Origin of the sequence: Chitinophaga sp. CF118 (genome assembly GCF_900112615.1) — a bacterium.
Taxonomy (GTDB): Bacteria; Bacteroidota; Bacteroidia; order Chitinophagales; family Chitinophagaceae; genus Chitinophaga.
Map to the genome: position 1 here is coordinate 173,014 of NZ_FOMK01000006.1, position 57,671 is coordinate 230,684.

Genomic DNA, 57,671 nt, shown 5'->3' on the forward strand with positions numbered 1-57,671 from the left:
GCAGAGCAGGAAGATTCTCATAAACGCTTTTGTGGAATTATTAATAAATTTAGTTACTTAACCATCTCACATGAAAAGCGAATGTTCAATTCCTCTATAAATTGAAAATCATTGATCCATCGTGTACCCATATTATCACAAACATTAGGTATTTTTATTCTGGTACTATTGTTGGCGTTTATTTTTTCTTCTTTGGTTACTACACATGCATTTTCATTTAAAGCATGCGCAATTACCCAAGGATCGGCTAATGAACGTTGCTTGGTATTATCAACAAGATATTGATGAGTTGGATTGTGCTCATATATTCTTTTTAAACACTGTGTTACTCGTCCATCAACTTTATATATTGGAAGATGGCTCTTTTTCAGCCATGCAGATAAATCATCTTCGGTACGTATAATTTCATCATGTACCATTTCTGGAATGAATATGCGATTTTGACGACCAAGTTCGTTTAAAACATTCCAATAGTCAGGACAAATTTTTGGGGAGTAGTATTTTCGCCATCCTTCTATTAAAATATTGGCGTCCAAACAAAATTTTTGAGGTGATGTGTTCATTTGTAAAGGAAGGATTCTAATTTTGAGAAATTATTAATCTGTGTATTTAATAGGCTGCTGGCTTGTGTTGGCTGTATAAATCCTCCGCGAAAAGCATCCATCACTACTTTTGTAAAGAGGTGACCATTTTTGTTAACTAATAACATGTAGTAATTAGGCCCACCCTTATCTTTTTTCTCTTTACGTCGTGCATTAATTTCAGCTTCTTTTATCAGGAAATTCCGGAAGGAAATTTCAGCTTCTTTTTTTAATTTCCTGTATTTATCCAAAGAAATTAGTTGCATATTAAAAGCTCTTACTAATAGTGCAAAGGAACTTATTCCGAGCTTTTTTGCACTATTGAAAACCTCGTTGCCCGCATTATAAGTTGATGGAGGTAACCCAAGCATTATAGATGATGGCATTAAAGCATTAGCTGCTACTTCATTACAGAAGATTTCCACAGGATGTGAATTATCCTTATGATCTAATTCAGGTTCTATTTCATTTGAAATACCGGAAGCTGCAATCCATATATGTGCAAGTTCGTGTACTAACGTGAAAAGTTGTGGAGCATCCCAGTTTTCAGAATTAACAAAAACAAAAGGAGCATATTTATCAGCGATTGCGAAGCCCTGTAATTCCTTACTATCTAGTTTTAATTTTGAATGAATGAAACTGGTTCTCGAAATAAAAATGCCTTTCGCTTCTGCTTTTTCAATCCATTCCTTTATAGGGTTTGCACTCTTATAATTTAAAGGATCAATCTGAAGCGTACTTAATATGTCTGCCGCTACTTGTTGTGGGGAGGTATCGAGATTGTACTTACCAACAAATGGCAGGGGGAGATTTCCTTCATCTTCATATACTTCCCTTGTCCATGTCTGCTTTTGTTGAATTTCACGTATAATAAACACAGATGCTGTTCCCAATTCTTTTGCAGAATCTTTACGAAAGTCCTGCAAGGGTTGGAAATCACGGGGAACTTCCGGTAAAAAGAATAATGCAAAGGGGCGTTTGTAGGACTTCGCCAATGTTTCGGCTTGTCTGATGGTTGGTAGTTCCACTCCTTCCTCCCATTCGCTAAGTTTTTCGGCAGTAACATTCACTTTAGCAGCAGCAGTTTCCAATGAGATCCTTGCAGATTCTCTTGCCCATCTGAGCACTTTGGGTGTTATATATGCCTTGTCAGCCATCTTGCTTACTACTTGTTAATCTTACAAATATACATTTTAGATGCATTTGAACATTTTATAACACTAAGTTTTTTAGTAATTTTTCTGTTGTTATTCAACTGGTTGAACCAATAGAAGCACTAAAATTCTTATCTCTCTAATTATTTATTATTTAAGGAAGTATGACTATTGTCCTAATAAGATACTCTCCAAACAGGAAACAGGCAGGATACAGATAGGGTACAGATAGGCTCATCCTTCGTTAAAAAACGTAGGATGAGCCTGTCTGTACCCTGTCTGATACATATTTACTTACTCTTATTCCTATTTCTTGCAGCCAGAAACAGTATCCTTTAACTGGTTCTCAATAGTATTCCCATCAATAAGTGCCCAGTGTTCAATTATTTTATCCTCTGTTATCCTGAATGAGCGGTAACCTATTGCAGACACATTTACTCCCGTAGGAGCAATATCTCTCCATACACCAGAATGGACTAATGCCAATCTGACTTTCAGGATCGATTTGTCTCCTTCAGTTACCTGGTCTTCGATGATGGTCTGATGCTGAAAAGATTGCCCCACAGCTGAGATCCAGGCTTGCAGTCCTGTAGCATTGGGAGGAAGGTGAGAAGGCAGTGAATGATCTGTAAAATCGGGATGCAGGAAATGAGGGAGCCGGTCGAAGCGTTGTTGATTCCAGATCTCATCTATAAATTGCGTAATGAAGTGTGCTGTATCCATGTCGTTGCTTTTTATGAAGCCAAAGATCATGGATCAGGATTGATCACACCTGTGTCAAAAGTCACAAAATTAGTGTCGTCTTATACGACTGAGGGTTTCCCTGGATATGCCCAGATAGGAAGCTAAGTGCGTCAGCGAGATCCGTTGGAGCATAGCAGGTTGATGATCATACAGATATTGATATCGTTCTGCGGGTGTTTGTAGTTTAAACATATTAGCATGTTCTTCCTGTTCCATTAATAGCTGCTCCAGTAAACTTCTTCCAAAATTACTGATCTCATGTGATTGCGCATATAAAGCCAGGAGAACATCTTTTTCGAATAGCCATACAGTTGTATCTTCAAGAGCCTGCATAAAAAAGGCAGAAGGAGTAGACGTCCGGAGACTTTTTAGTTCTGTTGTAAAGCTGTTGTCAAATGTGAAATTGACATTGATCTCTTTCATGTCATTGTTATGCATAAAGGTGCGAATGCCGCCTTTTTCAACAAAGTAAACATGTTTGCAGAACTGTCCTTCCGTCAGCAGCATTTCATTTTTTGAAATATGCATTAGCTGAATTTCCTGAACCAGCATGGACAGGCTCTCTTGTGAAATAGCAGCAATACTTCTGATTTTATTCTCAAGTGAAAGGGAGAAAGTCTTTTCCATTAGTATAGATAAGCAAATTAATTAACGCAGTACAATTATAAATAAATTTTTAAATTTCCCTTATTGATTCAATGTTCTGATCATTTTACCGATATCGGTAAAATGATCAGAACATTGAACCAGTAAGGGTTTGTTGTGAACGTTATTTTAGCTGTAATTTAGCACATATAAAGAATAGAGCAATTCAATTTGATATTCATCTATCAAAACCATTTATGTATCCTGCATTATAATATTCTATTCTACAACATTCGCAGGAAGGAAAAGTGGAGATATTGGCAGGGACATACATTGGATGAATTACCAGCACAGAAGAACTGGGGCATCCGTATGAGGCAATTTTAATAATCACCTGTACTTATACCAGGATCCTGTATTAAAAAGTAATACTGTTTCATCTTCTGCTATCCAGCCTTTCTCTACCAGCTTTTTACAAGCGATATAAGTAGCACTGCCTTCTGGAGATAAAAGCAATCCTTCTACTGTAGCCACTTCATGAATGCCGTCTTCCATTTCCTGTTCTGATACAGAAAGAGCTGTACCATTGCTCTGCTCCAATACTTCCATCATCAGATCTTTTGCAAAAGGTGAAGGAACGGCCAATCCATAAGCGATAGTAGGAGAGGGCGGAATGTTTGGCGTATTTTGGAACAGGTGTACCATTGGCGCACAGCTTTCCGATTGAACAATTACCATGCGGGGCAGTTTCCCATTAATCCAGCCAAGCTGCTGCATTTCATGAAATGCCTTCCACATGCCTATCAGGCCGGTGCCACCACCGGTAGGATAGATGATAACATCTGGTAATTTCCAGTTCAGTTGTTCAGCGATCTCGTATCCCATTGTTTTCTTGCCTTCCAGGCGATAGGGTTCTTTGAGGGTAGACATATCAAAACCACCTGTTTCGGCAACTAACTGGCGGGCCAGTTTGCCACAGTCGTCGATGAGGCCATCCACGAGAATCAGTTCTGCCCCATAGAGGCGGCATTCTTCCTGTAAAGTAGCGGGCGTATGCCTTGGCATTATTACTGTCGCCTTTATGCCTGCTTTGGCGCAATATGCGCTTAAAGCGCCCCCTGCGTTACCGGCAGTAGGAATGATACAATGGGTGATACCGAGTTCTTTGGCTTTAGAAACTGCAACACTGATACCCCTTGCTTTGAAAGAGCCGGTGGGATTTACGCTTTCGTCTTTTAAAAGGAGGTAAACGTTGTTCTGCTGGCTCAATGTAGATAGTTCCGAAATGGGAGTCCAGCCTTCGCCCAAGCTTACAATATTATGTTTATCAAGTACCGGCAGCAATTTGGCATACCGCCAGATGGAATCTTCTGCAACATGCAGGAGATAACTTTTGGACAGTTCCAGATCGTAATTGGTAAATAAGGGCTGATTACAGCAGGTGGCATATGACTGGCGCTCTTCTATATTGTATAACTGGTGGCAATGTGGGCATTGTAACGTTGTGACCAGTGAGGTTGCATTTAGGGTTTTCATGTTCTGGATGATGTAGGTGTAATTAAAGTTACGTTTTTAGGCTGCATGGATACTGCTGTTTGTATTAATATTAACAAACCATAACACTAAAAGGTTATAAGATATGCGCAGATATCTTAATATATTCATGTTTTATTTATGTGTATTATTTTGGACCCTATACGTATAATTACATTATCGCTTTAGGGATTTGTTCATTTTGTATCTCATAAAAGGAATTTATTTTTTATCCCTGGAATATGGACCTCGCATCTTTTGGAGTATTCCGTTAGAAAAAGCAGTTACGTCATGTGTAAAGCATTTGTATTCGGAAAGTTTATACCTTTTAATAGCGGGCATGAGGCAATGATCAGGTTTGCCTTGTCGGAATGTGATTTCCTGACAGTATTGATCTGCTGCAGTGATAAAGAATTACTGCCGGGATCTATGAGAAAACAATGGATAGTTAACGCTTTTGCTGATATCCCTAATATTGAAATTATCGTCTTTGATTATGAGGAAGATGAACTACCCGGTACTTTTATCACTTCGCATGAAGTATCTGCTGTGTGGTCAGAAAAGTTTAAAGAACTTTTCCCGGATCACTCTCTTGTAATCACCTCAGAAATTTATGGAGAACAGGTAGCTTCGTTTATGGGTATACGGCATATTCCTTTTGATCCGGAAAAGAAATTATATCCTGTTTCTGCTACAAAGATCAGAACGGATGCCTTTGATAACTGGGGTTAAACTAACAAATCAGTGGCATTAATAAAAAAACACCTGCTGATCAGGTAATCAGCAGGTGATACAATTATCTTTTTTGAGAATGATGATCGTGTACAGGGCAGCTATTCCCAGCAGGATATACCCACCAATCCTCAGACTTCTCTTTTTCCTTTGAAAAGCAGGGTCTTGCCGTTTAATTAATTTCTCGCCACCGAAAATTAAAATCAGACCTACGACCAGCGGTATAAAAATATCTTTATATCCCATGGCCGTAAAAGTACTTAATATTAATTTATCTTTTTATCTGTACTTTAACAACAGATGCAATGGCATCCGGTGCTTTTGCCGGTAACTGAATAGTTGAGCCTTCCGTTTTTAACTTACTTCCACCTGCCAGCAATTGCGCTGATACAATTGACTGCTTCATTTCCGGAATCACCAGTTTGCCATCCTGTGGCCAGTTGAACACAAAAAGATACAGGAAATCGCCCTTCTGAGTAGTACGGCCCCATGCAGGTTGTGGCAGGGTAGTGGCATGTGTAGCGTAGATTGCCTCTCCGTTCACCTTCATCCAGCTGCCAATAGTTTTCAGACTGTTGATGCTTTGCTCAGGGAAGGTACCGTCTGCTTTAGGACCAATATTTAACAGGTAGTTACCACCTTTAGAGGCAATATCGATGAGGTTGCGGATCAGCGTTTCGTTGCTCTTCCATTTATCATCCCAGCTTTTAAAACCCCATGTACCATTCATAGTCATGCATGTTTCCCAGTCTGATCCATCCAGTTCACCTGCTTTGGGAATCTTTTGTTCTGGTGTTTTGGTATCTCCAGGGAAGTTGGGACGTTTTAAGCGATCATTTGTAATGATGTTTGGCTGCAATTTTAATAATGCATTTAATTTCTGTGCAGCATCATCTGTCATATTGGTAGGTGTATCCCACCACAGTACCGCAACATCACCATAGTTGCTCAACAGTTCTTTCACCTGTGGTACAGCTACACGATCTATATATTGTGCAAAGGTTGCTGTTTCCTGTGCAGGGTCCCAATGGCCATCATGATCTTTGGTGTAAGCATCAATTTTTGCGCTATCAGGATTGAGCCATCCTTCTGATGTTACCTTCCTGTTCACCGCTCCACCTGGATTGTTCCAGTCTTGTGCCTGCGAATAATAGAAACCGAGTTTCATATTATATTTTTTGCAGGCGGCCACCAGTGGTTGCAGGAGATCTTTACCATAAGGTGTTGCGTTTACCACGTTCCATTTGCTGGCTTTGGTATTAAAGAGAGCAAACCCATCGTGATGTTTTGCGGTAATCACAATGTATTTCATCCCTGCATCTTTGGCCATGCGCACCCATTCATCTGCATTGTATTTTACGGGGTTGAACTGTTTTGCTACCTGCTGGTAGGCTGCTACAGGAATTTTTCCCCTGTTCATAATCCATTCGCCTGCCTTGTTTATTTCATGGCCATCATACACGCCAGCCAGCTGTGCGTATACGCCCCAATGAATAAACATGCCGAAACGGGCTTCCCGCCACCATTGCATACGCTGGTCACGGGTAATGTCTTGTGCAGAAAGTGTTTGCAGACTGCAAAGACATGCAAATAAAATAAGCGTTAATTTTTTCATATCGTGGATATTTTGGGTTACGAAAGGGCAATTTAATAATTTAATTGCAATCGATTGTTTTTTCGTTATTTTTGTTTGAAGAAATAATACCCAAAATTCCGCGTATTTATATCAACTAAAACCTAATCCACGTATGGTATCATCATTTAATAAGACTATTGATATTGTGACCTAATATGCAAACGTTTGCATTCTTTCACTGGAATGCTGTTGTAGCATACCGGCGCAAGCCGGTACAGGTCTCTTATTGTCCGAACTTTAATAAAACGTTATATAATTCCACGTATCTAAATCAACTAAAATCTGTTCCACTTATGCCACCATCATTTAATAAGATTGTTAAAATTATGACCTAATACGCAAACGTTTGCATTCCTGTCTCTTGGAATGCTGTTTAACATACCGGCGCAAGCCGGTACAGATCCCTTATTGTCCACACTTAAATGAAACGTTATGATTAACTATTACCCCCAATGCCGGCGCTATGCCCGGCACTTCCTATTTGTCGTGATACCGTTAGCCTTATTTTCTACGGCTGTAGCAAACGGATCACCCTATACTACTGCTATGTTTTTTCAGCAGGACAGTATACAACCTCAACTGATTACAGGTCGCGTTACTGATGGTACTGAACAACCATTGCCGGGCGTAAGCGTGTCATTAAAAGGCCACTCGTCCGGAACTGTTACTAATGCCAGCGGACATTATTCCCTGCGACTAAATACTTCGCGTGGTACCCTGGTATTTTCATTTATCGGAAATGAGAAAAAAGAAGTGGCCTTTACCGGTCCCGGAATTATTAATGTTCAACTGGAATTCAGTCAGAAATCGTTGGGAGAAGTTGTGGTAGTGGGATATGGAACGCAGAAAAAAGTAAACCTTGTGGGGGCGGTTTCGGCTGTTAAAATAGATGAAAAAATATCCGGCCGTGCATTGCCTAATGCATCCTCGGCACTGTCCGGTCTTGTTCCTGGTTTAGCCGTGACACAATCTTCCGGTATGGCAGGTAATAATGCTTCCAGTTTGCTTATCCGCGGACTGGGTACGGTTAATAACAGCAGTCCGCTTGTAGTGGTAGATGGAATGCCCGATGTAGATATCAATCGTATCAATATGAATGATATTGAGAGTATCTCTGTATTGAAAGATGCTACGTCTGCTTCCGTATACGGTTCGAGAGCTGCTAACGGAGTAATACTTATCACTACAAAATCAGGGAAGGGACAGAAAAGATCAAGCATAAATTTCAGCGCTTCTACTGCTCTAGAAGTACCTACGAAATCTTATGAATTTATGGCGGACTATGCCCGGGCGCTTACCCTGCACCAGCGTGCTGCTTCGGTGAATACGCTTCATTCAAATTATCTCTTTAAAGATGGAACTATCGATCAGTGGATGGCGATGGGAATGGTGGATCCTTTAGGTTATCCCAATACTGACTGGTGGGATGTTATAATGCGCAATGGAGAAATCCGTAATTATAATCTTTCTGCATCCGGCGGGAGTGAGAACGCTAATTTTTTTATTTCACTGGGGATGATGGATGAAAAAGGATTACAGATAAATAATGACTATAAGCGTTATAATGCCCGCTTTAATTATGATAATAAGCTCCGGAAAAATATGAACGCAGGGCTGAAATTCAATGGTAACTGGTCTAAATATGTATATGCACTGGCAGATGGTTATACAGATGACGATGCCACTAATACAGCTGGTTTTGACATGCAGTATGCTATTGCCGGTATCACGCCATACGATCCCGCAACAGGATTTTATGGCGGTGTAATGGCCTATAACGAAGATCCGCAGGCATACAATCCCTACACTGTTTATATGAACTCACTCAACAGACAAAACAGGCAGGAAGCAACAGCCGCTGTTTACTGGGACTGGCAGCCGGTGAAGGGATTAACAGGCCGTGTTGATTATACATTGAATTACTATAATCAGTTCCGCTGGAATGCGAATACTCCTAACCGCTCTTACAATTTCCAGACGAATACTTATGGTAGTCGTGTATACGTTGGTGATAATGCAGGTGTGGGTAACTACACGAATACAGGATATAAAACAATGCTGAACGGAAGGCTGAATTATCATAAAGCTATCGGGAAAAATCATGACATCAACATTGTTGCCGTTTATAGTGAAGAGTATTGGTACGACCGCTACCAGGGTGCTTCCCGGAATGACCGGCTTTCTTCCACCCTTCATGAAATAGATGCATCATTAACCAATATACAAAGTGCAGGAGGTAATTCAGGTACAGAAGGTCTCCAATCATATATCGGCCGTATTAACTATACTGCTTTTGACAAATACCTGTTTGAAGCCAATTTCCGTTATGATGGTTCTTCTAAATTTCTTCCTGGCAGTCAGTTTGGGTTCTTCCCCTCCGTAGCACTGGGATGGCGTTTTACAGAAGAACAATTTATTAATGCTTTTACAAAACGAGTTTTAAGCAATGGTAAATTCCGCATTTCCTATGGAGGTTTGGGAAATAACAGTGGTGTAGGCAGATTTGAGCAACAGTCAACACTTGCTGCCAGTAACTATATGATGGAAGAAGATATTGTTAAAGGATTGGTGAACAGAAAGATGGTGAACAAGAACTTGTCGTGGGAGTCTACTTCTATATTGAACATTGGTCTTGAGCTTGGGTTCTTCAATAATCACCTGACTACAGAATTTGATTACTACAATCGTTTAACAACAGGTATGAACAGACCTTCGGATATGTCTAACCTGCTTTCAGGAGCATATGATGCTCCACGGGAAAACATCGGTAATCTCCGTAACCGTGGTGTGGAAGCAAACATTACATGGTCTGACAAAATAAGAGACTTTAGTTATGGGATTAACCTGAATGCATCTTATAATGCAACAACACTGGAAAAATGGAATGAGTTCCTGGGAAGAGGCTGGGTATTCCTGGATATGCCATATCACTTCCTTTATACTTATGAAGATGCCGGTATTGCACAAACCTGGCAGGATGTATATAACGCCACACCACAGGGAGCATCTCCCGGAGATATTCTTCGTAAGGATCTCAATGGTGACGGTCGTATTGATGGTAATGATATGAAAGCATATCCGAGAGTGCAGCGGGACCGGCCAACTACCATTTTTGCGCTGAATACAAGTATGTCGTGGAAAGGGATCGATATCGCTTTCCTGATTCAGGGAGCAACAGGCCGTAAAGATTACTGGATCAATAATTACAACAACGTCAATTTCGGCTCTCAACGTTATGCTTCTACATGGGGGCATTGGAATAACCCATGGTCTTTAGAAAACCGTGACGGCGAATGGCCACGTTTAGGCGGGAGTAATAATCGCGTGGAAACTACCTATTGGCTGGATGATATGAGTTTCATCCGGTTTAAAAATATTCAGCTTGGATATACAATTCCCAGTAGGATATTGAAAAGAGTTGGTGTGAATAGTTTCCGGATTTACTGCTCTACCGAAAACATTGCAACAATCACTTCTTTCCGTGGTCTTGATCCGGAAATTACAGGCAATAAGAGTAATGCGTATCCCTTAAATAAATCCTATTCTCTAGGTATTAACATGAGTTTATAAACTGCTGTAATCATGAAAACAACAATTGCAAAAATATATTTCATATGCATGGCTGTTTTTACAAGTTCATGTGTAAAAGATTTGCTGAAACAGCAACCCACTACAGAGCTGGAGTCTATATATTTCTGGAAAACGGATGCAGACGCCACTTATGCAATGATGGGTGCTTATGCAGATGTACGGCCTCTTTTTGACCGCGATTATTATTTTGACGGACAGGGAGAGTATATAAGAACCCGTGGCACAAGTACTACCAGTGGTAATTTGCAAAGAGGGGATGCCTATAATGGAGGTGATTATAATCCATCGGGCTATGGTGATAATTTCGATAAAATGTACGAGAATCTGTATGGAGGAGTTAACCGTACCAACTATGTGATAGAAAACGTAACAAAAAAATTGCTCCCCTTTGCCAGTGCCACTTCTATTCCTGAGCTGGAAAGGATTATCGGAGAGGCGCGTTTTCTCCGTGGGATGGTTTATTTCCGGCTGATTTCCATGTGGGGAGATGTACCTTATATCGGCCATATCATATATGATAATGCAGAAGTAATGACACTTGCCCGCATGCCCATTGCTCAGGTAAAGGATTCTATTTTAGCTGATTTTACATATGCCTTTGAGAAACTGCCAGTCAAAAGTGCTGAGCCAGGGCGTGCATCTAAAGCAGCTGCTCTGGCTTTCCGTGGTAAGTTACAGTTATACTGGGCCTGTTGGAATCAATTTGGCTGGCCGGAGCTGGATAAATTTGTACCAGACGGAGGCGCTGCAGTTACTGCTTATAAAGCCGCCGCTGAAGATTTTGGCAAGGTGATCAACGATTATGGTCTGGTGCTTTTCCGGAACGGAGAACCTGGTGAATGCGATGTATTAGGCAAAGCACAGAAACTACCAAACTACTACTATCTGTTTACCCCAGTAGCAAACAATGACCCGGAAATGATAATGGCGTTTACGCATGGGGGTACGGGTAGCAGTCAGGGAGAAGAGCTGATGCGGGATGTGGCTGGTCGTTCTCATGAAGGATCACAATGCTGGGTAACTCCGCGTTACGAAATTGCGGACAGATATCAATCGATCATTACAGGCGATTTTGCGCCTAAATTGATCCCGATGGATCCTGCTAAAGACGGTGCCCGGACGACACTTAATTCAGCTGTAAATCCCCAAAGTTATGCTAACCGGGATTACAGAATGAAATCTTCCATTATGTGGGATTATGAAATGAGTGTAGGAATGATTTCCCTGAAATCCACTGGCTTTTTACCGTTTATTTATAAAACATGGAATCAGCCTGTTACTATCAATGGTGTAAATTATGTTACCTATAATACTGATGGCTGTAATTCCGGTTATGTGTTGCGTAAATTTCTACGCAACTATGCGGGACAGGGGCGTAGCGATGGTAATTACAATTACCCGGTGATGCGACTGGCAGATGTATACCTGATGTATGCAGAGGCTACAAATGCCGTTAATGGTCCGCAGGCCGATGCTATTTCACTGGTAAATATGATTCGTCATCGTGGCAACCTGCCACCATTAAATGCCAGTAAAACAGCCAGTAAAGAAGTATTCTTTAATGCCATTGAACAGGAGCGTATTGTTGAATTGTTCGGGGAAGGACAGCGCTCATTTGATCTTCGTCGCTGGAGAGCCCTGGAAAGAGTATGGAATCCTCCCTATGGAAATGGTATATGGCGTATAGATACCTATGGCGCACAGATGTCCCGCTATTTTCAGAATTCGTCCGAAAGGGAATATCAACAATGTTACATTTTCAGAATCCCACCAGAGGAACGTAACCGCAATCCTAAGCTGACTCAGAATACTCCCTGGTTATAATTACAAACTATTAAATACTTAAGTGATGAAAACATATTTCAAAATAATCATTGTATTGCTGCTTACTGCTTTGGGCTGTACCAAAGATGTTCCTGTAGATGAAGATGGATTGCTAGTCACATCCCGTGCAGAATGTTATGTAAGTAATTTTGAATTACTGGGAGTTGATTTTCAGACGGTGAGAACTAAAAATGCGGTGATTGATACAGTAGCATGTACCATCAATGTAGTTGTATTTTATGGTACTGATCTTAAGAATCTTTATCCTCAGTTTACACTGGTAACAGATGCAAAACTGGATCCGAAGATAACCGGGAAAGTTGACTTTTCCGATTTGGCAAATCCAAGATCATATACAGTGATCTCCGGTAACCGGAAAGTAAGGAAGACGTATAAGATTTTAATTACAGTACAGTCCTAGTAGTATTCACATTAAAACCCAGATCATGCGTAATAAATATTTCTGTTATACATTGTTACTCCTTTTTGTAATAGGATGTAAGGATGATAAATATACTGTTCCTGTTCCCAAAGATGCACTACAGAATGATTGTATTAAAAGAACACTGGGACCAAATCTGGCAGGATCGAATATTGAGTTTGCTTATGCAATGGCATTACCCGCCAGTAAAGGAAAGATTGTATCCGCACAGGTGGAGGCTTCTATTGCAGGTGCGGCAGCTACTTATCTTGAGAATAAATCATACTATACAAATGGCAGTGGGGTGGATGTTGGTGTACCTATAGGTGATCCTTCTGTTAATGAAGCGGCTTTCACCAGGGTAACATTCACTAAAGATACAAACGCTGTTACACTCCGTTATTATTATAGTATTCCGCAAGAGGCCCGTGGTAAGTCTGTTAAATTTACGTTCTCGGTAAAAAGCAGTAATGGAGAATCCGTATCTTATGCTATGGGGCCCTATGTGATCTCCAAAATGGATATGGTGCTGGATCTGCCTGTAAAGAATGCAGATTCCTGTTTTATTTCGATAGCGGATATGGCTGTTTATAATGCCGCTGATGCAGCTGCCAAAGCGGATAAGATAGACCTGGTGTATCTCTATCGTTCTATTCCCAATATCTCATTTGGTCACGCACTTGTATCACCCGGAGCAGATCCTGTATATCTTCCGGATGTTGTATTGCCACCCAATGCTAACAGGGTAACGAAGGTCAGTAAGGTATGGAACCTGAGAGATTTTAATCTCGCCCGTCTGCAATACGGGATCTATATTGATGACCTTGATTTTCAACAACTGGATATTTCCAATGCACCTGGTTATGCAGTTAATTTTAAGGCTGAAGCGGGAGCATGGGTGGAAACTACTGATGGAAAATACAGGGCGTATATTTATATAAATAAAGCTGATAATGCTAAAAAGAGTGCTGTAATCAGCATGAAACGATATACACTTAAATAAATGTTGTTATGAAAATGTTCAAACTATTGTTATTATTCTCGATCTGTACAAAAGTATATGCGGCACAGTTGCCACCACATACTTTCCTGATCAAACCTGCCGCTTTACTCAGTGGAAAACAAAAGATAGAACAGAAAGATCCGGTTATGCAACAAGCGTTATCCGATTTGATAGCGGCTGCCGATCAGTCATTAAAGAATGGCCCTTACTCTGTTGTGTATAAGGAGAAAACCCCGTCCAGCGGAGATAAACATGACTATATGAGTGTTGCGCCATACTGGTGGCCGGACTCCAGTAAAGCAAACGGATTGCCTTATATCCGGAAAGATGGACAAACAAATCCGGAACGTTTTACTATTAAGGATGCTTCATACCAGAATGCACTTTCAGAAGATGTTTATCGCTTGGGATTAGCCTGGTTTTATACTGGTAATGAAAAGTATGCTACACATGCGGTTAAACTCCTCAGAACCTGGTACCTGGATCCTGCCACAAGGATGAATCCAAATCTTAATTATGGGCAGGCCATTCCCGGTATCACAGAGGGAAGAGGTATTGGTCTGATTGATATGCATAATCTACCAATGCTGATTGACGGTATTCAGCTTTTGAAAAATTCACCTGCATTTGCTCCATCTGAATACAAGGCAATCCAGGCATGGTATAAACAATACCTGAACTGGATGCGTACCAGCCCAATAGGACTGGAGGAGGCGAATGCATCGAATAATCATGGTACCTGGTATGATGTACAGCAAATGATCATCGCCTTATTCACAGATCAACCGGAGCTTGCGAAAAAGATCGTGGAAGATCAGACACAAAAACGTATTGATGGACAGTTGACAGAAGACGGTCAGCAGCCCCGTGAATTGGAGCGTACACTTTCCTGGCATTATTCCCTGTTTAATCTGAGAGCTTTTTTTGAACTGGCTTTGCTCGCCGAAAATGTAAAGGTCGATTTGTGGAATTATGAAAGCGCGGGAAAAAAGAAACTGCAAAACGCTTTTGTATGGTTACTACCTTATGCGGAAGATGTGAAGAAATGGGAACATCAGCAAATCAAACCTAAGGATGATAAGGAATTCCTGGAACTGGCAAAGATAGCAGCAGAGAAGTATCCCACTATGGATCTTGCTCCGCTTTGGGAACATCACAAAGACTTTAAGAATAAAATGTTTTTACTTACCAACTGGGACTATTAAAACATGAAAAAGATTCTATTCTTTACCTGTATGCTGCTAGCCTGTCACGGGCTGGCAGCACAGGATCTCCTGAGTGGTAAATATACAGCAAAGCAGCTGTCGCGGTTGTTAATACCACAGGCTAAATGGGAACCTTTCCCTCATACAAACAACAGGGCCGGATGGACGAAGGCCGACCCTGTGATAGGAAAAGCAGTAATACAAAAAGCCGAAGGGTATTTAAATTATGAGTGGCCGGGAATACCTGCGGTAAAGTCACTTCTTATTGTACGTAACGGCAACCGGAGTGAGTACCAGGAGATCAGTAATAAAAAACGGCTGGTATTAGGCACTTTGTTACTGGCAGAGGTATACGAAAACAAAGGACGGTTTATTGATCCTATTATAAACGGCGTATGGTCTATCTGTGAAGAGTCTTTCTGGGGAGCCTCAGCGCATCTGCCACATAGTAAAGCGTATGCCGGACTGATGGATGTGTCCGCACCTTTCGTAGAGCTTTTTTCAGCAGAAACGGGCACATTACTGGCCTGGGTAGACTATTTCGTGGGAGAAAAACTTGATAGCGTTTCTCCACAGATAAGAAAGCGGATCTATTATGAAACCAGCAGGCGGATCTTTGAGCCACTGATGACAATACATCATGGGTGGATGAGTACGAATGCAAATGGCAGGCGGCCGAATAACTGGAATCCCTGGATCTGTTCCAACTGGCTGAATTCAGTATTGTTATTAGAAAAGGATGATAAGAAACGTACAACTGCAGTTTATAAATTATTGGGTGTGCTGGATGAATTTCTGAATCCTTATCCGGCAGATGGTGGCTGTGATGAAGGGCCGGGTTACTGGGGCGCCGCCGCAGCTTCATTGTATGATAACATTTCCCTGCTGAATCTTGCCAGCAATAATGCTTTTGCATATATGTATGAAGATAGGAAGGTCGTTGAGATGGGCCGGTTCATTTATCGTGCACAGATCAGTGAACGTTACTTCCTTGATTTTGCAGATGCAGATCCTCAGCCCAGGATGCCTGCCAGTATGATTTACCGGTTTGGAAAGGATATAAAGGATCCGGACATGATGAAATTCGGTGCTTATTATCTGGATGGTGAAGATCAGACTGCCGTAGGTGGATATCATTTCTTCAGGCGTCTTTTCTCATTGTTCATGCAGGAGGAATTCAATCATGCAGCAAAAGGATTACTGTTACCCGCAGAATTCTGGTGGCCGGATCTGGAGGTGATGATAGCCCGCGACGGGCAGGGGAGTACGAAAGGTTTTTTTGTAGCAGCAAAAGGAGGTAATAATGATGAAAGTCATAACCATAATGATATTGGTAACTATGTAGTGTATTATGATGGGATGCCTGTATTGATCGATGTAGGGCGTGGGACATATACTGCCAAAACGTTCAGTAGTAAAAGATATGACATCTGGTATAACCGGTCGGACTATCACAATACACCTACCGTAAACGGTTATACTCAACAAGCAGGTGGACAGTTTAAGGCAGAACAGGTTTTTTATCAATCCGATTCGTCTTATAGCCAGGTCACCATGGATATTGGAGCTTCTTATCCTGCAGCGGCAGGTATTGAAAAATGGGAGCGGAGTATCCGGCTGAACAGGCAGAAAAGTGTGGAGGTGGAAGATCTTATAAAGTTGAAAACAGGAAATTCTGTTACAGAACACCTGATGACCTGTTACCCTGTGGATGTGGAGAATCCCGGTATACTGGTTATTCATCAGCCATCCAAAGATCTTTATCTGCAGTACCCTTCAGAAAAATTTACTATCAGTATAGAGAAAGTGCCTTTGGTGGCTATGGAAGATCAGGGTGTAAAGCAGAAATGGGGTGATAATATTTACAGGATCAACTTAAAAGCGATCGGACTGGAAGCAAAAGACCATTTCATTTTTTCAGTTACAGCGAAATAGCATGATGAATCATTTGTGCTACATTTCTGCCACTGACTAATGCTGCCTCTACCGTACCCGGATGGTTTCCCTCATATAAAGCTTCTCCGGCAAAGTAGATTGTATCCTGTATGGGTGTATTTAAGACCTTCCGGGCGTTATCTGACAGTGGTGTATCATAACTGTAAGCTCCCAACGTTTCAGGATCGTCTGCCCAGTTTAAAATGTAACTGTTTACCAGCGGAGGAAGTTCCTTTTGAAATATTCCGGATAATGACTCCAGGGCTGTTTTCAATATCTCATCTGTTGGCACCTGTTTAAAGTTTTCTGCCGGTGGACCACCCAGCCATCCTGTAAGTACAGGTACATTTCCGGGAGATTGTGTCCACCAGGTAGGTATTTTTTCATTGCTGAAGATAAAGCCTGTATCATTTTTCCAGAAGGTTTCTTTGAACTCAAGCACTATTTTAAGTACGCTGCCCCAGCCGATATGACTGGCAGCATTCATATAATCATCTATAGCAGGATTAAAGAAAATGGAACCGTATTGCAGTACCCCCAGTGAAGTGGTGACGATCAGTTTCTGTGCTGTGTAAGATTGTCCGTTTCCGGTGGTTACTGTTAGGTTTCCATTTTCCCAATCTACTTTTGTTACAGGATTTCCTGTGATAATATTGCAATCCTTTTTTCTGCATTCATCTGCCAGGAAATTTATCATAGAACAATAACCCTGATCTATCCTGAAATTCGTTTCAATTCCTGCTGTCCATTCATTGTACAGAAACTTCACACTAACTTTTGAAGGATTGGCGAGGTCGAAGCCCTGTACAAAACCGGTGATCTCTTCCCTTAATTCCCTGTATTTAGCTTCAGCGTAATGAGTTTCCAGGAATTCTATCAATGTCATGTCTGCTGTTAAGCTGCCCATGTTTTCTATTAGTTCATCCCAGCCTTCAATAGATTCTTCATCCTGCTCAAAGTGGCCTTTTTCTGCTCTGTACATTTTTCCACTCATAGGAGTGCAGGTAAGTCCAGCTTCTTTGAGAAGGTTTAATGTAACCGGCAGTTTGCCATGTACGAATTCAGCACCAGCTTCGATGTGCTGTTTAATGGTGTGGATTCTTCCTCCTATTATCTCTTTTGCTTCAAGGATTGTTACTTTGTAGCTGGCAGATAGTTCTCTTGCGGCCATTAATCCTGATGCTCCTGCTCCTATAATGATGATATCCATACTGTTAATTATAAATTGATCTGGGCAAAACTTTTATAAAAAAGGAAAGCTGCACCTTGGCGCAGCTTTCCCTTTTTTAATAATTTATATGTATCAACTACCTCTTGTACCACCTGTTTTGATAGGTTTCTTCGTAAAAGAAGCATTTTTACTGGATTGCATAAATGAGTTCGGGTTTGCACCTGGCATATTAGGTTTTGTCTGAGTGGCTTTTTTGCCAGCTTTCTTATTATTTGATAGTAATGACATAATCCATATATTTTGTTATGTAAATATACTTCATTATCACGAATCTAGCTAAAGAGGAGGTGGATAAGATAATTAACAGCAGAAAAGCCCCGGTAAACCGGAGCTTTCCTGTTGTTGCTACCAGGAATCAACAATTAATCACGGTTATAGAATGCTGGCGGTTCTATGCCCAGAGAGCGCAGGTAAACATATCCCTGACCCCTGTGATGAATCTCATTATCAATGAAGTAGAATAACAGACTATTAATGGTTCCTTCATATTGTCCAAATGCTAAGTCCCTTTCTATGAAGCGGTTAGGAGGGATTTCCTGCCAGAGTCTGTCGATTTCAGCAGTGATATCATCCCAGCGTTCCAGTAGTGCTGCTTTTGTAGCCGGACCGGGTTTGCCGGTATGATGTTCCAACTGATCGGTGGTTTGCCATTGACCGGTCACGATGCCATTAATGCCTGGAGCTGTCATCCCTATCATTTCCATTGCTAGTTCTGAAAAAGAGCGCATGCCGCCAATGGAATATGAGAAAAGCTTGTCTTCAGGAAAGGCTTCAATAACGTGGCGGGTTAACCTGCGGTGTCCCTGCCAGTGTTCAAGCATAGCCTCCGGGGTAATTACGGTTTCTGTGGGGGTGAAAATGTCGTTGCTTGCCATGTTATTATATTTAAAATGGTTAAATGATCGTTTCTGATACAAAGAAAGATAGGGGGAGTGACAACCCTATGTCAGGAGGGATAACTTAATGATGATATATTTTTTTTGGACCGATATTACCGTATTTGCTAATGTAAAGGTGATATATCTTTTCAGGGTCTTATTGTATCTTCAACTTACCTTAATCTTAATGTTAATCCGATGTAAATGAATTCCACGCTCCCTAAAGCAGCTTGTCTGTTACTTTCTATCCCGGAACGGGCATGTCTGTTCCGCCACAACCCAATATCTATTGGTTGGGAGTCCTGCGTTGGCAATACCCGGCCGGCATCTTTGAATCCAGGTGTATACATTGTGCAGGTAACAGATGGAAACGAAATATACAGCAGTAAGTTACTGAAGCAATAGTCGTTTATTCATTAGGGTTTATTGCATACCATGCCGCACCCAGCAGTGCTGTTTTATCATTCAGAATGATCTTTACCGGGATATCTTCCAGCAAATGTTTCATACGGCCAAAATCGTGGAACCATTTTATGAAGATATGGGAATCTACCAGTTTTAAGTTTTTGGGCATGATACCACCACCGATAAAGATACCAGCTGTGGCTTTTACCTTCAGTGCGAGATTAGCGGCTTCTATAGCCAGGTAGCGAAGGAAAAGCGTCATAGTTTCTGCGCAAATGGGCACAGTATCTGCATTTTCGCTAATCAATGCAGGAGCATCATCATGCACCAGCATTTTATCTGTTAACCATGCCGGAGCATCCATTTCTTTCAGATCCCTGAGAAACTCATAGATGGTGAAAATACCCGGACCGCTGATAAGGCGTTCCCAGCTTACGTGACCGAATTTCCGTTGCAGGTAGGTGAATAATTCAAGGTCCGGCTCAGTACGGGGTGCAAAATCGCAATGCCCTCCTTCTGTAGGGAAGGGATGCGCATTTTTCCCATCCCAGTATATCCCGGCTTCGCCCAGTCCTGTACCGGGGGCAATGATGCCCCAGTTACCCGGAATATGTTTTCCTTTATGAATGGTATGCAGATCTTTTTCTTCCAGTACAGCGAGGCCATAAGCGGTTGTTTCCAGGTCATTAATGAGATGAACGGGAATGTTATTATATAAATGGGCTATTTCATTACTATCGATTGTCCAGGGAACATTGGTGATCTTTACTTTTCCGTTTAATACGGGACCGGCTACACCAAAACACATTCTGTCCGGTACCTTATCTCCTAAAAAGTCAGTTAACATCTTCCCAAGACTATTGTAATCTTTTGAAAGGTATTTATCCTCCTTTAGAAGTGTGAACGTTTTCCCATCATAGTTGTAAAGCGCTAAATTGGTTTTTGTTCCACCAATATCACCGGCCAGCAGGGTGCAGGTATGTTGTGCTGACCAGTCATTTTTACCGGTCCTTAACGGAATAAGCATCTTACATCTGGTTTAAATGAATATTTAAGCTACGAATTATGTTGCACTGTAAAGGTCTTTTTTTCTACTCTTTACTCTTGTGACCGTTATTACCTCAAAGGAAGTGCCGGTTTTTAAAATTTCATCCCCATAAGAGTTTGCATGACATTTTCAGTAAATGAGTAAGATTGGAATTGTCTGAGGATAGCTAATGATTAAATAGGTTACAAAACATTTTCTTTTAGAATACTGGAGGGTAGGGGGCACCTCGGTTTGGATTGACGGCAAGTGTTTCTACTTCATGAATAGGAATATTTAACACTTTAGAAATAAATTTTGTATCACATCCAAGCTCTTTTAGCCTAATCGCCGTTCCTGCTTTCCCTTCTACTATTCCTTCCTCTTTCCCTATCTTATAAAACGCATCCTCTTTTACCTTGAAAAATGTTCTTGTTGAAATCATATGTTCAAATTTGAGTTTAACATTGTCATTACATAATTGCACTAAGACACATAGCTGATTATTATGCTTCTCTTCTATTAAATTTCCATCTGCAGAGGTTCTATAAGTGTCTCTACTTCATGAATAGGAATATTTAACACTTTAGAAGTAAATTCTGTATCACATCCAAGTTCTTTTAGCCTGATAGCTGTTTGTTTTTTATTTGCAGCCTCACCTTCCACCTTTCCTTCTTCCTTCCCTTCTACTCTACCTTCTTCCTTCCCTTCTACTATCCCTTCCTTTTTTCCTATCTTATAAAACGCATCATCTTTTACCTTGAAAAATGTTCTTGTTGATATCATATCTTCAAATTTAAGTTTAACATTGTCATTACGTAATTGCACTAAGACACGTAGCTGATTATTATGCTTCTCTTTCGCTAAATCCCCATCTGCAGTGGTACTGATCTCCTGCAAAATATTTTCTAAAGCCGTCTCTGTATCATCATTTCCGAAGTTAGCTAAAATTGCAAATACTTTTATTTCAGGATCTTCTGATTGCAGAAAAAATTTATAATCAATTTCTTTCAACGAAATTATCTTATACCAGAATCTTAAATTTTTATGCTTAATTGTTGTTTTCATAGTAACAGCATCCTGCCCCATGAAAATGACATATTGCTTTACTGGTATACGGTATTTCCGATACAACATCACAGCATATTCCGCCATGCGATATGCCATGTTTTTATCATTCTGAGACTGCCATTCTATATGGCAGATAAAGGTACGATTCTTCCGGTCCGTTATTTTTTTAAGTACATCCGGCTTCCTTTCCTTTGTGTATTGAAGATCATCAGGAATTTCCTGGCTCTCAGAAATATCTAAATTCAGCACCCCGTTCATAAAAACAGGCAATACAGATTCCATATTTTCCTTTACAATCCGATCATATTTGTTAGCCTGTTTCAGGCCAATAACATCTTTTTCCATTTAAAATAAATGAATGATTAACAAATTAGCACCTAACTTTTAACAGGGGAGAATATGAAATGATTGGGTAACAAAAAAGCAGCCATGATGTTGATCACCAAGCCTGCTCCATTATTTTTTTAAATTCTGATTTCGTTTTACGAATGTAAGGAAATAATAAATTCAATTACAAAATTTTTTTTATCGTACAAGTATAGGTCTTGTTTTCTTACTAAAATACAATGTTCGAATTTCATTGCCTTCATTGGTCAGCCATTATAATTGCATACGATGAATGGGATGTGCGTTATAACAATTTTCATTTGGAAAGATAGGATCCTTAACATTTGCTGAAGACAATAGAAAAGTAATACTACTTCAGAGAATGATAAGAGGGTAAGGGGTCAGCGGTATTACCTGGATCTGCTGATCAATTATATTAAGTATAATATAAGAATAAACTTCGGATAAAATTATTTCTGTTTTACGATCGCCTCCCATATCTGTTGAATGATATTTCTACCTTCCATTTCAGAGAGTTTGGGACAGGTGCTAAAACCATTCCCGTCTTCTATCAGCATCAGGTTATCGGGTATAGCATTGTCAAACAGGTTGCTGATATTATCATTCAATAGATAATATATATTATGACCATTGTATTTCTCAGGCTCTACCTGCAGGGAATATTCTTTACCCTTGATCGCCACTTTTAATTCTTGTACCATAATAATCTTTATTAATAAACCCACAAGGATCGCACCAGTATGACTAGCAGGTTTTCTTGCTGCCAGCTATTCATACTCAGATCATCAACCTTACAATCCAGCGACCTGTTCGGTATTTGTTTTCCACTTGTTGAGACAGATTTTCCCCAATAGACATGCATATAATACATTGCGAGGATCGTCTGTTTCGGAGAGATACGATTGTTCAGATTTCTGGCTTAATTTTTCGTGTATACCCAGTAAAATAGCATGTTATGGAAACTTTAAGCATCTCAAGCTCAGCCTTTCAGGAAGCAGGAGTTATTCCGTTAAAATATACTTGCGATGGTGAAGAAATTAATCCTGCCATCAAAATTGAAAATATTCCCCAGGGTACTAGTACATTGGCGCTTATTGTAGAGGATCCTGATGCGCCTAATGGCACTTTTGATCATTGGCTGGTATGGAATATTGCACCTACAGATTGTATTAAGGAAAATACAGTTCCAGGGATTGTTGGTAAAAATGGAGCAGGTAAAACAAATTATTACGGCCCATGTCCTCCATCCGGTTATCACCGGTATTTCTTTAATGTATTTGCCCTGGATAGCAGCCTGGAACTTGAAGCCGGTGCTGATAAGAAAGCTTTGCAGGAAGCAATGGGAGATCATATCATTGCTAAGGGAAGCCTGATGGGCCGTTTTCAAAGAGTGAGAATGAAAGCATGATCACTACTATTACACCCATAAGGTGATCAGCAGCCAGGGCAGTCCTATTGCCACTGCAATACCATACATGAGATCCAGCCAGAAAAAAGAACCTAATGCCCCCAGGTAAATAAAACCAACAATTGGTGTTACCAGGATTTTACTCAGGCGTGAAGACGTCTCACCTTTTACTACGGACTTCCATAATGATTCTGCATCTCCAGTGCTTGGAAACGCATGCATAGCAATAGAAATGCCGAGATAGAGCAGGAGATAATCCAACGGGTTCGCAGCATCCAGCTTAAATTGGAGTGCTGCCGGTAGTGCAATAAGGAAACCTAGCACTGTATTCAGAATAAACGGGCCTGTAGAGATTAACACCGCTTGTGTGGGATTACGTGCCTTTTCATGAATAACGTATCCGGCAGGATTCTGAGCACGGAAGTAGCAAACTTCAAAGACGGGTACTTTAAACCATCTGCAAAAAAGCTGATGTGCCAGTTCGTGCACTATAACACCGGGGAAGGTGAGGATGGTAATAATAATTCCAGGTATGAACATCGTTGATTATTTAGCGGTAAGGGTCTGTGCCATTGAGTATTTTACTCAGGCGTTCTGAAACGAGCGAATCTTCGAAAGCTGCTTCCATGGCTCTGATTCGAGCCAGCAACTTGTTACTTTCAGGTTTTTTACCTGAGAAATAATACACCATTGCCTGTGCCTCAAGGGCTGAAATATCGTCAGGTCCAAATGTAATAGCTTGTTTGGCCAACATGGCAGCTTCTTTATCCTGTTTCTGCAGTAAGCGTATTTTGCATTGCTGGGCAATGATTCGCGCATCTTCCCTGTTTATTGCCAGCAGCACATCACATGATGCCAGTGCTCCTTTGTAATCACCCGCATTACGCTTTGAAGCAATTAGCAATCCAGTAGCTCCATAGTTATCTGGTGATATTGCAAGTGTTTTTTTGAGGACTGCTATGCAGGTTTTGTAGTCTTTTTTCTTAAACAGATTATTCGCTATTCTGTAACCAAATAATGCTTTATCGGTGGTACGCACTCCATCATTTAATGAATCCAGAAAGTTTTCCTGGATCGCAGTCGCATAATTACTAAAGTTGTCGGTGCTCTTCAGAAGCAGGGTATCGGTCGGAATTAACTGCTCTGTATACTCCATCGCTTTATTTATTTCTGCCAGTAGCTCCTTATCATTGATTGGTTTATCCTGCAATTGCTCATATGAAATATTCAGGTTTCTTTCATCAAATGTATATGCCGCCGCTATAAATTTGTATCCATTGGCTTCAAGCAGGCCGGGAAGGTGCTTCAATACTTTGTCTGCTTCCTTTTTTGCGGTGATATATTTATGCTGCTCAACCGCTTTTTCCGCACGACGCAGGTGCACACTGGCGTCAAAATAATCGGGCATTCGTATCAACCCTGCTATCATCAGCAAAAGAATAACGGCTGCGAAAATCCAGAGCCATTTAGGGATGGGGTAATTGTTAAATGTGTTACGGCAGTCAGTACAAAGGTTCATTGGGTAGCCAGGTATTGCCTGTGTGGTTTTACAATGAATACATTGTTCCTCAGTTTCGAGTAATAGGTTGTCCTCCATGAAGAAAATTTATTGGGATATTTCTCTAAAGTATGTATAATTTCTAAATGTTTTTATATTTCTGCAATTATTATCTTGAAGGATGAAATGGTTAAGGCACACCCTTCCTGACCTATATCACATCAAGCCCTGTTTGTCATCAGCAGAAATCAGCCGTGACTGCTTTTCCTTTGCATAAGATCAAATAATTGTCTGCATATGTTACCAAAAACAATGAAAGCCGCTGTTATCCGTGAATTTGGCAAGCCTCTTCAAATTGAAGAAATGCCTGTAAAGGAACCCGGATTAAATCAAATCCTTGTAAAAGTGATCACCTGTGGTGTTTGTCATACAGACCTTCATGCATGTCAGGGTGATTGGCCAGTAAAGCCAAAGATGCCATTAATACCGGGACATGAGGCTGTAGGTTATGTGGTAGCTATTGGAAAAGAGGTGAATAATGTAAAGGAAGGAGATGTAGTAGGAGTGCCCTGGTTATATAGTGCTTGTGGTGGTTGTGAATATTGTATTACCGGTTGGGAAACATTATGCGAATCGCAACAAAATGGGGGATACAGTGTTGATGGAGGATATGCGGAGTATGTAATTGCAGATGCCCGTTATGTAGCTCATCTACCTGCTAATATCAATTTCCTGGAGATTGCTCCCATCACCTGCGCTGGTGTTACAGTATATAAAGGATTAAAAGAAACAGATACCAAACCCGGTGAATGGGTTGCTATATCTGGTATTGGAGGATTAGGGCATCTGGCCGTACAATACGCGAAAGCAATGGGATTACATGTTGCAGCTATTGATGTTGCGGATGATAAGTTGGAGCTCGCAAAAAGACTGGGGGCCGATATTACGGTTAATGCAAGGAAGGAAGATCCTGGTGTTGCTTTGAAAAAACAGACTGGCGGTATGCATGGTGTATTGGTGACAGCAGTATCTCCGATAGCGTTTAAACAAGGTATTTCCGCTTTAAGGAGAAAGGGTACAATTGCACTGAATGGATTACCTCCCGGCAGTTTTGATCTTCCCATTTTTGAAACAGTATTGAACCGGTATACAGTAAGAGGATCTATTGTAGGAACAAGAAAAGATATGCAGGAAGCTATCCAGTTTGCAGTGGAAGGAAAAGTAAAGGCGACTGTACATGCGGCAAAACTGGAAGATATTAATTCAGTATTTGATGAAATGAAAAAAGGAGAAATTGAAGGCCGTATAGTATTAGAAATTGGAGTAAAATAAGCCTGAGTGAGAATGTGTGGGCCGTCGCTTTTCAGTAAGCGGCGGCTTTTTTATATCAGCCTCTTCTATAACAGGAATCAGGAATAGCCATGATTCGTATCATTCACCACTGAGCAACTACACGCTAATTTGCATCAAGAATCAAGGATAATAATTACAAATTATGAAAACAACAATCAAAACTATCGCATTCGTTTTCTTTATTCAACTAGCCGGGTATATAGCAATGGCACAGGTACAGTATCAGCAAAAGAACGATTTTAATCTTACAGTTAATGGTACTTCTACCTTGCACGACTGGGAGATGAAAACATCAAAAATAGCATGTAATGCAACCTTCACATTTTATGAGGATGGTGAGCTGGGAGGCCTGACTCTGCTCAATTTCACTATGCCTGCAGAGAGTTTGAAAAGTGAACGTAGCGGGATGGATGATAACGCTTACAGGGCATTAAAAACATCAAAGTACCCTACCATCACTTTTGATCTCACTACTGCAACTGTTTCATCCGAAGGTACTGTTATAAGTTGTAAAGGTAAACTGAGTCTTGCAGGTGTAACAAAAGATATCGACCTGTTAGCAAAGTCTAAATTGAACACAGATAAAAGCATCAATATCAAAGGCAGTAAAAAAATCAACATGAGAGATTTTGGAATAGATCCACCTTCTTTTATGATGGGCGCAGTTAAAACCGGCGAAAACGTTACTATTTCTTTCGACTTAACATTCAGACACTAAACTTTTTTTTATGAAACCAGTTTACAATACCCTCTTATTAACCGTTCTTCTTTCGCCTGTAACACTGATGGCACAAAAACAACCAAGGGTGACCAACCTGCGGTCGTACGATCAGAGGGGGATTAATGTTTTTGAAGATCCTAAAGATACTGCCACAACATTTGATGGATTGAAAGTGAAATTTGGTGCGGGATTTACCCAGCAGTTTCAGAATCTGAAACACAAAAACCCTGATGCGCTGAAGAACGATGTGGGATCTTTTTCCAACGGTACATCAGTGCCCGGTAACAAGTTAAAGGTGATCACCGCCGGTTTTCAGACAGCCCAGGCTAATCTATACATGGATGTGCAACTCGCAGATGGGATCCGGTTAAATGTAACCAGCTATCTATCTTCCAAACATCATAATGAAACCTGGGTAAAAGGTGGATATATTCAGTTTGATAAACTGCCTTTTAAAGGAAAGATTTGGGATGATATCATGAAAGTAACCACCATCAAAGTGGGACACTTTGAAGTGAATTATGGCGATGCACACTTCCGCAGAAGTGATGGTGGTCAGGCTATATACAACCCATTCATGGAAGGTAATGTAATGGATGCATTTTCAACAGAGATTGGTGGAGAGATTTATGTGAGAAAGAATGGCTTGTTTGGAATGGTGGGTGTTACGAATGGTATGATCAAAGGGAATGTTGATTCTTTATACAAATCTAACAATCCTGACGGGGATCTCCAGAAATCTCCTACTATTCTGTTAAAAGCGGGCTTTGATAAAACAGTTGCAAAGGATATACGTGTACGGGTTAGTGGATCTTACTATGGTAATCAGAGCAGTGGTTCGAATGTTTTATATGGTGGTGACCGTTCCGGTTCCAACTATCAATATGCAATGGAACTGAACTCTTCCAATCCAAGCAGTACAACCGGTGCAGGAACTCCACTGGCATTCTCCGGAAGGTTCAATCCCGGATTTAGTAAAAAGGTGAATGCGGTTATGCTGAATGTTTTCTTGAAAGCACATGGTCTGGAATTATTTGGTACATATGAAACCGCGTCTGGAAGAACCGCCAGAGAAACATCTACAAGAAGTGCTAATCAGTATGCAGTAGATGCAGTATACAGGTTCTTTAAAGCAGAGAATGTGTTTGTAGGGGTGCATTATAATGCAGTGTCTGCAAGGTTGGCAGATAATGCAAACGGTACCGGTGGAGGTGCAATAGCCTATACCGGAGATGTGAAAGTGAACCGTTTTGCGGCAGCAGCAGGTTGGTTCCTGACCCGGAATATTTTATTGAAAGGAGAATACGTGATTCAGCAATACAAAGATTTCCCTGTAGCCGACTATCGCGCCGGTGGCCAGTTTAAAGGTTATGTGATTGAGGCGGTGGTCGGTTTCTGAGAGAAATCACTTTTACACATTTGCAAGTCAGAATGCTTCGTGCATTCTGGCTGTTTTTTTAGAAATAAAGAACAGGTTATGTACGTAAGAATAATTTTATTATTTCTCATGTCATTTACTTCGCCTCCGGATGTAATGTTAAAATGGGTAGTATTAAAAGGAAGTACGCTGCGAGTGGATGGGTCCACCAACTTGAATAAATTCAGCTGTCTGTTGAAAGACTATGAGAGTCCTGACACTCTCCTGTTTTATCAGAATAATGATAAGAATCTGCCTGTGTTTATGTCAGGTAGTGTGCGATTGCCAGTGCTGAGTTTTGACTGTATGAGCGGAGCGATGACAGAAGGACTTAGAAAGGCTTTGAATGCAAAAGAGTTTCCCCGGCTTAAGATCACCTTTCTTTCATTAAAGAAGTATCCTGCATTAAAAACTACAGAAGAAGTAATCAGCGGTATTGTATATATAGAGATGGCTGGTACTTCAAAGAAGGTAGAAGTGAATTATCGGATCTGTATGGATAACCAGCAAGTGATTCACCTGGTAGGAAAACAAACAATCGCATTCACGGATTTTGGGTTAGCACCTCCCCGAAAGCTGGGAGGAATCATCAGGGCGGATGATCAGTTGGATATAGAATTTAATCTAAATTTTAAAACCATCTTGCTATAACGGTACGCTAATTGTGGATGAACAAACCTGTGAATGTATTTTAACTTTAGATCAGATTAAGATGATGCAGATTGATAACATGTTAATGCGGGATCTGGCATACACAACCGTTAGGGAATATCTGGTTGTTGCTGCTGCCGGTGCCTATACTGCGGGTACTATTTCAGGATGTAATACAAGAAAATATCACGGTTTATTTGTGGCGCCACAGCCACAACTTGATGATAATGATCATGTGTTGCTTTCAGCACTGGATGAGACTATCCTATATGATAATAATGTGTATCCGCTGGCAGTAAGACAATATCCCGGAGTGTATTATCCAGACGGACATGCACTCATGGCCGGTTTTACCGGCAGTCCGCTACCACGCTGGACTTTCAAAGCAGGGAACGCTGTTATTGTAAAGGAATTGCTGATGGATGATGAAGAGAATCGCATATACATCCGGTATACATTAGCAGAAGGGCCGGCAGCCGTTACTTTACAACTACAACCTTTCCTTGCATTCAGAAATATGCATACTTTAGGTAAAGCAAATTATCAGGCGAACCTTGCTGTAGGAAAAGTACCTGGTGGAATTCAAACGAAATTATATAATCAGTACGATGATCTTTTTTTACAGATAACCGGTGATGTTGTTTTTTCAAATAATGGCTACTGGTATTATAATGTTGCATATACTGTGGAGCAGGAGCGTGGATATGCATCTTATGAAGACCTGTATTCACCGGGTCATTTTGAGGTAACACTTGCCAAAGAGCAACCTGTTATTTTTACTGCGGGATTCACAATAAGAGAACCTGAAGAGAATGCTCCCACTTTTAAGCGACTGTTGGCAGCAAGGCCGGTTCCGCAAACAATGAAGGAACATCTGTTTAATGCCGCGAAGCAGTTTATCATAAATACGGATGATGGTATTATGGTAAGGGCAGGATATTACTGGTTTGGCAGTTGGGGACGTGATACCTGTATCGCTTTACCCGGACTAACACTGCTTACGGGCAATATAACTGCATTCACAAATGTGATTAATACAATGCAGGCGGGTTTGAAAAATGGTTTGCTGGCTAATGCAGGGAGTGGGGAATATGCTATTTATAACACGGTAGATGCCTCGTTATGGTTTGTGTGGAGCCTGCAATATTTTGCTGATCACTATAGTAATCGTGCTAAGGTATGGGCGATGTATAAGGATGCGCTTGGCAGTATATTATATCATTACAGGGAAGGTACGCTTTACGGTATCGGCATGCAGGAGAATGGGCTGATTTCCGCCGGAGAAGAAGGTTTTGCTCTTACCTGGATGGATGCAGTAGAAGGAGGAGTGCCGGTAACGCCACGCAGAGGAATGCCGGTAGAAATAAATGCACTCTGGTATAACGCTGTATGTTTCTGCCTGGAAGCTGCCCGCAGTGCCAGAGATGAGACATTTGTGGATGAGTGGGAACAATATCCTGTAAAAATAGCCACTGCATTTACTGATTTGTTCTGGGATGAAAACAGGCAATACCTGGCAGATTGTATACAGGAAGAAGAAAATGACTGGTCGGTGCGGCCTAACCAGTTATTTGCAGTATCACTGCCTTTTACACCATTAACACCTGGAATGCAAAAGGCAGTGATGGAGAAGATAAAGAACGAACTCCTTACACCACGTGGCCTGCGTACTTTATCACCGCTGGATGATCGCTATCGAGGTCATTATAGTGGATCACAACTAACTCGCGACCATGCATATCACCAGGGAACGGTCTGGCCCTGGTTACTGGCGCATTTTGCAGAAGGCTGTCTGCGGACAGATGGTGCGGCGGCATTACCCTTGCTGGAGGGACTATATAAGGGAATGGCTGCAACCCTTGAAGAGATTTGTCTGTATTCCGTACCGGAAGTATTTGAAGGCAATCACCCTTATAAAGCCGGAGGTGCAGTTGCGCAGGCATGGAGTGTCGCTGAACTGATCAGGATGGAAGATATCATCAGTGCTTTCGAAGCGAAAGCCTTAATGGTGAATACTGTTTAATTTATAGGTAAGTCCAAGCTGTGCGCTGGAGGCATAAGTTCCACCATTCAGTTGAAAGGATATCGTATATTTATTGTTTGTATAATTGAAGGTGGAGGAATAATATCCAGGATCTAAATAATATGAAACAACTCACGTTATTAGTACTAATCACTTTATCAATACCGTATAGTGGCAGCAGCCAGGGGTTTCTCAAAACATCAGGTACCAGCATAGTTAACAGTAAGGGGCAAAATGTGCTTTTACGTGGCATCGGTCTTGGTGGCTGGATGTTACAGGAAGGGTATATGTTGCATGTTCCGGGAGAAGGTCAGCAGTTTAAGATCCGTGCAAGGATCGAAGCCCTTGTAGGAAAAGACAAGGCTGATGCCTTTTATGATGCCTGGTTGTCTAATAATACTACCAGGACAGACATTGATTCCCTCAAAGCATGGGGCTTTAATTCCGTACGCCTTCCAATGCATTATAATCTTTATACTTCAACAGATAAGGGGTTCGCCCTAACAGATACATTGCTTGCATGGTGTAAGGCAAAAGGTATGTACCTTATTCTTGATCTACATGCTGCCCCCGGCGGTCAGGGGAATGATCTCAATATTTCTGATCGTGATGGCAGCAAGCCTTCTTTATGGGAAAGTGAGGCAGACCAGCGAAAGACGATTGCACTGTGGAAGAAAATTGCCACTCATTATAAAGATGAACCTTACATTGCTGCTTATGATATCCTGAATGAACCTAACTTTGGATTTGATGATCCTGTCAACGATAAGAATGGAACAAAGGAGCAACATAATATTCCCCTGAAAGAATTAATGGAAGCTATTACTATCGCTATCCGTGAAGTGGATAAGAATCACATTATAATCATTGAAGGGAATGGCTGGGGAAATAATTACAATGGTATTCTGCCCCCCTGGGATAAAAACATGGTGCTGAGTTTTCACAAGTATTGGAATGTCAATAATCAGCAATCGATTCAACGAATACTGGACTTCCGTAAAAAATATAATGTGCCTGTATGGCTGGGAGAAACAGGGGAGAATTCCAATGTCTGGTTTACAGAAGCTATCCGTTTGTTTGAGAAGAATAATATTGGGTGGTCCTGGTGGCCATTAAAGAAAATGGGTAATAATAATCCCCTGGAAATTCCTTCTAATGATGGTTATCGTCAGATTCTGAACTACTGGAATAATAAGGGCGAAAAACCTTCTGAGACTACAGCCTTTACTGCATTAATGGAACTGGCTTCTGCTAGTAATATCAGCAATAATATTCTGCACAGGGATGTAATAGATGCCATGATGCGGCAACCATTTTCTGCGCAGACAAAACCATTTCTTGCTAATGTAATTACTACTCGCACTACTTTGCATGCAGTTGATTATGACCTGGGTATTAATGGAGCTGCTTATTATGATATGGATACGGCCAATTACCGGCTTTCCAATCCGAAAATGACTATTGGTAACCGTGGGCGTGTATACCGGAATGACGGGGTGGATATTGCAGCTGAAAAGGATAGTGCCGATCGTTATTATGTAACCAATATTGAAGCAGGGGAGTGGTTACAATATACAATTGATGTAAAAGATAAAGGGATCTATAGCATACAATTGTTAACTGCTGGTAATGGTAAGATTTCCGTTACAGCAGGTGGGCATACATTTAGAATAACAGTATCCGGTACTGCAGGGAAATGGAAGACCGCTACTGTTAAAAGAGTTGCTTTACAGGATGGTCCTCAGTCGCTTCGCATTCGTGCGGATGTGGGTGGATATGATCTGAAATCTATCCAGTTGATCCGCGATTTATTATGAGCAAAAAAGAATATTCTCCATAATATCATATGCAAGTATTTTATATCTGGCGAATGTTGAATCGATACTTATCTTCCGAAAAGATGCTTTTGATAAGCTACTCATGGTAAAAGGGTTTTCCCTGCCATATTTATTTGTAGTCTTCTTTATCTCTGCATTTACAAGCATTATAATACTATAAAGGTCGCAGAATCCTCAAGGTGGATTCCTTGTAATCTATTACTGGATGTATGTTTCATCCGGTACATCAATATGGTTAAATATATTTTCACTGAAGAGTTACTGCATGACGACTCTTTATTATATAGATCTTTAAGTCCTGTAAAAACCTCTATCTCCTAAAAATATTCTCTATCTCCTAATTATTATTATTAAAGGCTGATGTATTTTTGAATCCTAGAGAAAAGTATTAGGCTGCATTCACGACATTGTTTCCATCACCTAAAGAAAAGCTAGATTATATTTTGTTAACTATTATATGGTATGCTATGAATAAAGCTATTTCAGATAACCCATTTCGTATTCTTTTAGAAACACATTAGAACCAGTTGATTGAAGTAGGAGATATATTTATATCTCCTCAGTTGACTGATTTTTAATAGATCAATTAAAGAGTTTAATTGCTAAAATGAGGATTACTATTCTTACATTATGTATTATAGGTTTCTTAGCCGGTTGCACCAGGACCAAACTTCCTAAGACCGGGCTTGAAGGAAAACCTATGCCATCTTTTAGTCTGCTTTCCAGTGATAGTGTTACATACCTTAACACTAATAATATTCCAGCGGGTAAACCCATTGTGTTCTTACTATTTGACCCCTACTGCCCTTATTGCAGAGCCGAAACAGAGAGTATTATTAAGAATATGAAATCATTGCAGGATGTACGATTCTATTTTTTGACCTCTTCCCCTTATAACGACATGATGTCCTACTATAAGAATTTCCAGTTACAGAAGTATGAAAATGTAACTGTGGGGATAGATACAGGATTTTATCTCATTAAGTATTTCAAAATTGCAGGTGTTCCATTTACAGCCATCTATACCGATGAAAAGAAACTGAAACAAACTTTTGTCGGTAAGATTGAAGCTGAAGTCATTAAAGACATTACAGGATCTTAGTTGTTAACAACAGCTGCCTATGCTTGCAAGAATAGGTAGCAGCAAGTGGGAAAGCCGAAAACCCTTGAAAAGAGTAGGCGTATTATTAAGTTTAAAGTTTAGCCTTTTGATTCACAAAGGCAACAATTGTTATGCGTAAAGCCAAATTGATGTTAACTGGAATCGTAGTATTTGCAGTAGTAGGCGCTGCTTTAGCGTTTAAAGCAAAGAGAAATTCAACAATTTATTGTTCAACCAAGCTTAGCACCTATGGTACTACTTTGGAAGGATTCAAAACTACTGCTGCAAGTGCAGGCGTAGCTTCCTTTTGTACTTTAACGACAGCTTCTTATGTGACCGCTACTCGCATAACTACTGCTCTTTGATTTATCATTAACCTTAAAGGTTAATTACTTGTAGAATAAAGCTATATGGCCCGCATTTAACGGGCCATATAGCTTGCATGTTACTAAACTGATATTATATTATTCTGCGTTCATTATTCCAAAGTCATGATTGGACCAGTTTAATTATGACTTTATATTTTATTTTACATGTCAATATCCTCTTTCTACGCCTTTTAACTTTGCAGGTATGCCTGATTTCATCCACTGAGGCATCGGTTTCCCTTTTAAATAATGGTCAAAAAATTGTAGATATCTTAATGTATAGTCTAAAGCATATTCTTCTCTAGTGAGGCTATGTTTTTCTCCATCATATTGAAGCATCCAACAAACTTTATTTAATCGTCTTAAAGCTGTAAAAAATTCTACTCCCTGAGTGAATGGTACCGTGTAATCTTGCTTATTGTTCATTAACAAAACAGGTGTGGTAACTTTATCTGCATTAAAGATAGGCGAGTTTTCTATATATAAATCAGGTCTTTGCCAGAGAGTGTAACCAATGCGACCTTGCCCTTCTTCTGCCCACTCTGGAAAATATGGATCACCTGAAGGAGGAACATTACCAATAATACTAACAAGATTACAAAAGCCGGATGAAGAAATGGCAGCAGCAAAAAAAGGAGTATGAGTTATGATATAATTTGTTTCATAGCCTCCAAAACTATGACCTTGAATGCCGATATGTATACTATCAATCCAAGAATATGAAGAAAGTAGCTTTGCGCCACCAAGGACAGAATTTAATACGCTTTCCCCAGGTTTTGTAATAGTATAATGAACATCAGGCGTAAATATAGTATAGCCATTACTTGCACATAAGGGAATATTTACGTTGTTATGAATAAGATCAGGTTCTCTATAAACATTCGCTTGGTCAGTTAGAATTTCATAGTAGTTTATAATGACAGGGTACTTTTTACTAGGGTCTAAATTTTCCGGTTTAAATAGAACTCCCTGAGTTTCTTTGCCATCCTGTGATGTGTAATTAATAAGTTCATAAGTAAACCAATTAAACTTATTTTCAGGTTGCAGATTAGTTATTGGATTGAAATACTTGAAATCAGTAGTTATGAAATAATTAGGTGAAACATTAGCTTTCTCCCTAGTAACTATCCAAATATTCTTGTTTTTTGCTTTTATTGGATATCTGGCTGATAAATTCATATAATCTGGCTGACTATAATAGTAAGAATCTAATGTAAGTTCAGTTGGGTCAGAATTACCAGATAGTGACATTTCGAAGAAACCATTCTCTTTTGTTAGAGTGTTAAAAGTACTAAGTAATTTAACATTTTCATTTGTATAATTTTTGTCTTGCCCGGCATTTCCTAATCTGAAAACCAAACTGTGCTTTCTCCCATAACCATTAGTAAGGTTTGTAAATTTCGTTTGCTTTTTAGGGTCAATCTTCCAGATATCATAGTCATCATAAAATATAATGGAACCATCATTCAGGTTCCATCCAGCAAATGAAATGCTTCTTCTTATATTTTCAGGTGTATCACCAGTGGCTTCAGTTGGTATCGGCAAATCCTTAGTGAGAGTAATAACTTTTCCGGAACTAATTTCGTAGGAACAAAGATCCGTTAAAGTTTCATCCAGCCCTATTAAGTACTTTGAATCAGGTGATATACTTATTAGATATAGATTTATTTCTTCACGCTGGCCTGTTCGACAGTTTAGAATGAAATTATGTAGTTTAGCTGCCGGGTTCCAGTTTTGCTCACTTATTGTGCTCTCCCGTAGTCTTGCAGTTGCAATATTATCATTCTCATTATTTAAAAAATTTATAGTTTCGAACTCCTTTTGCAGACGGATAATATGTTTCTCCTCAATGTTCATGACGGAAAGATATGTTCGCGGAGATAAATCCTGAAGTTGCAACTCTTGTAAGCGACTATCCCTGGAACTCCAGATATCAACCAATATAGGATTTTTTTTAATTTCATTTTTTTTAATTTCCTTTAAATTAAGAAATATGGACGTTCCATCATGGCTGAACCGCTGAATATCTGCAATCTCTAATCCCTCTTCAAGTAATTGATGCTCTGAAATTAACCTGGATACTTTCTTGTCATTTCGTTTATAATACCAAATGATTTTGTCCTTCTTGTTGTTTTCCTCTTCTGAAGAGAATATTATTTGATTCCCAGGTTCATCCATAACTATATTCGAAATGTTTTTTCCTGAAAAAAGACGTTGTTCCTTAAAGTCTTTAATATCCAGCCAATATAGAACATCCTGATTTTCTTCTTCTTTTTTTAGTATTATGGTACCGTTATTTTGGTTTATGGTATATGATGATACATTTATAAATTTGATCTCCTTATTGGTTTTAATATCTCTAAGAGTAAGCTCTTTATTTTTTGTTTCTGTTTGATATAAAAGCCATTCTGTCCTATCATTACTGAAGAGAAGGTGATTTTGTACATCAGATATACTGTTAATATCTCTCTTCTCGAATGATTTAATTTTTAATTTTTTGTCGGAAGTAAGCATAATTATTTTATTACTTCGTTCAGCCATAATATAAGACTTGATATTTGGGATAACGTCTTTCCATTTTTGGTTAACTGATTGGATATATAATGTGTCTGTGCCCCAATTCGTTTCGCTGATTCGGTATACAATATATTTTCCATCGGCAGATATCGACGGACTATTGACATAAGGCCAATGCTTGAAATTGGAAGGTGTTAAAATGGGCTTTTGACCGTATGCATGAATTACTAAAAATAGAATAAATAGTAGATTTAATTTTCGTCTCATAATATATAGCAAAGTTGGGTTAATAAGGAATTTAAGCTAATTTAAATTATATTTTTTAATTTGATGCTTCGATAGCTTATGATGCCCAATAGTTTATGGAATGGTTGAAGCCTTTAAATAAATGAGGTAATGCTTATTGTTATTTATGTATTGGCCATGTTGGGAGACCTTTCTCCATCTTTTGAATATTCGCCTGAAATTCTGGAACAAAACCTGCATTTTCTGAATGAAAATTTCCACCTTTTTTTAGAATTCGTCTTTCTTGTAGTATGGCCTCTTTTTCGAATAAAATTGCTTCAGGAACTCGACCTAGTTTATATAAAAGATTTGCTTTGGTATCCAGATATTGAACAGCATTAGGCTCCAATTTCAATGAAAGTTCACTCCAATCTAATGCAATATTTAATGCATAGTTATCTTCACAATTTTCGAAAGCATCCCACGCTGGTGCATTCAATGTAAAGAAGACATCCATTCCTTCTGGTCTTAATGGAGTTTGATAGATTTGTTCACTTTTGTATTGAGTATAGGATCTCCAATCTTCAATTTTCCTGTAGAAGTAGATTTTTTCATTTAGTATTAATTCTTTGGAATTTACTTTAGGATATTTTGAAGCAATTTTTTTTTGAATTGATTTCCAGTCTGGATTTTTGACAATGGGTAAGTTTTGTTTAAATAATCGAGGCTGAATATCTTCCTTGCTAATCACTTCAGTAATAGTTGAATTTGAGAAACCTTTAATACCAATTAAAGAATCAATGTAATCGGCATGAAAATAACATGCTTTGAATAATTGGTCATTAGATGAAATTAGAATAGAACCAAAATTTCGAACAATAAAATCGATATTTATTTTAGTGAGAAAAGCACTTGGAGGCAATTTGTCTAAATAGTTTTCTTTATAATCTTTTGCAATAATAAAGGATAACTTATCGTCATTAATAAGGGCTTTTGTTGTTAATGCGAGATTAGCCATATGAGCATAATCTTTTTTTCCATTTTGATAATCCTTTAATGTATTTCTAAACTCTTTACTGCGAGGATCTGCGACTAATGAAGCTAATTGCGAAAATGTTGCTACATCTTTATATCCTAGATCTTTATAAATTAATTCCCCATCAGGAGAAAAGAAAAGAAAACTTGGGAAACCAATAATGTTATATTCTCTTAACATTTTGTTCGAATCCTTGTGCCAGGATTTTACATGTTCATTGTCATTCTTAGTGCTGTCCATCTGGACTTTAATAGAAATAAAATTTTTATTCATTAATTCACCTAAAGCAGAATCAGGATAGACTTTAGTATCCATTTGTTTGCAGGGAGCACACCATGTAGCATAAGCATCAATGAAAATATTTTTATGTTCTTCTTTCCCTTTTCTCAATAACATTTCCCAATTTAGGTCTTGGCGGAATATAATACCTTTTGTTTCCTGAGCCTTTGTTAAAATAGGGAAAGCCAACGACAATAATATAGGTACCCACTTGTTCATATTCGCATATTTGAAAATTATAAGATAGACGGTCTATGTAACCTCAAGCGTTTCTTTTAGTATTAGAGAATTTAATTAGTTTGTTTCATAACCAGGAGTCTGTAATAAATTTGGATTATGTTGAATTTCATAAAGTGGAATTGGATACAACGCCGATTTGCTATCCCAGAACCCTCCTTTTTGAGAGGTAACTGCTGGCATTATGTTATTAACAGTATTTGTCCTTTTTAAATCAAGCCAACGATGTCCCCATTCTGTAAAAAATTCAAGTTGACGCTCATGCGCAATGGCTATCAATAACTCACTTTGACTATTCGCAGTGGTAGATAATAGTCCAGCACGAGTTCTTATAACATTAAGATCTTCTGTAGCTCCACCTAAATTTCCCTGGTGAGCTCTAGCTTCTGCACGTATGAGATATTGTTCCGCCAAACGCATGACAATTAGGTACTCGGTTGGAGTAGCATCTAATATTCCAATTTTATATTTATATGGGTAGTAATAAGGTACTTGGCTAATTGTTACATGACCTACCCAACTATCAAGCCTTTTGTCATTTGCCTCAAAATTAGTCATCAGTGTACTGCTTAAATAAACTGGAAAGTCAGTAGAAGGGCCTGTTTCTGGCAGGATAAATAAACGTCCTTCACCCGTATTGGAAAAAATCCCATTATTTACGGGTTGTAGAGACCAAATCGTTTCCTTGCTATTATTTAAGAAAACATTGTTTAATGAAACGGTATCATAAGTACCTCTATTATTTATGACCTTTGTTGACTGTGATTCAGCGTTAACATAATCATTCATATATAAATTAACCCGTGCTAATAAGGCAAAGGCGGTGTATTTATTTGGACGGACTCTGTCTGTATTGGTAGTAAGTAGTGTCCCATCAAGGTAGTTATCACTTAATAATGCTTGTGCGGCATTTAGATCCTTGGTTATTTGTTGATAGATATCAGACTTTGAATTGCGAGGTTGTATAGACGTAACCTTATAATCTGTAGAGATAATTAAGGGGATGTCTCCGTATAAATTTACAAGATAGAAAAAGCAAAAAGCACGCATAAAAAGGGCTTCTCCTTGTAGTTGCTTCTTTACAGCATCTGTTAAAGTAACAGATTGATCTAATCCTTCAATTGCTGAATTGATAACAAATATTGTTGAATAAATTTTGTTCCAAAAATCGGGTCCACCATTAAGGTTACTTTTAAGTGCATTTTGATAATACCCCAATAGATTGTCGTTGCTTACGCCACTATATAAGGTAAGCTCATCAGCTGATAATCCGCAATATAAACTAGTAGATGAAAGGCCGCTTGGAATACCATTGCCTTCGTCGTAGCTAATATCCGTATAAATACTGGTTAAGACAGCTGTTGCAGTGACATCTGTTGCATACACGTTTCCTGCATTGGTAGATGTAATTGGAGAGGAAACCTCTATGAATTTTTTACATCCTGCAGATAGGCCAAGTATAACAGAAATTATAATTATGGATTTAATAATGTAGATTCCCTTATTAGAAAACCTTAAGTTGCTCATGATAAGAGTATAATATTTTGATTTCATACTATTTCTTTTAGTCCTCAATAAATAAAAAATAAACATTATAAGCTAACATGCAGGCCAAGCGTCCATATTTTAAGTGGAGGCAAACCGAGTCCTTGGCTTTCAGGATCTAACCCAATATATTTTGTAAAGGTCAATAGGTTTTGTCCTTGTATGAATAAGCGACAGCTTTGTAGATGTATAGTATGATTCCAGTTTTGTGGCAATTGCCATGAAAAAGATAAGTTTTTCAACCGGATATATGAAGCGTCTCCATATGATGCATTACTTCCTTGTGCAACACTGATATTTTTAGTAGTACTGAACTTCGCAATATTGGAGTTATCGCCAGGTTCTTGCCAACGATTAAGAACTGAGGTAGGTTGATTGGATGTTCCTCGTCCAACCCGATTAATCAGCCCTAAAGAATAATTTCTTGCATTTTGTTTGACAAATTGGAAAACGAATCCAAGTTGAAATCCTTTATAGTTAAACGTGTTTTGAATTCCTCCATATAACTTAGGAGCACTTTTAAATAAATCAATTCTATCCTTAACGTCATCCGGAGAAGACACAAGAGTTCCGTCTGCGGCATGAAACTGATACAGGCCAGTTTGAGAATTAACGCCTGCAAGACTAAATATTTTTTCAATTCCTAAAGGTTGGCCAATAATTAAAAAGTTGGCAGATGAAGAGGTGCTAAGATTAGGAAAAGAAATTAGTTTGTTTTTAGATATCGTGATATTAAGATTAGTGGACCAAGAAAAAGCTACGCCTTTGATGTTTATGGTACTAAGAGACACTTCCAATCCTGAATTTTGAATGGTTGCGGGAAGATTGGTTACCAAATCGCCAAAACCACTGGTGTATGGTAATGCATTACTGAGAAGTTGATTGGACGATCGATTGCGGTAAAAATTTGCCTGGAGTAATATTCTTTGTTGTAAAAACCCTAAGTCAAGACCTGCCTGTATTTTCCTAGTGAGCTCCCACTGTAAATAAGGATTAGGTAGTCCATTTGGTTTTAACCCGGTAAATCCTTGGTATGGATTACCTCTGGATACCAATTCGTACAAGTTTAAAAATTGATAATCCCCTATTTGGTCATTGCCTGTTGTCCCATAACTTCCTCTAAGCTTACCAAAACTCAGAAAATTAATATTGTTTTTAATAAAAGGTTCATTGCTAAATATCCATGCGACTCCGACTGCACCGAAGTCATGAAATTGATTTTCTATTCCAAAGCGACTACTGCCATCTCTGCGTGCTGTCAGGTTTAATATATATTTATCCTGGTAATTGTAATTAATCCTTGTAAATAAAGCTGCGTACTTATATGTATTTTGCACGCTTGTACCAGATGTTAGCGTGGATGCGGCTCTGAAATCCTCTAATACTTCATCGCTTGCGTACCCTAGTCCATCAATTCTCTTAAGATATGATTTGTTTTCTTGGAAAGTGGTTCCCAATAATATATTAAAGGAACCATTTCCTAGTTTAAAATTATAGGTTATTTGAGGTTCAACAATCCATGACCGAGATTTTCCATCGCCATAGCTTGCACTACGGCTATTATATTGTCTGTTTTCAGGTGAAAATAAGGTTAGTGGAAAAGTCGATATTTCACTTGTTACAATGTTAGTATAACCCAAGCTCGTTTTAATATCCAAACCTGGCAGGATTGAGTATGAAAGCAGGGCATTACCTAAGAGATTATCTGTTCTGATTTGGTACTTTGAAGATAAATAGGCTAATGGATTTACATCCAACCATGTAGAGATACTGTCAGTCCCAGATGATATACGGGCCCAATTTAATGTTCCATCAGCATTATATAATGCTGGTGCATCTGGTACTAATTGTAATGCAGTTGTAGTAATATCAGAAGTAGGTAAGTGATTATCATCTGTTAAATAATTTCCGGAAAATTGCATCCGAAATTTATTGTTTTCTGAACTATGATTAATACTAATTCCTAATGAACCTTTCGTGTCAGAGAACTTGCCGGGAAAAACAGTAGTTTCAGAATGATAACCTCCATTTAAACGAAAAGTTGTTAGAGCATTCCCTCCTGAAACAGATGCTTGTACATCTGAATAATGCGACTTTCTACCGAATAACTCTTTTTGCCAATTGGTGTTTCTTGTTGTATCATATACCGTAAGATCATAGTTGAGAACATTTTTCTCGTCTACTGGTGTAGAATAGTTTGGTATATCTAAACCATCGTTTCTATATGCTTCTTTTCGCATTTCAAGATATTCTTTTGTATTCAATAGATTCATTCTCCGGGTTACCTGCCCAACTCCCCTTTGCATAATTACATCTACTCTAGTTTGACCTGATTTACCCTTTTTGGTTGTAATTAAAATTGCACCATTAGCTGCTCTTGAACCATAAATTGCGGTGGCATCTGCATCCTTCAACACGTCAATACTTTCGATATCAGATGGATTAATGAAACTGAGAGGATTCCCATTCCCATTAGATGCACCTCCTCCTGCATAATTACCGCCAGAAGTTCCGAGTATATCAATAAGAGAAGGTAACATTTGTGCATTATATGGCACACCATCTATAACATAGAATGGGTCATTCCCGCGACTTATGGAATTCTGCCCTTGTATTCTTACTATTACCCCACTTCCTGGCATTCCATTACTTTGAGTAACAAACAATCCTGGAACACGTCCGCTTAAAGCTAGAAGTGGATTATTAACAGGTTGTGTTTCTATATCCTTTGCTTTCACTGAACTAACATCTCCAGTACTTAATCTTTTACTCGTCGTCCCATACGCTATCACCACTGTCTCATCCAAATTCCCCACATACTCCTCCAACTGCACACTCCCAATCACAGTTTTCCCTTTAACAGCAACTTCCTTTGTGAGATACTGAACGCTGCTTATTGATAAGTAAGAATTCGGCCTAACATCCCGCACTATAAATTCCCCCTCCGCATTCGTAGTCGCTCCGGTCCTTGTTCCTTTCACAAGTACTGTTGCTCCTACAATCGGCTCCCCCTTTTCATTAGTTACCCTCCCGGTAACTGAAATGGTTGTATCTGTTCCTGTCATCGCAGATTTAGGACTTGGTTGGTTTCTGATTTCTACGATGGTGATGAATTTAGGTTCGATAGACCATTCCAGTTTTTTACCGGTGAGGATTTGTGTCAGAACTTCGTTGATGGTATGATTAGTTACTTTTAGATTTATCTTCTCTTGATCATTTAATATACTGTTCGCATAAAAAATTCTTTTCCCTGTTTGTTGTTCTATTTTTTGAAAAATCTTTTGTAGAGTATAGGTGCCGGAAATAGAAACTTTTGGTTCAATTTGTCTGAATGTTATGCTGTAGACAGGCAGTTGTAGGTAGAGGAGGCTAATAAATAACCATATTGACAATCTCATAGTTTGCAATTGATTCGGATGGAGAATTTTGTTTGGCTGAATATTTATACTTGTCCCGTAACATGAGGAGAAAGTAAAATCAATAGGTGACAATTTCAACAGAAGATCTTTGTTAATAATTGGTTAATGAGAAATTTGTAATGCTGTTTTACGGATATTTGTTTTGCTTAAATAAGAACGTTGTTAAATTAACCCATTGTCATGCATCGTTTACCCATAGAATCAGACTCATATTTTAATTCATATGGCCACGTGCCCGAACGGTTCCGGAGGTTCCTCATTCCTTCTGCCCGTTATCACTTTTCGTCGGACGGTGCGAATGATATGCTGGATATGAATATCAGTTTAGATGGTTTTTCTATCTGGATCCATTACCTGTGGCTTAAAGGTGATATATTGCTGCAACCTTTTAATACTAAAGATACTTTTGCGCTTCATTTCTGGCTGGCCCGCAGTATCCCTGCTAAACTCAGAGATCTGGGATTAGTGGATGTTGCTGATTGTATCCTCTTCTTTCTGAAAGCAATGGAACACGCTGCCTGGGCGGCTTCGGGGATTTCCCTCAGTATGCATATCAATGTAGATCCGTATAATCTGGTTCCACTTTCTACTGAATTTCCGCAACTGGCTTTTCTGAAGAACTTGCCTGCATATACTAACAGCACGCCGATTAATCCTATGCCTTTTTCAATCAGTGCCGTGAATTTCCGGATACTGAAACGGATTCTTCATTGCAGGTATATAGGCATTTTTAGTGAGTGTTATCTCCGGAGAAACTGCGTGAGCCTGTATACAAATTATCTGAAAGAATTGAGTACTGAGGTTGCTCAGATCGTAATGCTTGAGGAGGACCGGCGGAAGTTATATCGCATCCTGCAATTTGTGGGCAGTCATCCTGAAATGGTTGTTTCTCATGAATATCTTGCTGAACGCTTTCATATAAACATTATAACAATGAGGGTAGGGTTTGAACAGGAATTCCACGTGAGCCTGTTTGATTTTGTACAGCAGGAACGTATGAACAAGGCTTTCAGTTTGTTAATGAATTATAGCATCGATGATATTGCCCGTAAACTGGGTTACCCAGCCACATTCCTCTTTAGTGCGGATTTTGAAATGTTCTATGGACGCGATCCTCGTCAACTGCAAATGGCTCAATAAAGAAAAGATGTTACTACATATATAGAAACGCAACAGTTATAGTAGAGTAAATGGAACCTACAATATTGTCACTTATTAAAATAATAGTACAGGTGAAAAGGTATTTTGATATTATTAAAACCAACCATGGTACTATTTACGTACATAAGCTATTACGTTGACCGTGGTAGTTTATGATAATTTTATTATAATTGATGCCAATATATGTCATGCGTGTCAGAAAATATCTTATTACAGGGGTTAATAAAAGGAGATGCAAAAGCCTTTGAGAAGTTATATAAAAAAGAGTATAACACCCTGTTTTCCAAAGCAATGAAAGTACTTGGTGATGAATTTAAGGCAAAAGATGCCATCAACGAGGTGTTTTTACAGCTATGGGAACGCAATACTTTTAAAAATGTAACAGTATCTCCCGAAGCATATGTCATGGTGATATTACATCATAAATGTATTCACATGGCAACTACAGATACCAAAACCAGAACTAAGCTCAAAAACTTAGAAATCAGTCTTTCCAACCAGCAGGAAAACCAACCCATCGAAGAACAACAGGAACAACTAACCAAACTCAAACTCGCTACAGAAGAATTATCCGAAAAACAAAAGGTTGCCATAGAGAAAATATACTGGCAAAAACTCTCCTACAAAGAGGCCTCCGAACAGATGGGGGTGTCCATCAATAGCTTCAATGAGCACATGAAAAGAGCAATGCAGAAATACAGAAGAATTTTCACACTTGAATCTGTCACCAAAAACCATCACATATAACTCTTTATAGAGTAATAATAATCGAAGTATGTTATATAATGAGGATAGTTCGAGTGTTGAACGATTGTTAATTAAAAAGCAACAGAACAGGATCACTCCTGAAGAACAGGCTCGTTTGGAACAACTATTGAAAGAAAATCCTGAGGCAAAAGCTTTTGCAGAATTTTATCAGGATGAGCCCTCTCAGGAATCAGAATTGCAAAGTGATGATGATGTTCATGCTATCTGGCAAACACTCGAAGAAAAAATGCTGCACTCCAAAACTAAATCAAAGACCATATTTCCCCGCAAATTATGGTTGGCAGCTGCGTCTATAGTCATCATCATATCTGCAACTGCTTACTTTACATTAAAACCAAACACAGATCTGATCAGTAAAGCTGAAGCTGGAACTGAAACTGAAGCAACAAAAAATATCGTTCTTCATGTTACAGGAGGAAAAGAAGTCAATCTTACAGGTAATAATAGTGAGACAATAATAACAGGAACTACCAGCGTGCTTGCAGGTAAACAGTCAATGGATCTGAAAGGTGTGAGCGGTGCTGCACATGGCTGGAATACTATCGATATACCTAAGCGACTGGATTATAAACTCCGGCTGTCCGACGGTACAGAAGTAACTCTCAATTCAGCTACTAAACTGAAATTCCCTTTCACCTTCGAGGGCGACAAAAGAGAAGTATATTTAGAGGGCGAAGCATATTTCAATATTGCAAAAAGCGTGAACCCCTTTATTGTTCATACCTCTAAAGGTGATATTACAGTACTTGGTACAGAATTTAATGTAAACACCTATACAAAAGACGTGTTGAAAACAGCATTGGTGAAAGGTGCTGTTAATGTAAGTTTTAATAACAAGGTTGTTCGTCTTAAACCAGGAGAAGAACTGACCTGGAATAAAGATGAACATACCATCACTGAACTCGATGAAAGAATTACACTTTCCTGGATTCAGGGCGTTCTGTATTTCCACAATACCCCATTGTCAGAAATCGCCCTGATGATTGAAAGATGGTACGCTGTTCCTGTACAAATCGATGATAATACACTGGCTGCTGAACCCTTTACCGGTAACCTGGAAAAGACTCAACCGCTGGATGATTTCCTTAAACCTATGAAAGGTATTGTAAAAATGCGCTGTTATTATGAAGGGAAGGTCCTCCATATGACCCGCTTATAGATCAACTGCTTTTGCTTTAAGCATACACAAACCACCATCGCAATATTAATGACCACTAGACCCTATCTGCTGGCAGGAATCTTATTATTACTTGCATGCTCCTGTCTTAGACAGCAACACCCCGACAAAAAAGATCAACTGGTTCGCATTAAAGGCACTTATAGCGTTCAAACCATCCTCAGAAAAATAGAAGAACAAACCGGTAAACGGTTTTTCTATTCTAACAGCGCATTGGACGATCAGCAAAAAATGACCGTGAACTGGGACAACCTGCCGCTTTCCGATGTCTTACCCGGCTTACTTAAAAATAAAAGACTGCACTGGAACGAAAAGGAAAAGATCGTAGTACTCTGTCCGGACTCCATCCATTTTGGGGAATAATGGAACAAGAAAGGATTATAGTGGAGAATATGCAATTTTTCAGTAAATTAAAGGTATAGTATAGAAAACCTCATTACTCTCCAAACCCTCCGGAATATGAAATATGAACGGATTAGAAATTTTGTTAATGGCAGCTTTGTAAACGTTTCATCCCCAAGAACATTGATAATCACCTCTCCAACAGATGGAACGCTATTGGCTGAAATGCCCTGCTCATCGGCGACTGATCTTGATGAGGCGGTAAAAGCTGCAAAGGCTGCTTTTCCTGCCTGGAGTAAAACGCCTATTAAAGAAAGGGTACAGGTCTTTTTCCGCTATAAATATCTGCTGGAGAAAAATCTACAGGAACTGGCCGCACTGGTTAGTGAGGAAAACGGCAAAACACTGGGGGAAGCAATAGCTGAAGTAGAGAAATGTATTGAACTGACTGAGTTCGCTACTTCCTTGCCACAATTGATTACTGGCGAAGTGCTGGAAGTAAGCAAAGGGGTGGAATGCAGAACCTCGCATGTGCCTTTGGGAATTGTTGCATCTATCGTTCCCTTTAACTTCCCGGCAATGGTACCTAACTGGACCATTCCCAACGCTATTGCTCTGGGTAATTGTATGATCATCAAACCATCAGAAAAAGTACCCCTCAGCCTGAACGTCATAGCCATGTTATTGAAAGAAGCCGGACTGCCAGACGGTGTCTTTAATATTGTTAATGGAGATAGCGAAATCGTAAATGCCATTTGTGATCATCCGGATATTGAAGCGGTCTCTTTTGTAGGCTCTACAAAAGTGGCTAAAATCGTTTACCAGCGGGCTACACAAAATTTAAAACGTTGTCTTGCGCTGGGTGGCGCCAAGAACCACCTGCTGGTACTTCCGGATGCAAAGCCGGGTATGACGGCACAGAATGTGGCCGCTTCCATGAGTGGCTGCGCTGGTCAGCGTTGTATGGCGGCATCGGCTATGATAGGGGTAGGGGCCGTTGATCACATCGTGCAAAAGATCTGCGATGAAGTGAAGAAAATAATACCGGGTCAGAACCTGGGTGCAGTTATTAATAAGGAGTCGAAAGAAAGAATTGAAAGATATATTACAGATGCAGAAAAACAAGGCGCCAAAATCTTAGTTGACGGTCGCGGGGTTATAGTTGCGGGAAAAGAGAATGGTACCTATGTAGGGCCAACGGTTATTGATTATGTTACGCCAGACATGGCTATTGCTAAAGAAGAGATTTTTGGTCCTGTTATCAGCATTCTCCGCACAAACACTATCGATGAGGCCTTAGTTATTGAAAATGCCAACCCATACGGAAATGCTGCTTCTGTGTTTACAGAAAATGGTGGTATGGCCCGTTATGTTGTAGATAATGCCAGTGCGGGGATGATAGGCGTAAATGTAGGGGTCCCCGTTCCCCGTGAACCCTTTTCTTTTGGTGGCTGGAACGAAAGCAAATTCGGCGTTGGAGATATTACCGGTAAAAGTTCCATTGAGTTCTGGACGAAATTGAAGAAAAGTACCACCAAATGGAACCCGGAAGAGGGTGTGAACTGGATGAGTTAATCTAAAAAATCTTAATATGCCCGAAACCACCGCACAGGAGATCATACAGGATAACCTGGATTATACCCTGTTTTCATGGAGTAAACAGAAAGGTATTGCCCCCATTGCCGTAAAACATGCTGCTGGGGTTTATCTGTATGATTATGATGATAAACGTTATATAGATTTCTCGTCAGGACTGATCAATGTTAATATAGGACATGGTAATCAGCGTGTAACGGAAGCCGTAATGAAACAAATGCAGGAGGTTAGTTATGTTACCCCCGGATGTGTTACAGAGGCTCGTGGTGCTTTGGGTAAAAAGTTAGCTGAAATTACTCCCGGCAATCTGCAGAAAACATTATTCACGGTATGTGGTGCCAGCGCTATTGAAAATGCTATCAAACTGGCCCGCTTATACACCGGCCGGCATAAAATAATTACCCGTTACCGTGCCTTTCATGGTGCTTCCTATGCTGCTATGACTGCTGGCGGAGATCCCCGCAAACTGGCGCTGGATGCTCAGCAGGTTCCTAACATTGTGCACGTGGAAGATCCTTATTGTTACCGCTGCCCCTGGGGGAAAGAAATTACTTCCTGCCAACGGGAATGCGTAAGCCATGTGGAAAGAATCCTTGAATTCGAAGGACCTGAAAACGTGGCGGCTATTTTGATGGAAGGAGAAAGTGGTACCTCCGGATGTATTAAATATCCTCCGGATTATCTGCAAAAAATCAGAGCACTCTGCGATAAATATGGTATCCTTTTAATTGCTGATGAGGTAATGAGCGGTTTTGGCCGGACAGGTAAATGGTTTGCCTGTGATGTACATGGGGTAGTGCCTGATATGATTGCAACTGCTAAAGGGATTACTGCTGGTTATCTGCCTCTCGGTGCGCTTATTGTGAGCGATACTATTGCTAAACATTTTGATGATAAGGTATTGTGGCTGGGATTAACTTATTCTGCTCATCCGGTTGCCTGCGCTGCTGGCGTGGAAGTATTAAAGATTTATGAAGATGAACACCTGATTGAAAATGCGGTTGCTATGGGAAATTATATAGACCAACGGGTGGAAGAAATGAAACAGCGGCATCCCTCTATCGGCGATTTCAGAAACACCGGTTTGCTGGGATGTATAGAGCTGGTTAAAAACCGGATCTCCAAAGAGCCTATGGCGCCATTTAATGCGAAACCCGAAGAGATGACGATTATGAACCAGGTGGCAGGTAAACTAAAACAATTGGGCATGTATGCTTTTGTGCGCTGGAATTATGTTTTTATCGCGCCTCCACTAAGTATTACAAAAGAACAGGTGGATGAAGGGCTGGCGATAATTGATGAGGCGCTGATGATTGCTGATGAATATGTAATTTAAAAACTTCCAATATGGCTGGATTATTTAGCGAAGATCTTGCGCCGGTACCTGCTTCCAAAAGAACCTGGAATACCTGGAACTACGCGGCTTTATGGATCAGCATGAGTTTATGCATTCCTACCTATATGCTGGCGAGTTCATTGATAGAGGGTGGAATGAACTGGTGGCAGGCCATTCTCACTATCTTCGCAGGTAATACCGTGGTGCTGATCCCTATGATATTAAATGGTCATGCCGGGGCTAAATATGGTATTCCGTTTCCTGTATTTGCACGGGCCAGCTTTGGTACAAAAGGGGCCAATATTCCGGCTATGCTCCGCGCGATTGTTGCCTGTGGATGGTTTGGTATTCAAACATGGATTGGCGGATTTGCGCTTTTCCAGATGTTCCGGTTATGGATCCCTTCTCTGGAAACACTGCCTCCTGTTTTTCCTCCGTCATTCAGTTTACCTACAGGGCCGGCTATTTGTTTTCTGTTATTCTGGTTCCTGAATATGTATGTGGTATACCTGGGCATCAACAGTATTAAAAAACTGCTGGTGTTTAAAGCAATTTTCCTTCCCATTGCGGCACTGGCATTATTATACTGGGCTATTACTGCCGTGAAAGGCGGACTGGGCCCCATTCTTACTCAGCCGTCAAAATTTCAGTCACCTGCTGCTTTCTGGGCTTTCTTTATTCCAGGATTAACAGCTATGGTGGGTTTCTGGGCTACACTCTCTTTAAACATTCCTGATTTTACCAGATACGCTGTTAACCAGCGGGCACAGATAAAAGGACAGGCTCTAGGTCTGCCTACTTCTATGACTTTATTTTCATTTATTGGTGTAGTGGTTACTTCCGCTACAACTATCGTCTATGGTTCTACGATCTGGGATCCCGTTGTACTGGCGGGAAAATTTGATAGTAAAATTCTGGTGAGTATTGCTATGATTGCAGTGGCTGTATCAACGCTGGCAACAAACATCGCTGCGAATATCGTGAGCCCTGCTAATGATTTTGCAAATCTCTCTCCTTCAAAGATCAACTTTCGTACCGGTGGATATATCACCGGCATTATTGGTATTCTCATTTTCCCCTGGAAACTGGTGGCCGATCCTACGGGTTATATCTTTACATGGTTAGTGGGTTATTCCAGCTTACTGGGTCCTGTTGGCGGTATCATGATCGCTGATTATTACCTGATCCGCAAACAACAGCTGGATGTTGATGAATTGTATAATCCTACTGGTATTTATGGTGGCTTTAACCGCTATGCACTAATAACACTGATATTGGGAATCCTTCCCAATATCCCCGGTTTCCTGACTATTATCGGAGTAATACCTGCTGGTACTTTGCCTCAATGGATTACCGGAATATACAGTTATGCCTGGTTCGTGGGCTTCTTTATCTCCGGGATCAGTTATTTTATCATCATGCGTTCTTATAAAATCAATTATGTCATTGCTAATTAAAAATGGTAGAGTCATTACTGCTACAGACGATTACATTGCTGATATCCTGATAGAGGGAGAAGTAATAACTGCAATCGGTAAAAACCTTACGCAACAGGCAGGGCAGGTAATAGATGCATCTGGTATGCTGGTAATGCCCGGTGGTATTGATCCGCATGTTCACCTGGATATGCCTTTCATGGGTACCTTTTCCAGCGATACTCACGAATCTGGTACACGTGCTGCTTTACATGGCGGTACTACTACAGTGATTGATTTTGTATTGCAGAAACAGGGACATTCTTTGAAAGAAGCGCTTAATGAATGGAATGGCAGGGCACGTGGAACTGCTGTGGGCGATTACAGTTTTCACATGGCGGTGACTGATTTCAATGAACATACTAAAGGAGAAATAAGAGAAATGGTTGAAGAGGAAGGTATCACTTCTTTCAAAACATTTATGGCGTATAAAGGTGCGCTGATGATTGACGACCGCCAGATGACTGCTTTAATGCAGGAGGTAAAACGTCAGGGCGGACTGGTTACCGTACATGCAACCAATGGAGATATGATTGATTATCTCGTGGCGCAGAATAAAGCGGAAGGAAAACTTTCACCACTCTACCATTATCTTTCCCAACCGGAAGTTACAGAGGCTGAAGCATCGGGCCGCTTTACGGATATTGCTAATTATACAGGATGTCCCGGTTATATTGTACACCTTACCTGCGAGGGTGCATTAAATGCTGTGCGTAATGCTACAAAGAGAAACCAGAAAGTATTTGTGGAAACCTGTATTCAATATCTGCTGCTGGATGCTTCTTATTATGATAAAGGTTTTGAGAGTGCTAAATGGGTAATGAGCCCTCCTTTGCGTGAAAAGAAAGATCAGGAAACATTATGGGCCGGTATTAACCAGGGACTGGTAAATGTGGTGGCGACAGACCATTGTCCTTTTATGTGGAAACAAAAAGAAATGGGGAAAGATGATTTTTCTAAAATTCCTAATGGTCATCCTGCTATAGAGAACCGGATGGAATTATTATATAGTGAGGGTGTACATAAAAAGAAAATTACACTGAATAAATATGTGGAGATAGCCTGTACCAATCCTGCTAAGATCTTTGGAATGTTTCCGCGTAAAGGGACTATTGCTATTGGGAGCGATGCTGATATCATCATTTTTGATCCTGCCCAGAAACATTCTCTTTCTGCATCTACGCATCATATGAACGTGGATTATTCTGCTTATGAAGGATGGGAAATAAATGGAAAAGTAAAAACAGTTTTATTAAGAGGAAAAGTTGCTGTGGATAATGGAGAATGTATGGTGCCTAAAGGTTATGGGCAATTCATTAAACGTAAAAAAACAAGTGCCATTATTTAAACGCTAAAATAATCATCATGTCGCGTATTATTAAATCAGGATTAATTCAAATGAGCTTGCCTAAAACAGAAGGCGAAGGAACTATTGAGGAAATCAAAGAGGCGATGTTTCAAAAACATATTCCGCTGATAGAAGAGGCAGGGGAAAAAGGAGTGCAGATCCTGTGTTTGCAGGAAATTTTCAATACTCCATATTTTTGTCCGGGACAAGACAGTGCCTGGTATCAGTCGGCCGAAAGTGTGCCTGGGCCTACTACAGAAAGGATAGCTGCTTATGCTGCAAAATACAACATGGTGATCATTGTGCCGGTGTATGAAAAAGAACAGGCCGGTGTGTTATATAATACTGCTGCTATTATTGATGCTGATGGTACTTACCTTGGCAAGTACCGTAAAAATCATATTCCGCATACCTCCGGCTTCTGGGAAAAATTCTTCTTTAAGCCTGGTAACTTAGGTTATCCTGTATTCCAGACCCGGTATGCAAAAGTGGGTATTTATATCTGTTACGATCGTCATTTCCCTGATGGAGCCAGGTGCCTGGGATTAAATGGTGCTGAAATCGTATACAATCCATCTGCTACGGTAGCCGGATTATCGCAATACTTGTGGAAGCTGGAGCAACCTGCTCATGCTGCTGCCAATGGTTATTTTATGGGATGCATTAACCGCGTGGGAGTGGAGAAGCCCTGGAACCTGGGTAAATTTTATGGGTCCTCTTATTTTGTAGATCCACGTGGACAAATATTCGCAAGCGCTTCAGAAGATAAGGATGAATTATTAATAGCATCATTTGACCTGGGGATGATTGAAGAAGTAAGAAGTGTATGGCAGTTCTTCAGAGACAGAAGGCCGGAAACTTATGGGAAAATAACCGAACTATAAATTACTATTATGCCGCTACGCAATAACAGATTAACTGATGATGAATACAAACAGCAATTCGGCGATATACATCCGCCGTTTGAATCGCACAGTGCTGCTTTGGTAGAAGCCAATCGTTGCCTGTTTTGCTATGATGCGCCTTGTACAAAAAGTTGTCCTACCAGTATTAACGTGCCTAAGTTTATTAAGCAGATCACAACAGATAATATGAAAGGTGCTGCTTATACAATTCTGACAGCTAATATTATGGGTGGCGGTTGTTCCAGGGTTTGCCCGGTAGAGAAATTATGTGAGGGTGCCTGTGTGTTCAATCTGATGGAGGAAGAAGCTATCCCTATTGCAAAATTGCAACGTTATGCAACGGACAAAGTAATCCGGGAAAAATGGCCTTTGTTTGAACGGAAACAATCAACAGGTAAAAAGGTTGCCATTGTAGGTGCGGGCCCTGCGGGCCTGAGTTGTGCACATGCGTTATCAAGAGAAGGGGTAGATGTAACAATCTATGAAAAGGAAAGTAAAGGTGGGGGATTAATGACTTACGGGATTGCTGCCTATAAAGTTACGCCGCAGTTTTGTGAGGAAGAGGTAGACTATATTCTTTCTCTTGGAGGTATTGAAATTTTATACAACCAGGAACTGGGAAAGGATATTACCCTGGATACATTGCAAAATAACTATGATGCGGTTTATCTGGCGTTTGGTGTGGGACTGGCACGGCAGCTTGAAATACCTGGGGAACAACTGAGTGGTGTTGTTAATGCTATCAACTTTATTTACGATATCAGAACGAATAATTATCCGGCGATACCCGTGGGAGATATGGTAGCTGTGATTGGTATGGGGATGACAGCCATCGATGCTGCTACACAGGCAAAACGGCTGGGTGCAAAAGAGGTGACCCTGGTATATAGAAGAACACAGCAGGAGATGCCTTGTACTGAGGCGGAGTTGAATATTGCAAAATTAGATGGCTGTAAAATTATCTGGTTGGCTGCGCCTAAAGAGATCCTTGGAGAAAACGGAAAAGTGACGCGGTTGGTGTGTCATGTAATGAAACTGGAAGCCTCTGCTAACGGTCGTCCTACTCCGGTGATCACGGATGAAATCATTACACTGCCGGTTGATATGGTGATCAAAGCTACAGGACAAATGCCATTTGAACAATTGGTGCACAGCAATCATCTGGAGAACGACAAGGGGAAAATAGAAAGTGTCACTAATATTAAAGGAGTGTTTGCCGGCGGAGATTGTGTGAACGGTGGAAAGGAAGTGGTAGATGCTATACAGGCCGGAAAAGAAGGGGCAGAATTAATATTGGAATACCTGTTTTAAACTATTTATATGGCAGATATATCAGCAAATTTTCTCGGTATCAAATCGCCCAATCCATTCTGGCTGGCAAGTGCACCACCTACGGATAAGAAAATAAATGTATTGCGTGCTTTTGAAGCCGGTTGGGGTGGCGTGGTATGGAAAACACTGGGTAGCCAGGTAAAGAATGTATCGTCCCGGTATTCGGCGGTGGATTATAATGGTAGTCGTGTAATGGGATTCAACAATATAGAATTAATCAGTGACCGGCCGCTGGATCTTAATCTGAAGGAGATTAAGGAATGTATAAGATTATTTCCTGACAGGGCGATGATCGTTTCACTGATGGCTGATAATGACCGTCAAAGCTGGCATCAGCTGATCCGGCAGGTAGAAGATACCGGAGCGCATGGCCTGGAATTGAATTTTGGTTGTCCGCACGGGATGACGGAAAGAGGTATGGGAGCTGCAGTAGGACAAGATCCTGAAATTGCCAGGCAGGTGGTGGAATGGGTGATGGAAGCTGCCACCATCCCGGTTATTACCAAACTTACGCCCAATGTACATTCTGTGGTGCCAACGGGCAGAGCTGCGGTAGAAGCGGGCACGCATGCTTTATCATTGATCAATACCATTCAGTCTGTGACTGGTGTGGATCTGGATACTTTTGTGCCTAATCCGAATGTAGGCGGACGCTCTACTTTTGGTGGTTATTGCGGGCCTGCTGTAAAACCTATTGCTTTGAAAATGCTGACGACTATCAGTCAGGATAAAATCACATCCCGGGTTCCGGTATCAGGCATTGGTGGTATCGAGACCTGGAAAGATGCGGTAGAGTTTATGCTGCTGGGTGCGACCACCCTGCAGGTATGTACAGCGGCTATGAAATATGGGTTTCGTATTATTGAAGATATGTGTGATGGATTAAACAACTGGATGGATGAAAAGGGTTTTAAAACGATTAATGATTTTATCGGAAAATCAGTACCTGCTTTAACAAATTGGGAGGAACTTGACATCAACTATCATATTGTTGCCCATATCAACCAGGATAAATGTATTCATTGCGGCTTATGTTTTATTGGCTGTGAGGATGGATCTCATCAGGCTATCAACCTTTCTTATGGCAATCCTTACAACACTTATACTATTAAGGAGGATGAATGTGTAGGGTGTAACTTATGTAAGTTGGTTTGTCCGGTTGATAACTGTATTACAATGACAGAGCAACGGAAAGGGGATGAATACATGAACTGGAAAGACTTTCAGCGGAAAGGGCTACCATTGAATGACCATTAATTATGATTGTCTATGGTTGAAGCCACAAAGTCTTCCTTGATATTATTTATTTTATACTGACGGATGGATCCATATCTGGCATCTTTCTTAAGGTTTTTCCATTCCAGTAGTAACACCTGTTGCCCGTAGTTAACCAATTGTTGAATTGTGTCTTCAATTTTCCATCCGTTGCCCTTTTGCGTGATGGCTGCCAGCCTGATTTCCTGGATATAATCGTATAGTTTTCTATCTATGGGATTCCTGTTATTCAGAAACAATGTAATGAGAGCATATTTATGATCCAGGTCTTTTAATAATTGATGTTTTTCGCTCATGCTTCTATACTTCTCATTAAAGATGGCCTTATTACATTCTAATGCAAGTGATAAATATTCTGCCAGATGCTGGCGCAGATCTTCGATGTACTTCGCCTTCAGAGACGTGATCTGATTTGTATAAGTTCTGCTCCGGAAACTTTTAACAGTAATAATAAGAACTATGATCGAAATGAGAACTGTTGACAGGATTCCTATTAGTTTAATTATCTCACCTGCATCTGAACGCAGGAACTGAACAAGCGGCAACTGTAACATTCAATGCTTTATTTTAGACGATTTAATAAATACCAGCACCATTTACTGGTGGCAGGTTAAAAAAAATGGGGTAACAAACAGAGGGCGAAAGTGTTTAGTTTTTACTAAACTAATAATTAGGTTATAATGAGGAACTATCTCTTTCCCGAGATAAAAAAGAAGGGTCATCACAGGATAGTTTTGCAAGTGGGAAACAAATCATTGCAGATGAATAACCCCATTTTTAGTATAATGAGTAATTTCATTTGTAATAGTTAAGTGATACAGAAAATCTTCAATTGGCTTGTTACGGTCTATTACACCTGTAAACTTTTTGCCAGATGCTGAAGGATCGATCACCAGGTGTATATCAAGATACCTGGGGAGGATCTTCCGGGCAATTTCATCAATCGAAATCCCGGAGAAAGTAAGCATACCGCTTTTCCAGCTCAACACTTCATTCTCATCAAACGGATCCACTTTCAGCGCTGTTCCTGTGTAGGATGCAGCATTGCCTTCCTGAAGAATTATACTGTCTGTACCTGCATTCATTTTTACTTTTCCCTTTACCAGCGACACTTTAACTGTGCCGCTATCGTAAGTATTCACGTTAAATTCAGTACCCAGCACTTGTACATAACTATCAGGTAAATGGACTATAAAAGGATGACTTGCATCCAGGGCAATCTGAAGATATGCCTCTCCTGAAATAGTAATTTCCCTTGTATTACCCTTAAATTTCATGGGAAACTTAAGTTTTGACGCCGCATTCATGGAAACAATTGTACCATCGTCAAGTACAACATTGTAATACTTGCCTGCTGGCACGGTCAATGTTGCTAAAGTTGCTTCTCCATTGGCTCCGGTATATGTCAGCTGTTTATT

Annotated in this window: 50 protein-coding genes (2 of these 50 only partly in view); 28 read left to right on the top strand and 22 right to left on the bottom strand. The window is 40.0% G+C overall.

The window, feature by feature from the left end; genetic code table 11:
* From BM176_RS22835 to BM176_RS22860, 6 genes are all read right to left on the bottom strand, one after another.
* Nucleotides 1-21, bottom strand: partial view of a ThuA domain-containing protein gene (locus BM176_RS22835; protein WP_090106654.1) — the start only. It extends 792 nt beyond the left edge of the window; the window shows 21 of its 813 coding nt (coding positions 1-21); the start codon lies at nt 19-21; the stop codon falls past the left edge of the window.
* 32 nt (nt 22-53) lie between these two features.
* Nucleotides 54-563 (bottom strand): DUF4411 family protein, encoded by a 510-nt coding sequence (locus BM176_RS22840; protein ID WP_090106655.1) that lies wholly within the window; start codon nt 561-563, stop codon nt 54-56.
* Nucleotides 560-1,738 (bottom strand): XRE family transcriptional regulator, encoded by a 1,179-nt coding sequence (locus BM176_RS22845; RefSeq protein WP_090106656.1) that lies wholly within the window; start codon nt 1,736-1,738, stop codon nt 560-562. Before BM176_RS22845 ends, BM176_RS22840 begins: the two co-directional genes overlap by 4 nt.
* A gap of 303 nt (nt 1,739-2,041) precedes the next feature.
* Nucleotides 2,042-2,458 (bottom strand): ester cyclase, encoded by a 417-nt coding sequence (locus tag BM176_RS22850; RefSeq protein WP_090106756.1) that lies wholly within the window; start codon nt 2,456-2,458, stop codon nt 2,042-2,044.
* Nucleotides 2,459-2,527: 69 nt separating this feature from the next.
* Complete coding sequence (locus BM176_RS22855) at nt 2,528-3,106, bottom strand: Crp/Fnr family transcriptional regulator (RefSeq protein ID WP_090106657.1); 579 nt, start codon at nt 3,104-3,106, stop codon at nt 2,528-2,530.
* A 348-nt stretch (nt 3,107-3,454) separates the two neighbouring features.
* Nucleotides 3,455-4,600, bottom strand: a complete 1,146-nt coding sequence (locus tag BM176_RS22860) for a threonine synthase (RefSeq protein WP_090106658.1) — start codon at nt 4,598-4,600, stop codon at nt 3,455-3,457.
* Between the two features lie 288 nt (nt 4,601-4,888).
* On the opposite strand from BM176_RS22860, the gene BM176_RS22865 reads away from it, so the two are divergent.
* On the top strand, nt 4,889-5,329 hold the full coding sequence (locus tag BM176_RS22865) for a nucleotidyl transferase family protein (RefSeq protein WP_090106659.1): 441 nt from the start codon (nt 4,889-4,891) through the stop codon (nt 5,327-5,329).
* Between the two features lie 271 nt (nt 5,330-5,600).
* Here BM176_RS22865 and BM176_RS22875 read toward each other — a convergent pair whose 3' ends face one another.
* The gene (locus BM176_RS22875) at nt 5,601-6,944 is read right to left on the bottom strand and encodes an alpha-L-fucosidase (RefSeq protein ID WP_090106661.1); all 1,344 of its coding nucleotides are present in this window, start codon (nt 6,942-6,944) and stop codon (nt 5,601-5,603) included.
* 453 nt (nt 6,945-7,397) lie between these two features.
* Here BM176_RS22875 and BM176_RS22880 point away from each other — a divergent pair, with 453 nt between their 5' ends.
* From BM176_RS22880 to BM176_RS22905, 6 genes are read left to right on the top strand one after another with little or no spacing between them, the layout of a single operon-like run.
* Entirely contained in the window at nt 7,398-10,535 is a 3,138-nt protein-coding gene (locus BM176_RS22880; RefSeq protein ID WP_090106662.1) for a SusC/RagA family TonB-linked outer membrane protein, read from the top strand.
* A gap of 12 nt (nt 10,536-10,547) precedes the next feature.
* The gene (locus BM176_RS22885; RefSeq protein WP_090106663.1) at nt 10,548-12,380 is read left to right on the top strand and encodes a RagB/SusD family nutrient uptake outer membrane protein; all 1,833 of its coding nucleotides are present in this window, start codon (nt 10,548-10,550) and stop codon (nt 12,378-12,380) included.
* A 25-nt stretch (nt 12,381-12,405) separates the two neighbouring features.
* A complete protein-coding gene (locus tag BM176_RS22890; RefSeq protein ID WP_090106664.1) occupies nt 12,406-12,801 on the top strand; it encodes a hypothetical protein in 396 nt (131 codons plus the stop codon).
* A 25-nt stretch (nt 12,802-12,826) separates the two neighbouring features.
* A complete protein-coding gene (locus BM176_RS22895) occupies nt 12,827-13,804 on the top strand; it encodes a DUF4466 family protein (RefSeq protein ID WP_090106665.1) in 978 nt (325 codons plus the stop codon).
* Nucleotides 13,805-13,812: 8 nt separating this feature from the next.
* Nucleotides 13,813-15,009 carry an alginate lyase family protein gene (locus tag BM176_RS22900; RefSeq protein ID WP_090106666.1) on the top strand — a complete coding sequence of 399 codons (1,197 nt, stop codon included), beginning with the start codon at nt 13,813-13,815 and terminating at the stop codon, nt 15,007-15,009.
* Between the two features lie 3 nt (nt 15,010-15,012).
* Nucleotides 15,013-16,944, top strand: coding sequence for a heparinase II/III domain-containing protein (locus BM176_RS22905; RefSeq protein ID WP_090106667.1), 1,932 nt, complete (start codon nt 15,013-15,015; stop codon nt 16,942-16,944).
* On the opposite strand, the gene BM176_RS22910 is transcribed toward BM176_RS22905, so the two are convergent.
* The 3 genes from BM176_RS22910 to BM176_RS22915 all read right to left on the bottom strand — a co-directional run bounded on the left by BM176_RS22910 (nt 16,931) and on the right by BM176_RS22915 (nt 19,050).
* Nucleotides 16,931-18,154, bottom strand: a complete 1,224-nt coding sequence (locus tag BM176_RS22910; protein WP_090106668.1) for a flavin monoamine oxidase family protein — start codon at nt 18,152-18,154, stop codon at nt 16,931-16,933. The two genes, BM176_RS22905 and BM176_RS22910, sit on opposite strands and share 14 nt — an antisense overlap.
* 93 nt (nt 18,155-18,247) lie before the next feature.
* Entirely contained in the window at nt 18,248-18,403 is a 156-nt protein-coding gene (locus BM176_RS32565; protein ID WP_177230501.1) for a hypothetical protein, read from the bottom strand.
* A 134-nt stretch (nt 18,404-18,537) separates the two neighbouring features.
* Entirely contained in the window at nt 18,538-19,050 is a 513-nt protein-coding gene (locus BM176_RS22915) for a DinB family protein (protein ID WP_090106669.1), read from the bottom strand.
* A gap of 207 nt (nt 19,051-19,257) precedes the next feature.
* Here BM176_RS22915 and BM176_RS22920 point away from each other — a divergent pair, with 207 nt between their 5' ends.
* Nucleotides 19,258-19,458 carry a T9SS type A sorting domain-containing protein gene (locus tag BM176_RS22920; RefSeq protein ID WP_090106670.1) on the top strand — a complete coding sequence of 67 codons (201 nt, stop codon included), beginning with the start codon at nt 19,258-19,260 and terminating at the stop codon, nt 19,456-19,458.
* 4 nt (nt 19,459-19,462) lie between these two features.
* Here the strand turns inward: BM176_RS22920 and glk are convergent, their stop codons facing one another.
* The 4 genes from glk to BM176_RS22940 all read right to left on the bottom strand — a co-directional run bounded on the left by glk (nt 19,463) and on the right by BM176_RS22940 (nt 22,602).
* Nucleotides 19,463-20,485 carry a glucokinase gene (glk, locus tag BM176_RS22925; protein WP_090106671.1) on the bottom strand — a complete coding sequence of 341 codons (1,023 nt, stop codon included), beginning with the start codon at nt 20,483-20,485 and terminating at the stop codon, nt 19,463-19,465.
* A 220-nt stretch (nt 20,486-20,705) separates the two neighbouring features.
* On the bottom strand, nt 20,706-20,927 hold the full coding sequence (locus tag BM176_RS22930; RefSeq protein WP_090106672.1) for a hypothetical protein: 222 nt from the start codon (nt 20,925-20,927) through the stop codon (nt 20,706-20,708).
* Between the two features lie 77 nt (nt 20,928-21,004).
* A complete protein-coding gene (locus tag BM176_RS22935) occupies nt 21,005-21,898 on the bottom strand; it encodes an Rpn family recombination-promoting nuclease/putative transposase (protein ID WP_090106673.1) in 894 nt (297 codons plus the stop codon).
* 452 nt (nt 21,899-22,350) lie between these two features.
* Nucleotides 22,351-22,602: a hypothetical protein gene (locus tag BM176_RS22940; RefSeq protein ID WP_090106674.1), complete on the bottom strand. Its 252-nt coding sequence runs from the start codon at nt 22,600-22,602 to the stop codon at nt 22,351-22,353.
* A 254-nt stretch (nt 22,603-22,856) separates the two neighbouring features.
* Between BM176_RS22940 and BM176_RS22945 the strand changes: the two genes are divergently transcribed.
* A complete protein-coding gene (locus BM176_RS22945; protein WP_090106675.1) occupies nt 22,857-23,309 on the top strand; it encodes a YbhB/YbcL family Raf kinase inhibitor-like protein in 453 nt (150 codons plus the stop codon).
* 9 nt (nt 23,310-23,318) lie between these two features.
* Here the strand turns inward: BM176_RS22945 and BM176_RS22950 are convergent, their stop codons facing one another.
* A complete protein-coding gene (locus BM176_RS22950) occupies nt 23,319-23,849 on the bottom strand; it encodes a metalloprotease family protein (protein WP_090106676.1) in 531 nt (176 codons plus the stop codon).
* A gap of 10 nt (nt 23,850-23,859) precedes the next feature.
* Nucleotides 23,860-24,906, bottom strand: coding sequence for a tetratricopeptide repeat protein (locus tag BM176_RS22955; protein ID WP_143097886.1), 1,047 nt, complete (start codon nt 24,904-24,906; stop codon nt 23,860-23,862).
* 198 nt (nt 24,907-25,104) lie between these two features.
* On the opposite strand from BM176_RS22955, the gene adhP reads away from it, so the two are divergent.
* From adhP to BM176_RS22995, 8 genes are all read left to right on the top strand, one after another.
* Nucleotides 25,105-26,139 (top strand): alcohol dehydrogenase AdhP, encoded by a 1,035-nt coding sequence (gene adhP, locus BM176_RS22960; protein WP_090106678.1) that lies wholly within the window; start codon nt 25,105-25,107, stop codon nt 26,137-26,139.
* A 163-nt stretch (nt 26,140-26,302) separates the two neighbouring features.
* Nucleotides 26,303-26,878 (top strand): YceI family protein, encoded by a 576-nt coding sequence (locus BM176_RS22965; protein ID WP_090106679.1) that lies wholly within the window; start codon nt 26,303-26,305, stop codon nt 26,876-26,878.
* A gap of 10 nt (nt 26,879-26,888) precedes the next feature.
* Nucleotides 26,889-28,280: a hypothetical protein gene (locus BM176_RS22970; protein ID WP_090106680.1), complete on the top strand. Its 1,392-nt coding sequence runs from the start codon at nt 26,889-26,891 to the stop codon at nt 28,278-28,280.
* Nucleotides 28,281-28,388: 108 nt separating this feature from the next.
* Nucleotides 28,389-28,949, top strand: a complete 561-nt coding sequence (locus BM176_RS22975) for a YceI family protein (RefSeq protein ID WP_090106681.1) — start codon at nt 28,389-28,391, stop codon at nt 28,947-28,949.
* A gap of 61 nt (nt 28,950-29,010) precedes the next feature.
* Nucleotides 29,011-30,972 carry an amylo-alpha-1,6-glucosidase gene (locus tag BM176_RS22980; protein ID WP_090106682.1) on the top strand — a complete coding sequence of 654 codons (1,962 nt, stop codon included), beginning with the start codon at nt 29,011-29,013 and terminating at the stop codon, nt 30,970-30,972.
* Nucleotides 30,973-31,094: 122 nt separating this feature from the next.
* Entirely contained in the window at nt 31,095-32,789 is a 1,695-nt protein-coding gene (locus BM176_RS22985; RefSeq protein WP_090106683.1) for a cellulase family glycosylhydrolase, read from the top strand.
* A 628-nt stretch (nt 32,790-33,417) separates the two neighbouring features.
* A complete protein-coding gene (locus BM176_RS22990) occupies nt 33,418-33,912 on the top strand; it encodes a TlpA family protein disulfide reductase (protein ID WP_090106684.1) in 495 nt (164 codons plus the stop codon).
* Nucleotides 33,913-34,043: 131 nt separating this feature from the next.
* On the top strand, nt 34,044-34,277 hold the full coding sequence (locus BM176_RS22995; RefSeq protein ID WP_090106685.1) for a hypothetical protein: 234 nt from the start codon (nt 34,044-34,046) through the stop codon (nt 34,275-34,277).
* 171 nt (nt 34,278-34,448) lie between these two features.
* On the opposite strand, the gene BM176_RS23000 is transcribed toward BM176_RS22995, so the two are convergent.
* The 4 genes from BM176_RS23000 to BM176_RS23015 form a co-directional block, all read right to left on the bottom strand.
* Nucleotides 34,449-37,064 (bottom strand): alpha/beta hydrolase family protein, encoded by a 2,616-nt coding sequence (locus tag BM176_RS23000; protein ID WP_090106686.1) that lies wholly within the window; start codon nt 37,062-37,064, stop codon nt 34,449-34,451.
* 139 nt (nt 37,065-37,203) lie between these two features.
* Nucleotides 37,204-38,556 carry a thioredoxin family protein gene (locus tag BM176_RS23005; protein ID WP_090106687.1) on the bottom strand — a complete coding sequence of 451 codons (1,353 nt, stop codon included), beginning with the start codon at nt 38,554-38,556 and terminating at the stop codon, nt 37,204-37,206.
* Between the two features lie 75 nt (nt 38,557-38,631).
* Entirely contained in the window at nt 38,632-40,128 is a 1,497-nt protein-coding gene (locus BM176_RS23010; protein ID WP_177230502.1) for a RagB/SusD family nutrient uptake outer membrane protein, read from the bottom strand.
* Between the two features lie 38 nt (nt 40,129-40,166).
* Complete coding sequence (locus BM176_RS23015) at nt 40,167-43,517, bottom strand: SusC/RagA family TonB-linked outer membrane protein (RefSeq protein ID WP_090106689.1); 3,351 nt, start codon at nt 43,515-43,517, stop codon at nt 40,167-40,169.
* 201 nt (nt 43,518-43,718) lie between these two features.
* On the opposite strand from BM176_RS23015, the gene BM176_RS23020 reads away from it, so the two are divergent.
* The 11 genes from BM176_RS23020 to preA all read left to right on the top strand — a co-directional run bounded on the left by BM176_RS23020 (nt 43,719) and on the right by preA (nt 56,235).
* On the top strand, nt 43,719-44,678 hold the full coding sequence (locus tag BM176_RS23020; protein ID WP_090106690.1) for a helix-turn-helix transcriptional regulator: 960 nt from the start codon (nt 43,719-43,721) through the stop codon (nt 44,676-44,678).
* Between the two features lie 213 nt (nt 44,679-44,891).
* Nucleotides 44,892-45,446, top strand: coding sequence for an RNA polymerase sigma factor (locus BM176_RS23025; protein ID WP_177230503.1), 555 nt, complete (start codon nt 44,892-44,894; stop codon nt 45,444-45,446).
* Between the two features lie 28 nt (nt 45,447-45,474).
* Nucleotides 45,475-46,626 carry a FecR family protein gene (locus BM176_RS23030; RefSeq protein WP_090106692.1) on the top strand — a complete coding sequence of 384 codons (1,152 nt, stop codon included), beginning with the start codon at nt 45,475-45,477 and terminating at the stop codon, nt 46,624-46,626.
* A gap of 48 nt (nt 46,627-46,674) precedes the next feature.
* Nucleotides 46,675-47,007, top strand: coding sequence for an STN domain-containing protein (locus BM176_RS23035; protein ID WP_090106693.1), 333 nt, complete (start codon nt 46,675-46,677; stop codon nt 47,005-47,007).
* A gap of 96 nt (nt 47,008-47,103) precedes the next feature.
* Nucleotides 47,104-48,561 (top strand): CoA-acylating methylmalonate-semialdehyde dehydrogenase, encoded by a 1,458-nt coding sequence (locus BM176_RS23040; protein ID WP_090106694.1) that lies wholly within the window; start codon nt 47,104-47,106, stop codon nt 48,559-48,561.
* Between the two features lie 16 nt (nt 48,562-48,577).
* The gene (locus BM176_RS23045) at nt 48,578-49,918 is read left to right on the top strand and encodes an aminotransferase class III-fold pyridoxal phosphate-dependent enzyme (RefSeq protein ID WP_090106695.1); all 1,341 of its coding nucleotides are present in this window, start codon (nt 48,578-48,580) and stop codon (nt 49,916-49,918) included.
* An 11-nt stretch (nt 49,919-49,929) separates the two neighbouring features.
* The gene (locus BM176_RS23050) at nt 49,930-51,375 is read left to right on the top strand and encodes an NCS1 family nucleobase:cation symporter-1 (protein WP_090106696.1); all 1,446 of its coding nucleotides are present in this window, start codon (nt 49,930-49,932) and stop codon (nt 51,373-51,375) included.
* On the top strand, nt 51,359-52,741 hold the full coding sequence (gene hydA, locus BM176_RS23055; RefSeq protein ID WP_090106697.1) for a dihydropyrimidinase: 1,383 nt from the start codon (nt 51,359-51,361) through the stop codon (nt 52,739-52,741). Before BM176_RS23050 ends, hydA begins: the two co-directional genes overlap by 17 nt.
* Nucleotides 52,742-52,758: 17 nt before the next feature.
* Entirely contained in the window at nt 52,759-53,625 is an 867-nt protein-coding gene (locus BM176_RS23060) for a nitrilase-related carbon-nitrogen hydrolase (protein WP_177230504.1), read from the top strand.
* A gap of 9 nt (nt 53,626-53,634) precedes the next feature.
* Nucleotides 53,635-54,957, top strand: coding sequence for an NAD(P)-dependent oxidoreductase (locus BM176_RS23065; protein ID WP_090106699.1), 1,323 nt, complete (start codon nt 53,635-53,637; stop codon nt 54,955-54,957).
* A gap of 9 nt (nt 54,958-54,966) precedes the next feature.
* Nucleotides 54,967-56,235 carry an NAD-dependent dihydropyrimidine dehydrogenase subunit PreA gene (preA, locus tag BM176_RS23070; RefSeq protein ID WP_090106700.1) on the top strand — a complete coding sequence of 423 codons (1,269 nt, stop codon included), beginning with the start codon at nt 54,967-54,969 and terminating at the stop codon, nt 56,233-56,235.
* Here preA and BM176_RS23075 read toward each other — a convergent pair.
* Nucleotides 56,232-56,807, bottom strand: coding sequence for a hypothetical protein (locus BM176_RS23075; RefSeq protein ID WP_090106701.1), 576 nt, complete (start codon nt 56,805-56,807; stop codon nt 56,232-56,234). The genes preA and BM176_RS23075 overlap by 4 nt on opposite strands.
* Before the next feature lie 198 nt (nt 56,808-57,005).
* Nucleotides 57,006-57,671, bottom strand: partial view of a FecR domain-containing protein gene (locus BM176_RS23080; protein WP_090106702.1) — the 3' portion only. 441 nt of this gene lie beyond the right edge of the window; the window shows 666 of its 1,107 coding nt (coding positions 442-1,107); its start codon lies beyond the right edge, outside the window; its stop codon occupies nt 57,006-57,008.

What these genes read in the sequence shown, in the direction of transcription:
- BM176_RS22840 (WP_090106655.1), bottom strand. Translation starts at nt 563, where the DNA reads ATGAACACATCACCTCAAAAATTTTGTTTGGACGCCAATATTTTAATA.
- BM176_RS22845 (WP_090106656.1), bottom strand. Translation starts at nt 1,738, where the DNA reads ATGGCTGACAAGGCATATATAACACCCAAAGTGCTCAGATGGGCAAGA.
- BM176_RS22850 (WP_090106756.1), bottom strand. Translation starts at nt 2,458, where the DNA reads ATGGATACAGCACACTTCATTACGCAATTTATAGATGAGATCTGGAAT.
- BM176_RS22855 (WP_090106657.1), bottom strand. Translation starts at nt 3,106, where the DNA reads ATGGAAAAGACTTTCTCCCTTTCACTTGAGAATAAAATCAGAAGTATT.
- BM176_RS22860 (WP_090106658.1), bottom strand. Translation starts at nt 4,600, where the DNA reads ATGAAAACCCTAAATGCAACCTCACTGGTCACAACGTTACAATGCCCA.
- BM176_RS22865 (WP_090106659.1), top strand. Translation starts at nt 4,889, where the DNA reads ATGTGTAAAGCATTTGTATTCGGAAAGTTTATACCTTTTAATAGCGGG.
- BM176_RS22875 (WP_090106661.1), bottom strand. Translation starts at nt 6,944, where the DNA reads ATGAAAAAATTAACGCTTATTTTATTTGCATGTCTTTGCAGTCTGCAA.
- BM176_RS22880 (WP_090106662.1), top strand. Translation starts at nt 7,398, where the DNA reads ATGATTAACTATTACCCCCAATGCCGGCGCTATGCCCGGCACTTCCTA.
- BM176_RS22885 (WP_090106663.1), top strand. Translation starts at nt 10,548, where the DNA reads ATGAAAACAACAATTGCAAAAATATATTTCATATGCATGGCTGTTTTT.
- BM176_RS22890 (WP_090106664.1), top strand. Translation starts at nt 12,406, where the DNA reads ATGAAAACATATTTCAAAATAATCATTGTATTGCTGCTTACTGCTTTG.
- BM176_RS22895 (WP_090106665.1), top strand. Translation starts at nt 12,827, where the DNA reads ATGCGTAATAAATATTTCTGTTATACATTGTTACTCCTTTTTGTAATA.
- BM176_RS22900 (WP_090106666.1), top strand. Translation starts at nt 13,813, where the DNA reads ATGAAAATGTTCAAACTATTGTTATTATTCTCGATCTGTACAAAAGTA.
- BM176_RS22905 (WP_090106667.1), top strand. Translation starts at nt 15,013, where the DNA reads ATGAAAAAGATTCTATTCTTTACCTGTATGCTGCTAGCCTGTCACGGG.
- BM176_RS22910 (WP_090106668.1), bottom strand. Translation starts at nt 18,154, where the DNA reads ATGGATATCATCATTATAGGAGCAGGAGCATCAGGATTAATGGCCGCA.
- BM176_RS32565 (WP_177230501.1), bottom strand. Translation starts at nt 18,403, where the DNA reads ATGTCATTACTATCAAATAATAAGAAAGCTGGCAAAAAAGCCACTCAG.
- BM176_RS22915 (WP_090106669.1), bottom strand. Translation starts at nt 19,050, where the DNA reads ATGGCAAGCAACGACATTTTCACCCCCACAGAAACCGTAATTACCCCG.
- BM176_RS22920 (WP_090106670.1), top strand. Translation starts at nt 19,258, where the DNA reads ATGAATTCCACGCTCCCTAAAGCAGCTTGTCTGTTACTTTCTATCCCG.
- glk (WP_090106671.1), bottom strand. Translation starts at nt 20,485, where the DNA reads ATGCTTATTCCGTTAAGGACCGGTAAAAATGACTGGTCAGCACAACAT.
- BM176_RS22930 (WP_090106672.1), bottom strand. Translation starts at nt 20,927, where the DNA reads ATGATTTCAACAAGAACATTTTTCAAGGTAAAAGAGGATGCGTTTTAT.
- BM176_RS22935 (WP_090106673.1), bottom strand. Translation starts at nt 21,898, where the DNA reads ATGGAAAAAGATGTTATTGGCCTGAAACAGGCTAACAAATATGATCGG.
- BM176_RS22940 (WP_090106674.1), bottom strand. Translation starts at nt 22,602, where the DNA reads ATGGTACAAGAATTAAAAGTGGCGATCAAGGGTAAAGAATATTCCCTG.
- BM176_RS22945 (WP_090106675.1), top strand. Translation starts at nt 22,857, where the DNA reads ATGGAAACTTTAAGCATCTCAAGCTCAGCCTTTCAGGAAGCAGGAGTT.
- BM176_RS22950 (WP_090106676.1), bottom strand. Translation starts at nt 23,849, where the DNA reads ATGTTCATACCTGGAATTATTATTACCATCCTCACCTTCCCCGGTGTT.
- BM176_RS22955 (WP_143097886.1), bottom strand. Translation starts at nt 24,906, where the DNA reads ATGGAGGACAACCTATTACTCGAAACTGAGGAACAATGTATTCATTGT.
- adhP (WP_090106678.1), top strand. Translation starts at nt 25,105, where the DNA reads ATGTTACCAAAAACAATGAAAGCCGCTGTTATCCGTGAATTTGGCAAG.
- BM176_RS22965 (WP_090106679.1), top strand. Translation starts at nt 26,303, where the DNA reads ATGAAAACAACAATCAAAACTATCGCATTCGTTTTCTTTATTCAACTA.
- BM176_RS22970 (WP_090106680.1), top strand. Translation starts at nt 26,889, where the DNA reads ATGAAACCAGTTTACAATACCCTCTTATTAACCGTTCTTCTTTCGCCT.
- BM176_RS22975 (WP_090106681.1), top strand. Translation starts at nt 28,389, where the DNA reads ATGTCATTTACTTCGCCTCCGGATGTAATGTTAAAATGGGTAGTATTA.
- BM176_RS22980 (WP_090106682.1), top strand. Translation starts at nt 29,011, where the DNA reads ATGATGCAGATTGATAACATGTTAATGCGGGATCTGGCATACACAACC.
- BM176_RS22985 (WP_090106683.1), top strand. Translation starts at nt 31,095, where the DNA reads ATGAAACAACTCACGTTATTAGTACTAATCACTTTATCAATACCGTAT.
- BM176_RS22990 (WP_090106684.1), top strand. Translation starts at nt 33,418, where the DNA reads ATGAGGATTACTATTCTTACATTATGTATTATAGGTTTCTTAGCCGGT.
- BM176_RS22995 (WP_090106685.1), top strand. Translation starts at nt 34,044, where the DNA reads ATGCGTAAAGCCAAATTGATGTTAACTGGAATCGTAGTATTTGCAGTA.
- BM176_RS23000 (WP_090106686.1), bottom strand. Translation starts at nt 37,064, where the DNA reads ATGAGACGAAAATTAAATCTACTATTTATTCTATTTTTAGTAATTCAT.
- BM176_RS23005 (WP_090106687.1), bottom strand. Translation starts at nt 38,556, where the DNA reads ATGAACAAGTGGGTACCTATATTATTGTCGTTGGCTTTCCCTATTTTA.
- BM176_RS23010 (WP_177230502.1), bottom strand. Translation starts at nt 40,128, where the DNA reads ATGAAATCAAAATATTATACTCTTATCATGAGCAACTTAAGGTTTTCT.
- BM176_RS23015 (WP_090106689.1), bottom strand. Translation starts at nt 43,517, where the DNA reads ATGAGATTGTCAATATGGTTATTTATTAGCCTCCTCTACCTACAACTG.
- BM176_RS23020 (WP_090106690.1), top strand. Translation starts at nt 43,719, where the DNA reads ATGCATCGTTTACCCATAGAATCAGACTCATATTTTAATTCATATGGC.
- BM176_RS23030 (WP_090106692.1), top strand. Translation starts at nt 45,475, where the DNA reads ATGTTATATAATGAGGATAGTTCGAGTGTTGAACGATTGTTAATTAAA.
- BM176_RS23035 (WP_090106693.1), top strand. Translation starts at nt 46,675, where the DNA reads ATGACCACTAGACCCTATCTGCTGGCAGGAATCTTATTATTACTTGCA.
- BM176_RS23040 (WP_090106694.1), top strand. Translation starts at nt 47,104, where the DNA reads ATGAAATATGAACGGATTAGAAATTTTGTTAATGGCAGCTTTGTAAAC.
- BM176_RS23045 (WP_090106695.1), top strand. Translation starts at nt 48,578, where the DNA reads ATGCCCGAAACCACCGCACAGGAGATCATACAGGATAACCTGGATTAT.
- BM176_RS23050 (WP_090106696.1), top strand. Translation starts at nt 49,930, where the DNA reads ATGGCTGGATTATTTAGCGAAGATCTTGCGCCGGTACCTGCTTCCAAA.
- hydA (WP_090106697.1), top strand. Translation starts at nt 51,359, where the DNA reads ATGTCATTGCTAATTAAAAATGGTAGAGTCATTACTGCTACAGACGAT.
- BM176_RS23060 (WP_177230504.1), top strand. Translation starts at nt 52,759, where the DNA reads ATGTCGCGTATTATTAAATCAGGATTAATTCAAATGAGCTTGCCTAAA.
- BM176_RS23065 (WP_090106699.1), top strand. Translation starts at nt 53,635, where the DNA reads ATGCCGCTACGCAATAACAGATTAACTGATGATGAATACAAACAGCAA.
- preA (WP_090106700.1), top strand. Translation starts at nt 54,967, where the DNA reads ATGGCAGATATATCAGCAAATTTTCTCGGTATCAAATCGCCCAATCCA.
- BM176_RS23075 (WP_090106701.1), bottom strand. Translation starts at nt 56,807, where the DNA reads ATGTTACAGTTGCCGCTTGTTCAGTTCCTGCGTTCAGATGCAGGTGAG.